This window comes from Synechococcus sp. YX-04-1 (assembly GCF_030546365.1).
Lineage (GTDB): Bacteria > Cyanobacteriota > Cyanobacteriia > PCC-6307 > Cyanobiaceae > Parasynechococcus.
The window spans coordinates 1-53,554 of the sequence record NZ_JAUONZ010000002.1 but is presented as its reverse complement, the minus strand read 5'-3'; the positions used below and the strand labels follow the sequence as shown (position 1 = coordinate 53,554).

Below are 53,554 nucleotides of genomic sequence, written 5' to 3'. Positions count from 1 at the left end.
CCCTGCGCTTCCAGCTGCTGCAAGGCCTGCTGCTCCGCCCAGCTACCGCTGCATTGAGACTCCACCGGCTTAAACCATCACGTCTTGGTTCAAACCATTCCCCCCAGGAACGGTTCTAGGGTTCAGCGGTGATGGTTCCGATCATGCGCAGACGCTTCACGGCCGTACTGATCTCTTTGGTGGTGTTCACATGCCAGTGGTTGTTGGCGGCTCCGGCCCACGCCGCGATGGATGTGGCCAAACAGGTGTTGATCGGTGCCGACTATTCGAACAAAGACCTGCGGGGGGCCACCTTCAACCTCAGCAACCTGCGCGAAGCCAACCTCTCCGGATCGGACCTGCGGGGAGCCAGCCTCTACGGCGCCAAGCTGCAGGACGCCGACCTCAGTGGCACCGATCTGCGCGAAGCCACCCTGGACGCCGCTGTGATGACAGGGACCAACCTTGAGGATGCCGTGCTGGAGGGGGCTTTTGCCTTCAACACTCGCTTCAGCGATGTGTTGATTACGGGAGCCGACTTCACCGACGTTCCAATGCGCGGTGACCAACTCAAAAATCTCTGCGCCGTTGCCGACGGAACGAATTCCGTCACGGGCCGCAGCACCCGCGAGAGCCTCGGTTGCGCTTGAACCATGAGTTTTGATCCCCGCAGCCTCGAGCGCCTGCGTGAGTTGGGGCGTCAACTCCCTGCACGCCTGCCGGAACCGGAGAAGCCTTCAGCCGCTCCCAAAGCCAGCCAGATGCGCCATCGCGTTGAGACCGAGAAGAACCCGGAGGAGCTCTTCCGAGAACTGATGAAGGCCAGCCAAGACGGCACCATTCCTGAGCATCTGATGGCCCGCCTCAAACAGTTGGAGGCCCAACGCAAACCATCGGCTCAACCGTTGCCGTTCAACAGCAACGAAGACACCCCAGCCCTTTCCGCACCAGCGCGCAGCCAGCCCGGACCGGGAAAAAACACCCAGCCGAAACGGCCGAAGGTTGACCCCGGTAGCGAGGAGGAAAGCCTGTATGTGGCTTTCGGGCAGCTGCTGCTCGAGGACGAGGGAGACGACGCTTGAACCCGGCCCGTTGCCGGATTCTTGCGGTGGGCAAAGTTCGTCGTGGCTGGATTCAAGACGGTATTGACCTGTACCTCAAACGCCTACCTGGGTTAACCATCAGCGAACTTCGCGACAGCAACCCAGACAAGGAAGCCGATGCCATCAGAGCGGCCCTACGGCCCGATGAAACCCTGATTGCGCTGATGGAGCAGGGCGACACCTTGGCGTCGGTGCCTTTCGCGCAACGACTCGAACAATTCGGCAACCAGCGGCTGGCCTTTGTGATTGGTGGAGCCGACGGTCTCACAGCTGAGCTCAAGGCTCAGGCCCAATGGCGTCTGAGCCTCTCCCCGATGACCTTCCCCCACGAACTGGCGCGGCTGATGCTCGTGGAACAACTGTTCCGGGCCCAGGCGATTGTCCAAGGCAGCCCTTATCACCGCGCCTAGGGTTCAGCGATGGCCGCTGATCTCTGCTCCTCGACCATGCGTCTGGCTCTGCTGTCTCCGATTCATGGCCAGTCGATTGAACACATCGCCCGACAACTGGAGAACTACAGGGTGTTTCTTGCACCCTTCGAGCTGCGTCATTACTTCCACGTGTCTCTGGAGAGTCACTCGGATCTCCAATCCGAGCTCACCGCCTTCGCCGAAAGGGAGGGGCACAGCATTGTTTTCACCGAACGCAGGCAACCCACCTGGCGGCCCTGCACGGCCTATGCCCTGTGTGAACTGATCAAAACGGCGCTGGCCGATCACCACAGTCACGACAAAGTCCTGATTCACACCGATACCGATCTGCTGGTGTCTGCCAAAGCCAAAGATCAGCTCCAGAACCACCGCATTGGCTGCGGCAACAGCGCATTTCGCTACGACAAAAAAAGCGCTTGGAAATGGGCAGCACCAGCCGTCGCCGATCCTCGACTCAAGCGCTTCGCCACAGAAATGCTGGATGGAGACGCTTCAAAACTCCGCAGCGGGCGAGTTTGCGGTGCCTACATGCCCTGGTCGGTCTTCAAAACGTTCGGCGTCATTTACAACTACTTCTTCAAAGACGATTACTTCAAGAGAAAGCCGCATCGCATTTGGCCGTTGGCTGAAATCGCCATTCCCAGCATTCTTCATCTCTTGGAGAATCAAGACGCCAGCTTTCAGCCGCCTTTGATCAAAGTTCCCAAGAAAAAGAAAGTGTCCTGCAAAAGCATCGATCGCATGATCGAACGCCGCGACAGCTTTGGGCTCAAAAAAATTGCTCGTGACACCGACAGTGAGGCGTTTCAATACGTGATGCGCCTGCAAGCACAAGCTGCTGGGGAGGCCTGACTTTGCTGCACGTCATCGACAACCTTCTGCCCGCCAGCACCCTCCAGGACCTACGCGACCTCTGTGACATCCATGGGCGGCTCAAGGAGCAACATGACGGCGATGCTCAATTCAGCTGGCGACCCGAAACCGGTTCTCCCCGCTCGATTCACGCAACCGCTCAGCAAGCCGTTGTCGATCGCTACCTCGACGAGGCCCTGCTCCCTGTGGCAACACCGTTTGCACCCCAGCGGGCCGGAGTCGAGTGGTGGTGCAACACCAACAACGATCTCGACTGGCACATCGACAAGGACGAGCTGGAAGGCCGACGCAGCGGCCGTTTCCTGCTGCCGTTGCTGTCCACCGTGTTTTACCCCCACGTGAGCTGCGCTGGCGGCGAACTGCTCGTGGCCGACAACCCTCCGATCGAGAACGGATACCGGGGGCCGTTACCCACATTCCGCTCGGTGATCTCGATCCCACCGGTGGTGAACCGGCTGGTGCTGTTCTCCCCCGGCATCCTGCATCGGATCAACCCGTTCGAAGGCGAGCGCTATTCCGTGGCCGTGAACATCTGGGAACAAGCGCCCCTCACCACAACGGCTGCAGAGCCACCGGCTTGAATTTTTCGATCGAAACCGTCCAGGCCCGCGGAGAGAAAGCCTGCAATCCAGCTTTAAACGCGGCCGTATCGCCGGTGTTCAACCAGTTCGCCTTGAGCCTGGGCACGTCCTCCGGCAGCCGTTCCATCGGCAGCTCCACCAGCAGCAGGCTGTCGGCTCCATCCGCACGCTGCAGCACACCCTGATCACTGCGCTGCCACACCCGCAGCAACAGCTCCAGCACCAGAGCATGGCCCAACGCCTCCGGAGCCTCACCCTGCGGAGCCACCTCTTTCTGAGACCGTCCCCCCAGGGGTAGGGCGCGCCGGCCCTGCTGATCGATCAGCGCCATGGCCACCAAATACGGGGTGTCTGCCATACCAAAAATCAATACATCAACATAAAGGCTCCTCTTTCAAATTCCGTCGATAGATTTGGTTAATACAAACAAACAACCCTAAAAACAAAATGCTAAGGCTCAAGGACTCCCTAATAAGCAACAACAAAAGTCTAAAAAAATCATTCGTCTACGACGGACGCGCCTCACGAGAAGAACTCTTCTTGTTTCTTTACTTCCAGGTGGTCTTCATCCTGTTCAACCTCATCTTAATTGGACTCACCACTCCCCTGCTTAACCTTCTTCCCGCCAGCGCAAAGAATATTGTTCTAATTGTTCTTTCCCTTCCACTCGTTGTTTATTACGTTGGCCTTCCATTTGCGTTCGCGTCCCTCTGCGTCCGCCGCCTGCACGACTTAGGCATGAACCTCAAAAATCTTCCGCTCCTCCCCGTTGTTGCGTTCAAACTGGGAAGCAAAGAAGACAACGAATGGGGGCCTTCACCACGAATCAATTAATTACCCACAACCCGACGCGCCACGACCGCCTGCCTTCCCTGGAACCTGAGCCGGTCAGCCCAACGCGACCGCTCGCCCAAGCCTTGAGAAGCGACACAACAAGAATGCATCCTGTATAGTACATTTGAACCATAGGATAACTTCCGCGGTGGAAAGGCAGCGCAATCCATTGCTGCCCCTGCAGCCCAAGCGCAGTCGGCTCAGCCTGCCCCTGGCTGGGGAACGCATCGCCGCTGGTTTCCCGTCCCCCGCTGATGACTACGTCGACGTGGGGATCGACCTCAATGAACAGCTGATCCGGCATCCCACCAGCACCTTTTTTCTGCATGTGAGCGGCGAATCGATGACCGACGCCGGCATCCACGATGGCGATCTTCTGGTGGTCGATCGCAGCCTCGACCCGCGCCCGGGCCAGGTGGTTGTGGCCGTGCTTGACGGTGCCTTCACCCTCAAACGCCTGATGCGTCATCGCGGCCGGTTGCGCCTGGAGGCGGCCCATCCGGACTATCCACCGCTGGAGTTTCACCGCTGCGGCGAGGTGCAGATCTGGGGCGTCGCCATCCACGTGATCCATCCGCTCTGAAGCGATATCGCCATGCCTCAGGCCACGGCCCTGATCGATGGAAACAATTTCTATGCCTCCTGCGAACAGAGTCTGGACCCGGCTCTGATCGGCCACCCCGTGGTGGTGCTGTCCAACAACGACGGCTGCATCGTGGCGCGCAGTGCCGAAGCCCGTGCCCTGGGCATCCGCATGGGGACGCCGTACTTCAAGGCGCGTCGGGAACTTGAGCACCACAACGTTGTGGTGCGCAGTTCGAACTACGCCCTCTATGCCGACATGAGCCAGCGCATGATGAGCCTGCTGGAGGCCCACTGTGAAGAGCTGGAGGTGTATTCGATTGATGAGGCCTTCGGGAGGATTTGTCGTCCCCGCAATGGCGACCTGCATGGTTGGGCCCGCCAGCTGCGGGCACGGGCACGACAGAACCTCGGCCTTCCGATCGCCATCGGCTTAGGGGCCAGCAAGGCACAGGCCAAGCTGGCCAATCGGCTGGCCAAACAGACCCCAGACCATGCCGGGATGTTCGACCTCGGCCAGTGCGACAACCCCGATCGCTGGCTGGAAACCATTGCGATCGAGGATGTCTGGGGAATCGGTCGCCAATTGGCCCATTGGTGTCGCCTGCGGGGCATCAGCAACGCACGACACCTCCGGGACATGCCGAGCGGTGAACTACGCGCCAAATGCGGCGTGGTGGGTCTGCGGCTGCAACGGGAGCTGCAGGGCCATGCCTGCCTGCCGCTGGAGCTTGCACCGGCACCGAAGCAAGAAACCTGCGTGAGCCGCAGTTTCAGCCGACCCATCACCAGCCAGGAGGAGCTGCACCAGGCCATCACCACCTATGTAGTGCGCGCCGCCGAGAAATTGCGCAAGCAACGGCAACGGGCAGCAGCACTCACCATTTACACCCGCACCAGCCCGTTCGCTCCTGGGTTTTACAGCCAGGCCGCCAGCACGCCGCTGGACCTACCAAGCAATGACACAGCCGTGCTGCTGCAGGCGGCACGACCCTTGGTAGCACGGATCTTTCGCCCCCACCGTCCACTGGCCAAGGCCGGCGTGCTGATGCAGCACCTGCAGAGCCACGACATCCTGCAGACCCATCTGATGGTGCCGATGAGTGAGGAGCAGCAGCAGAAACGGGAGTGCCTGATGCAGACCATCGACCGGATCAATCGGCGTTACGGGCGTGGAACCCTGCAATGGGCCGGTTGCGGACTGCAACCCAGCTGGTTGATGCGGCGTGGGCAACTCAGCCGAGCCGCCACCACCCGTCTGCAGGATCTGCCGGTGGTAAAGGCCTGAGCCAATCCATCAGGGCTCCCCCAGAAAACGACAGGCGGGAAGGCTGGTCGCCACCTGATTCACGCCGTCGAGAAAAGCCTGAGAATCAACAGCCCGCGTGCGCACAAAGCTGGTCTGGATCTCCGCAAGTTGAGCCAGGGCATCGGCGCGGCTCAGCTCAGTGGAGGGCTGCGCAAGGCTGCAAAGGGATGTGGCCACCCCACGGCCAAAACCACGTGAACTGGCCTGGCGCCATACCGACGACAGCAGCATGGGGGCCAGGAAGCCACCCAGCACAAGAACAAGAGCAATCAAACCCCAGAGGCGACCCCCCCGCACCCAATAGGGAACGAGGTAAAGCCCACTCTTGGCAGGGGATGGTGAATCGGAAGGGGGAGGGGACATGACTCAGACCTCCTGCAACAACTGAATGACCTGTTCACGGGTGCTGAGCAGCAACACCATCCGCTCACCGTGGGCGTTGAGGCCCGTCTGCTCCCTCACCAGATCGGTGCTGGCCAAAGCCAATCCGCCGGTTTCGGTGAACAGCACCGGCAGGGTGCCCTGGTGCCCGCGCATGCCCTGCAGATCCAGCGCCTGACGAACAGCCCGCTGGGCTTTGTCGGACCCCAGACGCTCCACGAAGGCCGGCCAGAGGTGGTTGACCGGATCGAGCGCGGCGAAATCAAGCTGCGAATCAGTCATCAGGACGGCAACAACGCAAGGGCTTCGCTGATCATCTGCGGGGTGACGGCAATGCGCTCGAGCGGATCGGCATTGTCGAGATAGGCCTCAAACGACGCAAAGCGCTCAATCACAGGGTCGGCCCCCTCGGCGGCGCAAGCCTCGACCCAATCCCCCTCCTCCGGCTTCACCGCGACGAAGGCCTGCAGAGCTTCCTCCAGATCGCCGCCGTCGCCGACGCCCTCACCGTGCCAGATCGCTTCGAAGAATTCAGACATCTTCAGCTTGAGGAACAGATCCTGATGCAGTTTGCCCAGACCACCGGCCCATGGCTTAGGCGGCAGGGGGAACGGTGTAACTGGCGCAACGTTGCTGATCCAGATGGCCGATGTGTTTTCTCTCGGTGTAATAGAGCTCCTGGTAGCGCAGTGCATCCCGGTTCAGGTCATCGAAAAGGGCCTGTATCCGCACCTCCATATCCACGGAGGCCTGATCTGACGAAGCCTCCTGATCAATCAGTACAGCGATGCAGGATTCCAGGGTTTGCAGACGCTGGCCGCCCCAGGCCTCCAACAGGTGCCGGCAGCGCTTCAAGCTTTTCTGCCGCTCCAGCAGGGCAGCAATGCCCCGCAACTGCTCCAGCGGCTCCGCCAGGGCGACACGCTGCAATTCACCAGGCTCCAGCAGAGGCGTCAAGCGGGACACCAGCGCACTGCTCTCCAGCAGGAGTTGATCGGTGAGCAAGCGGGGCAGATCGATGAGATCCAGACCCTCGCCGTCGTCGTCGCATCGGCTAATCGACTCCAAGCGCCCCTCACCCAGGTTGGTCTCCTCCAAATCCGTAATGGCCGCCCAGAGATGGCGGTGATGGGGGATGGCAAAATCCTCCAGTTCGCGTTTGCGCAGCTCCTGGCGAATCGTGGCCCGATGCCGAGGGCAGTGCAGATACAGCCGCAGCAGATCGGCCTCACAGCGCTCCCGCTGCCCGGATTCACCAGGCTGCTCGTGACGGCTGGAGCGCCCATGCCAACGCTGGCCCTTCACCTGCTGGCGCAGGTCGTCCTCGAGCTGAAGCGCTAGCCGACCTTGGCCACCACTGAGGCGTTCCGCCACCCGCTGCAGGTAATGGGTGCGCACGGCGGACTGGGGCAGTTTGCCCAGCAGCCCCACCAGGGCCGTGACCGCCTGTTGGAACTGGTCGGCCCTGCTGAGATCGCGCTCCTCCAGCACCTGCTCGATCTGCCAATCCAGCCAGAGGGGGGCCTGATCCAGCAGAGCGCGGTAATCGCCGGCACCGTTCTGTTTGAGGAACTCATCGGGATCCTTCCCGGACGGCAGGTGCAGAACCCGCAGCTCCAGCTGGCCCTGCATCGCCAGCTGCTCCACCTCGCCGATGGCCCGATTGGCCGCACGAACACCGGCCCCGTCGGCGTCGAAATTCAGAACGATTCGCTTGCTGTCGCTGACGCGGCACAACTGGGTGATCTGCTGACTGCTCAGGGCCGTGCCGAGGGAGGCCACAGCGTTGGTAATGCCGGCGGCATGGAGGGCGATCACATCGAAATAACCCTCCACCACGACGGCCCTGTCGTCCTTGCGGATGGCATTGGAGGCCTTATCGAGGCCGAACAGATGCTTCCCCTTCTCGAACACTTCGGTCTCGGGGGAGTTGAGGTATTTCGGTTCGCTGCCATCAAGGCTGCGTCCCCCGAAACCGATCACCCGACCCTGACGGTCATGGATCGGCACGATCACCCGATGGCGGAAGCGGTCATAAAACCCGTTGCCGCCCTTGCGGGGAACCACCAGCCCTGCAGCCTCGAGAAGCTCCGGCGCCAGCCCCTCCACCTGTTGAAGATGCTTCAGCAGACCATCCCACTGATCCGGCGCATAGCCGAGCTGGAAGGTCTCCTGGGTGGCAGGGCTCAGCCCTCTGGCCTCACTGAGGTATTTGAGGGCCTCTGCGCCCGTGGGTGCCATCAACTGGCTGCGAAACCAACCGGCAGCCAGGGCCAGGGCCCGTTGCAGCTTGTCCCTGCGGGACAACTGTTGCCGCAACCGCTCCTGCTGCGGACCATCGACCGTCTCGATCGGCAGCTGATATCGCCGCGCCAGATCCAGCACCACATCGCTGAAACTCTGGCGCTGGAACTCCATCAGGAACTTGATGGAGTTGCCGCCCGCACCACAGGAGAAGCAGTAGTAGAACTGCTTGGCGGGCGACACCGTCATCGACGGTTTGCTGTCGTCATGGAACGGACAGATCCCGACGAATTCCCGTCCCTTCTTCTTGAGCACCACGTGCTCGCCCACCACATCAACGATGTCGGCCCGTTCCTTCACGGCCTCGATCGTTCTGGGGTGCAGGCGGGCGTTCACCATCGGTCCATTCTGCGAAGTCGCAGGGTTCCGTGCACCCCGTCATCAGAACAGCCATGGCCGAACCGCAGAACCCACAACCCTGGTGGAACCGGGAATCGGTGCGGGGCAGCCGTGCCCTGATCCTCAGCTCCCTGGCCTTCAGCCTGATGACGGTCTGCGTCAAGCAACTGAACAGTCGGCTTCCGGTGGCGGAAATCGTGCTCTGCCGGGCCCTGATCAGCATCGTTCTGACGGCTGTGGGTCTGCGTCTGGCTGGGGTCTCCCCCTGGGGCAATCGACGGGGGCTCTTGGTGGCACGGGGAGTGCTGGGCAGCTTGGCCCTGCTGTGCTTCTTCGAAGCAATTGACCAGCTACCGCTCGCTTCAGCGACGGTGCTCCAGTACACCTACCCCACCTTTACGGCCGTGGCAGCGCTGTTGCTGCTCGGCGAGCCCCTGCGCCGACGCATCAGTGCAGCGGTTCTGCTGGGCTGGATCGGCATCACCCTGGTGGTGCAACCGCAGTGGCTCACGGGAACAACGCAACCTGCACAACTGATCCCTGCCCTGATCGGCATTGGAGGCGCTCTGATGACTGCCCTGGCCTACGTCAGTGTGCGGCGGCTGTCTCAAACCGAGCACCCGTTAGTGATCATCCTCTATTTCCCGATGATCTCGGTGCCCCTGACCCTGCCCTGGGTTCTTCACCAAGGAGTCTGGCCCCAGGGCATCGAATGGTTTTGGCTCCTGGGGGTCGGGGTGATGACCCAGCTGGGCCAGATCTGGGTGACCGAGGGCCTGCGCTGTCTGCCCGCGGCGCGAGCCACATCGATTAACTACGTGCAGGTGGTCTTTGCCGCTGGCTGGGGCTGGCTTTGGTTTGCCGAGTCGATCAATTCTTGGCAGGTGGGTGGCGGGATGCTGGTGCTGGCCGCCACCCTGATCAGCCTGTCGGCACGACGTTAGAGCTCAGGCTTTCTCCAACCCCAAGGGGTAGGTCAGCCAAGCCTGACGGTCGTCGGATCCACCCTTGGGCCTGGCCAGGCGCCAACTCTGACCACGGGAGCCCCGCTGCAGAAACAGCTCAAACGGGCTATCCACCTGCACACGATCTCCGGGCAGTTGCCAATCAAAGCGGCCTGAAATCCTCAGGCCCTGCTCATCACCCAGGGCAAAGCTTTCCTGGTCCTCCACCCGCACACGGCTCACGCTGGGGGCAATGGGCATCGGGGTGAGATCGAGGGAGCTGGCAATGGCCGACTGGGTGAGCTGAATCTGCAGGGCGAGCGCTTCATTCAAAAGAGCGCGTGGCGGCTGAGATCCATTACATGCCGTCAACGAAACCACGATCGATAGAACGCACAGCGCCTGAAGCAAGCGGCGAACAAGGCGCTTGAAAACAGAGACAGGCAATGACAGCTGCGGCAACATGACGCGGTTGAAACCTCTCCCCATGATCGGCTGGCTGCAGGGACGACCGATGGAGTGCTGGACCCAAGGCAACCGTAGCGGCGTTCTGCTGCTCTGCGGTGGTGTCGGTTATGAAGTGCACCTGACTGAGCGGCATCAGCACAACCTTCCGGCTGATGGCGATTTGAACCTATGGATTCATCAAGTGCAGCGGGAGGACGGCAGCAGCCTCTACGGCTTTCCCCTGCGCCAGGAGCGGGATTTGTTCCGGCTGTTGATCAGCGTCAGCGGTGTGGGCCCCCAGGCGGGTCTGGCACTTATGCAGGAATGCAAGCCCCAGGAGCTGGTGGAAGCGATCAGCAGCGGCGATCTGCGTCGCCTCTGCAAGGCGCAGGGCATCGGCAAACGCACCGCTGAGCGCCTAGCGGTGGAACTCAGGGCCTCGATTGCGGCTTTCGCGGGCGTGGATCCAGCCCCATCGCTGGCGGAAGGCATCAGCTCGGAACAGATGCCGGCAAGCGGTGCCGACGTCGAAGCCACCCTCTCAATGCTGGGTTACGACGATCTGGAAATTCGTCGGGCCATCCGTGCCATCGCGGAGGGGGCAGATGGCGAACCACCTGCTGGAGACGACCAGGACGCCTGGCTGCGGGTCTGCCTGCAATGGCTGAGCCGCGAATCGGCCTGAGCCGTCCCACGCGAAGGTAAGCTGGTTGTTTGCACTGACAGGGCCGCCCCCCGCGCATGTCGCTTGATACCACCGAGAAGCAGCAGCTGATCAACACCCACCAGACCCACGGCACCGATACCGGTTCGGCCGAGGTCCAGGTGGCCATGCTGAGTGAGCGGATCAACCGTCTCAGCAGCCACCTGCAGAACAACATCCATGACTTCTCCTCACGCCAGGGGCTGCTCAAGATGATTGGCCGCCGCAAGCGCCTGCTGAGCTACATGCGGAGCAAGAGCGAGCAACGCTACGCCGATACGATCGCCAAACTGGGCATCCGCGGCTGATCAACCTGCCCCATGCCTGAGCAACGCAATGCCCTCCCCTTTGAGCCGAAAGGGTCTGGGAAGGTGAGTAAGCCTGCTTCAGGGATGCCTCGGCAGGAAGCCATTCCTCGCTACGTGGCCGATCGGATGGCCCGTCGCGTTGCTGTGTTTGCTGGACTCCCGTCCCTCGCTGGGATGGGAGTTTTTGTTGGCAGCTATTTCGTGGTCACCCGTGGCATTGCCGATATCGCTCCTGGACTAACGCTGACGGGCTCCGGCCTGTTTTTCCTCTTGGGCCTGGTGGGCCTCAGCGTTGGCGTGTTGACCGCCAGCTGGGATCCCGAACCGGGTTCTCTGCTCGGCTTCGAGAACTTCAAGCCAAACGTTCAACGGATGAAGGAGTCGATCCGGGCCCAGAAGCAGCAGCAAAAGCAAGAAAAGTCCTGATCAAATTTTGTTGATCAGAACCTCCTGACTAGACGATCAGGAGAGCACCAGACGGTCGCTGCTACGGGCCTCAAACGATTGGGTACGCAGCGACGCGATTGCTGCATCAACGTCTTTCACGCAGAACTGGGAGCCAAGTCGCACATAGCGAACGCTGTCGCCATGGCACACTTCGGCGACAACAGGCACCTTCACGCCCAGCTCATCCCGCTCGGGGCGATGTTGGTTCAGGCATTCCCTCAGCTTGTGCTGAATGGCGATGTCGCTGGCCTGATCAGAGGGGAGCTGAACCAGCAGCAGATTGAGCTCATCAACGGCGCGGCAGTCGTCAATGATCAGCTGAACGCGCTCGTCACGCCGATCAACTCCAGCCCAGACCAAGAGGCGTGCTTCAGCCATGAGATGGTCCGCGAGGCGGGCGTAGCTCTTGGGGAACACCACGGCTTCGCAACTTCCGGTGAGATCCTCGAGCTGCAGGATCGCCATTCGATCGCCCTTACGGGTGGTGACTTGGCGCATTTCAGCCACCATCGCAATGGCACTCACCTTGGCTTTGTCCGGCTGCTCTTCCAGGGAGCCCAGGCCGATGGGCGCCAGCAACTTCGACGAGGGCGTGAGCTGTTTAAGCGGGTGATCTGAAAGGTAGAAGCCCACCAGATCTTTTTCGAGACGCAGCTTTTCGGTTGGGGGATAGTCCGGCACCGGTGAAGCCTTGGGTGCATGGCTGAGATCCGCCGGCCCATCGGTATCGGCGACAGGAGCCATCAGATCAAAGAGATTGCCCTGGCCGCTGTCTCGGTCTTTGGCCCGTGATGAGGCCCAGTCGAGCAGAAGATCCAGATCAGCCATCAACTGAGCACGGTTGGCCTGCGGATCCATGGCATCCAGGGCACCGCAGTGAATCAACGACTCCAGACCACGGCGGTTGAGCACCGAAGACGGGATCCGGTCACACAGATCCGCCAGGGAACGGAAGGGTCCATCGCTATCGCGGGCGGCGATCAATCGACGGATCGCACCATCACCAAGGTTGCGAACGGCGGAGAGGCCAAACAGGATCCGATCGCCGTTGGGGGTGAAATCGATAAGCGAGGCATTCACATCCGGGGGCATCACCTCAATCCCCATTGCATTGCAATTGGAGATGTAGCGCTGCACCTTGTCGGCGGCTCCGGCATTCACCGTAAGCAGAGCCGCCATATAAGCGACCGGGTAGTGCGCTTTTAAATAAGCCGTCTGATACGTGACGGCGCCATAGGCCGTGGAATGGCTCTTGTTGAAGCAGTATTCAGCGAAGAGAACCATCTGATCGAACAGTTCGTCGGCGACCTTTTCATCAACGCCGCGCTCTCCAGCACCCTGGACGAAGATGCCGCGGTGCTTCTGCATCTCGGACACCTTTTTCTTGCCCATCGCTCGCCTAAGCAGGTCTGCCTGACCCAGGGAGTAACCAGCTAGATCCTGCGCGATGCGCATGATCTGTTCCTGATACACCATGATCCCGTAGGTCTCTGACAGGATCGGCTCCAAAATCGCGTGAGCGAAATCGATCGCCTCGCGGCCGTGCTTGCGGTTGATGAATTTAGGAATCAACCCGGCATCAAGGGGACCCGGCCTGTAGAGGGCAAGGATCGAGGAGATGTCTTCCAGCGATGAAGGCTTGAGATCACGCACGATCTGCCGCATTCCGCTGGATTCCAACTGGAAGATCCCCTCAAGATCACCTCGCGCCAGAAGGGCAAAGGTCTCTTCATCCTGAGGCGGCAGTTTGTCGGGGTCGACACGGGTGCCGCTACTCACCTCCACCAACTCGAGGGTCTTTTCGATCATCGTGAGGTTCTTCAACCCCAGGAAATCCATCTTCAACAGACCCATGGATTCCACGTCTTCCATGAAGTACTGCGTGATCACCTGACCGTCGTTGTTGCGCTGCAACGGCACCAGTTCATCGAGGGGGTCAGCGGCGATGACCACACCAGCCGCATGAACACCGAAGGTTTTGTTGGTGCCTTCAATCCGCATCGCCATATCCACCCAACGCTTCACCGTTGGTTCCGCCTCGTACTTCTCGCGGAACTCGGGGTTGGGGGATTCCTCACCGATCATTGCCTTGAGCTTGGCGGGCTTGCCGCGAACCACTGGGATCAGCTTCGCCAGACGGTCGGCATCGCCGTAGGGAATATCGAGCACCCGGGCCACATCCTTCAAAACCGCCTTGGAGGTCATCCGGTTGAAGGTGATGATCTGCGCCACCTTGTCATCGCCATAGCGCTCGGTGACGTAGTCGATCACCTCACCACGACGCTCGATGCAGAAGTCAGTGTCGATATCAGGCATCGACTTGCGTTCCGGATTGAGAAAGCGTTCAAACAGGAGACAGTTGGTGATCGGATCGATGTTGGTGATCCCAAGGCAATAAGCGACAAGCGACCCTGCAGCGGAGCCACGGCCAGGGCCGACGGGAATGTTCTGTTCCCGGGCAAAACGGATGTAATCCCAGACCACTAGGAAGTAAGTGGGGAATCCCATCTGCTCCATGATCTTGAGCTCATGGGCCATGCGCTCGGCGTAGTCGTCGGGCAAGGGAGCGTCCGGGCTGAGCTCGAGCCGATCCCGCAATCCCTGCTCCGTCACCTCCCTCAGGTAGCTGACGGGGGTATGGCCCTCGGGAATCGGGAAGTGAGGCATTTGATAGCGCCCGAGGATGTCGTAGGGCTCCACCTTCTCGGCCACCTTGACGGTGTTGGCGATCGCTTCCTGAACCACCTCAGGCTCGAGGTGATCCCCGAAGAGAAGACCCATCTCCTCTTCGGTCTTGATGTATTCGGTACCGGTGTAACGCAGCCGCTTCTCATCGGTGATCAGCTTGCCGGTGAGCACGCAGAGCAAGGCGTCGTGGGCTTCAACGTCCTGCTTGCTCAAGTAGTGGGCATCGTTGGTGGCAACGATCTGGATGCCGAGTTCCTTGGCAATTTTGACGATCTCAACGTTGACGATCCGATCCTCCGGGGAGCCGTGGTCCTGGATCTCGAGGTAGTAGTCGTCGCCGAAGACCTCCTGGTACCAAGCCGCCACCTTGCGAGCCACATCGGGGCGACCACGCAAAATCGCCTGGGCGATCTCGCCACCGAGGCACGCCGTCGCGATGATCAGGCCTTCGCTGTGTTGCTTCAGCAGCTCCTTGTCGATGCAGGCACGGGAGAAGATCCCGCGTCCACGCATCCCCCGCAGGTGACTGATGCTGGTGAGCTTCACCAGATTGCGGTAGCCGGTGGCGTTTTTCGCCAACACCACCAGGTGGTATCGCTTCTCCTTCTTGGGTTGCGGGTCGTCGATGGACCCATTGATCACATACATCTCATTGCCGATGATCGGCTTGAGATCTGTGCCCTGACAGAGCTTCAGCAGCTCAATCGCGCCGTACATCACGCCGTGATCGGTCAAGGCGATGGCTGGCATGCCCAGCTGCTTCGCCCGCTCCACCATGGCCGGCAACTGCGACGCACCATCCAGAAGGCTGTAGTCGCTGTGGTTGTGGAGAGGAACGAAAGCCATGGGGTCAGCCTAGGACCCGACGCAAGATCCAGCGTTCAAGGGGTACACACCCCCCACATGTGGCGCAGCTCAGGGGACCAGCGCGGCTTCCGGACGTGACGCAAACACCTGCGCAGCCTGCTCGTACTGGTGAGCCACCTGAAGAAGACGTGGTTCATCCAACACATTGCCGATCAGCTGCATCCCGATCGGCAGACCCGCCGCACTGAATCCACAGGGAACACTGATGGCCGGAAGTCCAGCCAGGTTGACCGGAATCGTCAGCAGGTCAGCCAAATACATCGCCAGAGGGTCATCGGCGTGAGCGCCAGCCTTGAAGGCCGTGGACGGTGCTGTTGGCGTCAGCAGGACATCCACACTCTGGAAGGCCGCATCAAAGTCTCGCCGGATCAGGGTGCGCACCTGCTGCGCTTTCTTGTAGTAGGCATCGACATACCCGGCAGAAAGGGCATAGGTGCCGATCAGGATTCGACGTTGCACCTCAGCGCCAAACCCTTCAGCACGGCTGAGCGCAGTCATCGAAGCAAGACTCTCGGCGTTTTCTGCGCGGAAGCCGTATTTGACCCCGTCATACCGCGCCAAATTGGCCGAGGCCTCCGATGGTGCAATCACGTAGTAGGTGGCGATGCCGTCGTTGAACCGGGGGCAGCTCACCTCCACCAGTTCAGCGCCAAGAGCCTCCAGTTGAGCAGCAGAGGCCTGCACCGACGCCTTCACCTCATCATCGAGGCCTTCGGCGTCGAAGCACTCCTTGATCACCCCCACCTTGAGGCCCTTAATGGGCTGGTTGAGGCCGGCGCTGAAGTCGGGAACCGACACATCAAGACAGGTGGAATCGCGAGGGTCGGGCCCGGCGATCACCTGAAGCAGTTCGGCCACATCAGCAACGCTGCCGGCGAAAGGACCCACCTGATCCAGGGAACTGGCGAAGGCCACCAGGCCCCAACGGCTGACCCGGCCGTAGGTGGGTTTGAGGCCCACCACGCCACAGAACGACGCCGGTTGGCGGATGGAGCCACCAGTGTCGGAACCAAGCGAAGCGAGGCAACTACCGGCGGCGACGGCCGCTGCACTGCCACCGGAGCTTCCACCCGGCACATGGGCGGTGTTCCAGGGATTCTGTGTGGCACCAAACGCAGACGTTTCGGTTGAGCCGCCCATGGCGAACTCATCCAGGTTTGTCTTGCCAACCAACACACCTCCGGCCTGCCAAAGCCGCTCGGTGACCGTGGATTCGTAGGGCGGCACAAACTGCTCGAGCATGCGGCTGGAGCAGGTGGTGCGAACACCTTTGGTGCAGAGGTTGTCCTTGATCGCCAGTGGCAATCCCGCCAAAGGACCAAGCTTCTCGCCGGCGGCCCTGGCTTCATCGATACGCGACGCCTCAGCACGTGCCTTCTCGGCCGTGACTTCAACAAAAGCGTTCAACGAAGGCTCAGAACTTTCGAGCCGCTTGAGGTGCTGATCAACGAGCTCGCGGGAGGAGACCTCGCCGCTCTGCAATTGCTGACGCCACGCGCTGATCGTCATGTCCCTGCGATCCATTGCAGGGAGGACGCTATCAGCCGCAGGATCAGCCCTCAGCCGTGATGGTGAGGGGCTCAGAGCGCCGAGTCCGCAGCATGGAGTGGCTGATCGACTGGGGTTGCTCTGACTTGACGTCGTCCAGGAAGGAACTGAGCTCACTCTCAAGCCCCTTGCGGGTGATGAAGGGACCGAACCAATAGGTCACATCAGGGCCTGAGGTCTGAACACGAGCCCACCAAGCGAATCCAAAGCCATTGGCAAGGCTGCGCAGCGGCCGAATCAGGGGACTCATGGGAGAAAAGGGACCTGGGGGCATTGTGCCCCGAGATCTTGGAATTCGTACTGTTTTCAGGGAGATAGCTGGATGTTCTGATCGAACGGCAAGACAGCATCCGGCTGAGATGGATTCAGATCCAGATCAATCCGATGTTCCGGTGCCTTCTCCACAGGAGCTTCAGCCTGTTCAGGGAGAACAGCCTGCTCAGGCGGAGCAGCCGACTCAGAGGCCTCTGTCAGCTCAACGGGCGATTCAGAACCTGCAAGCTTGGGCCGCCGAATCGGCGGAGACGGCGCTTGGCCGTGAATGTCCTTCATCCAGTTGCGCCGTGCCACTTCGTACACACAAAGGGCTGTGGCGACGGAGGCATTGAGGCTCGGAGTGATGCCCCGCAGCGGGATGCGAACCAACTGGTCGCAATGACGCCGGGTCATCAGCGACAAGCCTTGGTCCTCGGATCCAGTGACCAGCACCATCGGCCCAGTGAGATCGACATCGGTGAGGGTCACATCTCCTTCAGCAGCAAGGCCCACCACCCTGTAGCCGGCGTCTTTGAGCTTTTCCAGGGACCGGTTGAGGTTCACCACGCGCGCCACCGGCAGATGTTCCAGCGCTCCTGCGGCCACCTTGGCGGCGGAACCTGTCAAGCCAGCGCTGCGGCGCTGGGGGATCACCACACCGTGAGCTCCCATGGCCTCAGCGGAGCGAACAACCGCCCCGAGGTTGTGCGGGTCGGTGACACTGTCCAAGGCCACCAACAAGGGGGGTTCCCCCAAATCCGAGCAGCCCTCGATAAGGGTCTCGAGATCGAGGGTTTCCGCCGCCGCCGTCTGCAGGGCGATGCCCTGATGAACGGACCCACCTGTGATCTGTCCCAGCCGAGCCCAGGTCACCTCTTCCACGAGAACGCCTGAGGCCTTGGCATCGCGCAGGAGCTGGAGAAATTTGGAGGCACTGCGCATCTCGGGAGTGCACCAGATGCGATGGATGGGTCGTCCGGCCTCCAACGCGGCCTGGGTGGCATGACGTCCCCAAATCAAATCGTCCGCTGGGGGTGTGGCCGCTGCAGCCTCCGATACTGGATCCGGGCGCTGAGAAGAACGGCCCTCGTCGTACCGGGATCTGGAGCGCTGGGCCGGTTGGCGCCGTTCATCCCCGGAGCGACGGCGGTCGCCGTAGCGATCGTTGCGATCGCGAAAACGTCCAGGCCCTGAGCGGTCGTTTTGAGAGTCCGAACGGGAGGCGTTCTGATCTCGCTCGAAGGAACGGGAACGATTGCCGAACCGCTCTTTCGGGCGATCACCAAAGCGTTCTCCGGCTCGATCACCGAAACGATCCCCAGACCGCTCAGTAAACCGATAACCCGGTCGATCACCAGAGCGCTCACCAAACCGATTGTTGGGTCGATCACCAGAGCGCTCAGCAAATCGATTGTTGGGTCGATCACCACCTCGCGACTGCTCCCAGCCTCCATCCCGTGGCGCGCGTCGTTCGCGATAACCGCCGCCGTCACGCCCAGGCTTGGCATAGGGGGCACGACCGCCATCAGAACGGCGGTTGCTGGGCATGGGGCGACCGTTATCCGAGCGCCCCATCGAGGAGCGGCCAGCGGATGCGCGTCCACTGGGCGGCCTGCCTCCTGGCGGTCGAGCACCCCCACTGCCTCCTGGCCCCGAACGGCCATCGCGGGATGGGCCGCTGGAGCGGCGTTCAAAGCGAGGGCTCATGGTGTGCGAGGCAACGTTATGGGTTGGATCCGGCTTGCTCCAAGTGGTCGAAGAGCTCCGCAAGCCGGGCTGGATTGTTCAGAAACAGCCAGCCAACCATTGTCTCAAACCCTGTGGCCCTTCCATAAACAGCAGCGTCCGCGCGCCTTGGACCCCGACCGGCACTGTTGCGGCCCCGACGCACCAGATCGAGTTCCTCTGAACTGAGAAGTTCACGGTCTTCCAGCCAGCTCAGCAAGCGGGACTGGGCGTCAGCACGGACATCGGCCACAACGGCCCGATGCAATTGATCAGAGCGTCCAGGCCTAGCGCCATGGCGCAGCCGTTGATGCAGCTCCCACACGGCATCTCCAATCCAAGCCAGTTGCAATGGCCCCAGCTGTTCGTTGATGTCACTGGGAGACTGGCTTTTGATCCAATCGCTCAAGCCGCCAACTGGTTCAGGGCTGTGGGCAGATCCTCCACCAAATGAAGGAACTGCTCAAGACGCACCAACTTGATCGTCTGCTTCACCCTGGTGTTGCCCACCAAAAGAAACGACCGCTTTGCATCCGTGCATTGCTTGGCCAGCTGCACCAGCGCCCCAAGGCCGGATGAATCGAGGAAATCGATCTTGCTGAGATCGAGGACAGAAGGAAGCTTGTTGGCCTTCAAGACATCTCCCACGTACTCCATGAACTGCTTCTCGGAATACGCATCCAGCTGACCGGTGAAATGAAACACCAGACAGCCATCTTTCTGTTCGAATCCGCCCCGGAGAGAGACGGTCAGTCGCTGCAGTTCGCTGATGGGATCAAGCCCCCCAGGCATCATCGGCACGAAATGTAGTGATGCTGAGCGTTGGCTACCACCTCATCAACGGCGATCGGCCATCAGCGTCACAAAGCGGGCGAAATGATGGTCGGCGTCATGGGGGCCCGGACTCGCCTCCGGGTGGTACTGCACCCCGAACACAGGCTTTTGACGATGGGCAATCGCTGCCACGGTACGGTCGTTCAGATTGAAGTGGGTGACGTCAATCACCTCTGAATCCAGGGAATCGGCGGAGAGGGCAAAGCCGTGGTTCTGACTGGTGATTTCAACCTGGCCTGTGGTGCCGCAGGGATGGTTCAAGCCGCGGTGGCCATAGGACAGTTTGAACGTCTCTCCGCCCAGGGCCAGACCAAGGATCTGATGGCCCAGACAGATGCCAAAAAGGGGTAGATCGGAATCCTCCAGCAACATCTTGGCCAGGGCAATCCCATGGGTCACCGCTGCCGGGTCACCAGGGCCGTTGGACAGAAAGACACCATCCGGGCGATGGGAGCGAACCGTGGCCAGATCCGTGTCTGCCGGAAGAACCGTGACATCACAGCCATGGGCGACCAGTCGATCGAGAATGGCTCGCTTGATGCCGAAATCGATGGCGACAACGCGGAAGGGCGCGTCGCTGCGGCGCTGCAAACGCTGATCGAAGCCAACACTGCAGGCCTGATTCCACTGGTAGGGCTCACGGGTGGTGACGCGGTCCGCCAGGTTCAGCCCTTGCATCGACGGGGCCTGTTTGAGGAGCTCCAGCAACTGCGCCGGGGGCTGGCCGTCACTGCTGATCACTCCATTCATGGCCCCCACCTCACGCAAGTGACGCACCAAGGCACGGGTATCCAAACCGCTGATGCCCACCAGCTGATGGGTCTTCATCCAGCTCTCAAGCGGCTGCTCACAGCGCCAGTTGCTGGGCAATGGGGCCAGCTGGCGGGCAATCACGCCACGGGCGTGGGGGCGATCAGCTTCTTGATCGTCAGCATTCACCCCTGTGTTGCCGAGTTCGGGATAGGTGAAGCTCACCAACTGTCCCTCGTAGGAGGGGTCTGTCAGCACCTCCTGGTAACCGGTCATGCCGGTGTTGAACACCACCTCACCGATGGTGGTGCCGCGATGGCCGAAGCCGACACCGGTGAGAACCGTGCCATCGGCAAGGACGAGATAAGCCTTGTCTGATGGGGAATCGGGCATCGAAGGGCCGCCGCAGGTCATCAGTCACTCATTCTCCATCCCCGTCGGACAGGGCACCCCGCAGAGCGACAAGCTTGTCCCAGGCTTTGCTCTCATTGAGAACAGTCAGAGCCTGAGCAACAGCATCCGGCAGATCGCTTTGCAGCCCAGCAGCCCAGAGCACCAGTGCTGTGTTGAAGGCCACTACCTCTGTCTGGGCCAGCGATCCCTGCCCCTTCAGAACGTTCTGAAGGATCTGCTGGTTCACCGCGCAGTCACCACCGCGCAGCAGCTCGAGACCGGCACGGGTCAGGCCCAGGTCTTCAGGGGAAACCTCCTTTGTGGTGATGCCCCCGGATTCGATCAAACGCAAGGCATTGGGACCCGCCAACGAAGCCTCATCGAGGCCTCCAGCGCCGTGAACCACGACAGCACGGCTCAAGCCCAATTGCTGCAAAGCTCCCGCCATGGGGTCGAGAAGCTCTGGACGCGCCACGCCAAGAACCTGCGCCTGAGGCTGAAGCGGATTGACCAGGGGGCCCAGCAGGTTGAACACCGTGCGAACCCCCAAGGTGCGTCGCAGCGGTGCCAGATTCACAAGAGCTGGATGCCAGGCGGGAGCGAACAGGAAGGTGACACCGGTTCCCGGCAAAGCCTCCACCACCTTGTTCAAGGGTGCCTTGAGGTTGAGACCGAGCCCCTCGAGCACATCGGCTGAGCCCACTTTGCCGCTGGCGCTGCGATTGCCGTGCTTGGCCACATTGACTCCGCAAGCCGCGGCAGTGAAGGCGACCGCCGTGGAGATGTTGAAGGTGTCTGCACCGTCACCACCGGTGCCGCAGGTGTCGACCATGGCCAGATCGGGCCGGTCGCAGGGAAGGGGGCAGGCCTCGCGCAGGACAGCCGCCATGGCAGCCAGCTCATCGGCCACCATCCCTTTGGCCCTCAGTCCAGCCAGAAATGCCCCCGTCTGCACAGGCTCGAGCTCTTCAGCTAGCCAGGCACGCATCAGTTTGGTGGCCTGATCAGAGCTGAGGTTGTTGCCCTGCAGCAGATGGTCCAAGTAACCGGACCAGGAACGCGGGTCTGAGGACATGGAAGGGAAGCTGGCAGTAAAAAACCCGGGGTGCGAGGCACGCCGGGCCAGGTGATGGGGATAGCCCCACTATCCCTCAGATCAACGGCGAACGACCAGCCGTTGAAGCCGGATGCCTAGGTTGGCCTGCCAACGGGACCAACGAGCTCGCATGGCCGCCCTTCGTCTCGACCTGATCGGCCGCTATCTGCGTCCCCACCGCCGCACGGTGCTGCTGGGCGCCATTGCCTTGGTGTTGGTGAACGTTTTGCGGGTCACGATCCCGTGGGAAGTGCGCAGCGTTGTGGACGAGCTGCAGGAGGGATTCAGTTACGCCGGAGTCCTGCGCCAGGCGGGATGGGTTGTGCTGCTCGCGAGCACCATGGGCGTGATCCGGCTGACCTCGCGCCAACTCATCTTTGGGGTGGGTCGGCAGGTGGAAGTGGATCTGCGTCAGCGCCTGTTCGAGCAGATGCTCCGCCAGGAACCCGATTGGATTCAGAGCAAGGGCAGCGGTGAAGTAATCAGTCGCGCCACCAGCGATGTGGAAAACATCAGGCGCCTGCTCGGATTCGCGATTCTCAGCCTGACCAACACCCTGCTGGCCTATGCACTGACGCTGCCCGCGATGTTGGCCATCGATCCGTGGCTGACCCTGGCCGCCGTCGGGCTCTACCCCGTGATGCTCAGCACAGTGCGCCTGTTCGGTGGGCGCATGATGCGTCAAAAGCGCACGCAGCAGGAAGAACTCTCCGCCCTAAGCAACTTGATTCAGGAGGATCTCTCGGGGATCGGGGCCATCAAGATCTACGGCCAAGAGGGTGCGGAACAGGAGGCCTTCGCCACACGCAACCGCCGCTATCGCGACAGCGCCATTCGGCTGGCGAGAACACAAAGCACCCTGTTCCCGCTGCTTCAGGGCATCTCCTCCCTCTCTGTTCTTTTGCTGTTGGCCATCGGCAGCGGGCAACTCGAAGCCGGTCGTCTGAGCATTGGAGGACTGGTGGCCCTGATTCTTTATGTGGAGCAGCTCGTCTTCCCCACGGCATTGCTGGGATTCACGCTCAACACCTTCCAGACAGGCCAGGTGAGCCTCGAGCGGGTGGAGGAATTACTCAAACGGGAACCAGAGATCAAAGACCCTGATCCCTCTGATATGAAGCCCCATCCAACGAGCGAACGCCGGGGGCGTTTTGAAGCCCGCGGCCTGACTGTCCAATACCAAGGTGCTAAGCAGAACACCCTGAATGGCCTGCAGTTCTGCATCGAGCCAGGGGAGTTGGTGGCTGTTGTGGGGTCCGTGGGCTGCGGCAAGACCACCCTGGCTCGAGCGTTTGGTCGCATGGTTCCCTTGGACCCCGGACAGCTGTTCCTGGATGGCGTGGATGTCACCCAGATGCCCCTGAAGACCTTGCGCCGTGACGTGGCGATCGTTCCCCAGGAGGGCTTTCTGTTCACCAGCACCCTGGCGGACAACCTTCGCTATGGCGACCCTGAAGCCAGTGATCAGCGGGTTGAGTTGGCGGCAGAGCAAGCCCGCCTAGCTGATGACGTGAAGGGCTTTCCCGATGGCTTCGGAACCATCGTTGGGGAACGCGGAATCACGTTGAGTGGTGGTCAACGTCAACGCACAGCCCTGGGCCGGGCTCTGCTGATGTCGGCGCCGGTGTTGATCCTCGACGACGCCTTGGCCAGCGTCGATAACAACACGGCAGCGGCGATTTTGGATTCGATCCGAGCTCAGGATGATCGGACCATCGTGATGATCAGCCATCAACTTTCAGCTGCAGCAGCCTGTGATCGCATCCTGGTGATGGAGAACGGACGCATCGTTCAACAGGGACACCACAACGCCTTGATCCAACAGCCGGGTGTGTACAAACGTCTTTGGGAGCGTCAGCAGGCATCGCAACAACTGGATGCTTTGGCTTCCTGAAGAATCTCAGGGTGGTTTCTGAAAACTCCAGCGTCCGTGGCTTAGCTGTTAAGGCGACTCCTTACTTATGACCAGCGGATCCCCCTTTGCGGTGCGCTGCACGCTCACCTTTGGCGATATTTACGGACAGGTGCTGGCCTGGATGGCCGTCATTTTTGTCAGTCTGGCTGCGGGGCTTGCCCTGATGGGCTCCTCGCGACCGATTTTTGCGCTGGTGGGAGTGGGGCTGATTTTGGTGCTGAGCCTGCCGTTTCTGCTCTTCGCCTTCGTCACAACGCTGCTGAATCACATCCAGCTCAACCCGGTTGAGGGTGAAGCCAAAGCCTCCTAAGCAACCACGGCAACAGGAAGCGAAGGCATATCACCACGTCCGAAACGGCTGCCCCGAGACCTAGGGAGAAGGATTACTTGCTGATTGAAATTCGAATGAAGGAGGTTCCGCAGGACAAGACCACAGTTCCTTCATCGGCCATCACCAGAAGCTCATTACGCCGTGTACAGCGATTGACAACAGATATTTCTGACGCAGGTGCGATGCCTGATTCACCAGAATCACTAGCCATCAATCAATCGCTTTCAATGGGTTGATCCAGCAAATACGTCTTGCTTTCTGATCATGTGCCAGCCATCAGCAAGATTCAGGTTGAAAGCTGCTGACAAAAGAATCAACACCTTTCCGCAGAACATTGTTCAAATAAGAACCACTTTTAGATACAATCTTGATTCGTTCCTTTTCATCCCTTACTTGGAGGAGCAATCGCTGAAAATTCACTGATTGCCCTCGAGGAGGCAGCATCACTCCGTTGAATCAACTTCCTAAGCTTTCCGGAACCACTTAATCAACATGCTTCCTTCCTGGCTGTCTCCCCGCGGCGACGCCGAACCATCTGCACCGGCAACGCACGCTGTGTTGGGAACACCGCTGATGGCCCCGCTGATGGCCGACCAGGAAGAAGCAATCTTTGCCTGTGGATGCTTCTGGGGCGCTGAGAAAGGTTTTTGGCGACTACCAGGGGTGGTAAGCACTGCCGTGGGCTACGCGGGCGGCCAAATCGAGCAACCGACCTACAACCAGGTCTGCTCCGGAAGAACCGGGCACACGGAAGTGGTGCGCGTGGTGTGGAGCCGCCCCGCTCTGGACTTCAGCGACCTGCTGAAACTGTTCTGGGAGTGCCACGACCCCACCCAGGGCAACAGGCAGGGCAACGACACCGGCAGCCAATACCGATCAGCCATCTACACGTTCAATCCGGAGCATCTGCAACTGGCCCTGGCCAGCCGGGACGCCTATCAAGCTGCCCTCTCAGCCAAGGGCTATGGCGCCATCACCACCGAAATCCTGGCGGATCAAACCTTCTATTTCGCCGAGGACTATCACCAGCAGTACCTCGCCAAACCGGGCAGCCGCCCCTACTGCTCTGCGATGCCAACACAGACGCTGCTTGGGGAATTCGAAGGATCGAACTACAAGCTCCCGAAGCAGGTCTGGGATAAGTACGACTGGTCTATCAGCCACTGCGTGCTTCGATCCGACAACAGCCCAATCTCTCTAAGCTAATTCGGCCAGGATGGGGATGATCCCTACCCATGTCATGCCTGAGCCGTTGTCTGATCGACAGGTGATCCTGGCCATCGCCCTCACCTTGATTTTGGTTCTGGGACTGATCCTCGGCAGTGTGTCCCGCAACCGAGAGCAACAGGCTCCGATGCTTTGGCGGGAAACACCCCAACCCAAAGCAACACCATTGGCAATCTGACCACCAGCCCACAGGCACGCGTCCTCTTGGTGCGATCGTGGGTGGAGAAGGACTCCTCCGTTCTGCAGTGAGTGAACGGCCTGATCCATCCGAGCAGCGACAACTGCATCCTCTGCCGAGGGGGCTGGTGGAGCTCTATGGCTTGATCGCTGTTCTGGTGGTGCTCATCCCCGAATGGTTGGCGGATGGAACCCTGAATCTGGGCCAAGCCAAAGGCCCTGCTTCGCTCCCGATGCGCTCCAGAGCCTGGCGCACCCTTCCTGAACTGCGCTTAGCGGCGATGACCCTGGCCGAGCTTCGTCAGGCTGCTGCAGAACTGCGGATGTACCACTACGGATCCGCAACGCGAAACCAACTCACCATTCGGTTGCTCAGGCGACTCAGACGCCGGGATGCACTGTGATAACTTAAATCTGACGGGGCGTGGCGCAGCTTGGTAGCGCACCACTTTGGGGTAGTGGGGGTCGTGGGTTCAAATCCCGCCGCTCCGATTCAACCGTCTTGTTCCCCCACCTGAAGATCAACACTTCAGGGTTTGAGCCGGCAATTACGCCGGCTCTTTTTTTGTGCATTCAGCGGCGGCCGGTGCCGGTGACCACAAGATGCCTGGAGGCATCAATCTGAAGCCAGCCTTCATCCCGCAGCTGACCCAACACGCGGGTCACGGTCACCCTTGTGGTGCTTAGGGCGCTGGCGATCTCCTGATGGGTCAAGCGAAGGTTGAGGCGAAGACCAGCATCACAGGGTTCGCCAAAGTCCTTGGCGAGCAGCTCCAGGAAACCCCGGACCCGTTCTTCAACGCGCCGCAGCCCCAGCAAAGCCAGGAGCGACTCCGCCTGGCGGTAGCGTGATGCCATGGCCTTGGCCAAGCCAAGCGCCAACTGAGGAGACTGCTCAAGCTCCGCCAAATTGCAGCAGAGCAGATCGCAATCGGTGAGCGCTATAGCCTCGTAGGCCTCCACGTTGGTGAATGCCGCACCAAAGGGTTCATTGGGCCCCACAAGGCCAAGCACCAGTTCATCGCCATGCACCGACAGCGCCCCCAGCTTCACCATGCCGCGAACCACAAACCAAACGCTGTTCTTCAGAAGAGGAACAAAACTTCCCGAGGTGACATGAACAACATTTCGATTGTCGTAGCTGCTTTCAAGAAACGCCTTAAAACCCAGAGCTGTTGAACTCAGGTCAGCGGACGGAGTGGCAAGCATTTGGAATTCCATGAACCCAAGAAAACTGTATTGAGGACAACATCGATTCCCAACAAAGAGCTGGGAGAGATTGGGTTAAGAAGGCTCTAACATTGATCTCAATTCCAATTATTCAGCGCACAAAAAAAGGGCCCCGATGGACCCTTTGATTTTTGGTTTTTAAAACCAATTCAAGCCAAAATCACTTGCCGATCTTGTTCACAGCAGCCTTGGACTTGGCCAGGATGTCGCCCTTGAGGGGAACGAAGCCCAGGGAAGGAGCTTTGTTCTGAGCAGCGTCGCTCAACATGTAGTTGAAGGCGTCCTGCACCACCTTGGCGTTGTCACCGTTGCCTGTTTTGTAGGCCAGAACCCAGGTGAGGGTTGCGATGGGGTAGGCACCCTTGGCGGTGGGGTTGGGGTTCTTGCCAGCCAGATCCTTGTCCAGGCTGATGCCGTTGAGGGCCTTGGCACCTGCAGCCACGGAGGGCTTGAGGAACTCACCGGACTTGTTCTGGAGAGCGGCGGCCACCACCTTGCCTTTGATGTACGACTGGTTCACGTAACCAATTGCGCCTTCGCGGTTCTGGATCAGGCCAGCCACACCAGAGTTGCCTTTCGCACCAACGCCAGCGGGCCACTTGACGGACTTGCCGGTGCCGAGGGTCCAGGTCTTGGAGAAAGCCTCCATGGAGTTGGTGAAGGCCTTGGTGGTACCCGAGCCATCAGAGCGGTGCACCCAGGTGAGGGTGCCAGGCTTACAGCCGAGCTCCTTCCAGTTCTTGATCATGCCCATGGCAACCTTCACGGCCTGCTCCTGGGTGAGCTTCAGGTTGCAGCCGGGCTTGTTGTAACCGAAGGCGATGGTGCCACCCACCATGGGGATCTGAACCACGCCGCGGCCAACCTTGGCCATGTCCTTCTTCTTCATCGGATCATCCGATGCACCGAAGTTCACGGTCTGGTCAATGAAGGCTTTACGGCCGGAACCGGAACCCACGGCCTGATAGTTCACCTGAGGTCCGCCAGCCTTGGCCAGGTCAGCGAACCAACGCTGATAGATCTTGGCTGGGAAAGACGCCCCTGCGCCGTTGAGCCGTTCAGCGGCAGAAGCCGACATGCTGGCCCCGAGGGCCAAAACGGAGGAAAGGAGGAGAGCCTTTTGAGCGAAACGAGTCACAACCAGAAAGAAGAGGACTGTTGCAACCAAGACCTAATCGGCCATCGAGCAGGATGTCGTTAATGGAGCATTAACAAGGGTTAAAGACGGCCAAACGGCACGTAAAAACATCAAAAAACCCCGGTTTGGCCATCCAAACCGGGGCATGACGTTCACCAAATCAAGGGTTCGCATTCAGGGCTGAATGCCTGCCACGGCACTGCGGGATTTTTCGAGGATGCTGCCCCGGAGAGGCACAAAGCCCAGGGCCGCAGCACCCTCCTGGGTGGAATCCTCCAGCATGTAGTTGAAGACATCTCGAACGGCTTCAGCTTTGGTGCCATTGCCCTCGGCATAGGCCAACACCCAGGTGAGCGTTGCGATGGGGTAGGCACCAGCGGCCGACGGGTTGGGGTTGCTGCCAGCCAGATCCTGATCAAGCTCAATGCCGTTCAGGGCTTTGGCACCAGCTTCCACGGAGGGTTTGAGGAATTCACCGGATTTGTTCTGCACCGCAGCAGCCTGCACATTCCCTTTGATGTACGACTGATTCACGTAGCCGATTGCGCCAACCCGGTTATCGATCACCCCGGCCACCCCGGAATTGCCCTTGGCACCAACACCCACCGGCCATTTGACCGATTTTCCGCTGCCGAGGGTCCAATCCGGTGAAAAGGTCTGCAGCGAATTGGTGAAGGCCTTGGTGGTGCCGGATCCATCCGAGCGATGCACCCAGGTGATCGTGCCCGCGTCACAACCAAGCTCTTTCCAATCACTGATGCGGCCAGTGGCCACCCCCACAGCCTGCTGCTGGGTGAGCTGAAGCTCGCACCCAGGCTTGTTGTATCCGAAGGCAATGGTTCCCCCCACCATGGGGATCTGGACCAACCCTCGGCTCACCTGCTTGCGGTCAGCGTCCTTGATCGGGTCGTCCGAAGCGGCGAAATCCACAGTGCCATCAATGAAGGCTTTGCGGCCGGAACCGGAACCCACTGCCTGGTAGTTCACCTTGATTCCGCCGGAGCCGGCCAGATCGGCGAACCAGCTCTGGTACACCTTGGCGGGGAAGGAGGCTCCCGCCGCATTGAGGCTGGACACACTGGGACTTCCACCACAGGCAGCAAGGCCAACAGCGAGGACGCTCAGGCTTGAAACAACCAGGGAACGATGTACCAAAACCGTCTATGTGAATTACTCCATCTTCCCGCGTCGTGGATCCAGGCTCAGGCAGGAAGTTGGCACAACAGTGAGCCTCGTTGCCACCGAGTAACACCGCAACCAGCGGTTCACCCGTTTGCGGTGGGGGGCGGGCACCTCCCCAATCAACTGGCTGAGTTCATCAGCCCCCATGCGTCGCAGGGCACGCACGTCAACATGCCAGAGCGCTTCAGCTTCCCGAATCAACCGCGCCCAGGTGCGTACCTGCTGCCACTGGCGCAGGCGAGAGCGAATCGGACGTTGATGTGGATGCAGAAAAGCCGTCATGGCTCCAGCCTGATGCGCTCAGCGACGCTCTCTGCAAAACCACCCAGACGCTTCGGAGTGCTGAAGCAAATGCGCAGTCTCAGGCGCTGAGGCGATCGGCCTCAAGCTCAACGGGGGCGACAGGAAAATCAAGTTCCGCCACCTCGCGATCGCTCAAACGACGGGTCCAAGCCCCCTTGATCGGATCGTTCCAACGAAAACCCGCTGCTTTGGCCAGATGGCGTTCTTCGAATGACACCCGGGCACGCATCAACTGGCGCGGTTCCAGGCCCCGCTCCAACAGCTGCTCAAGGTCGTCACAACGTGCGAACACCTCAGCGATGTAAATGCAATCGCTGAGGGCGCGGTGGGCCGCCCAGACTGGGACGCTGTAGGCCAAGGCCAGGTCCCGCACCGACGGCCGCGAACGCAGTTGACGCTCCGCCGGCCAGCGGATGTCGTCCATGGTGCAAAGCCAGGGTGTTGTGGTAGCCGGCACAACACCAAGACCGAACCACTGGCGATCAAAGGCCGCGTTATGGGCCACCAGCAGATCGGCAGCATCCAGCAGATGTTCGAACCACACCAACGCCTCTTTCCAGGGCTGGGGTCGGCGGGTGACAGCGGCGGGGATCCGGTTGATCGCCTCTGCCGCGTTGGAGTCCACCGGCAGGAGAAACGATTGCTGGGCCAGCACCGAACGACTCGGCACATCAAACAAAATGCAGCCCACCTCAAGGCACTGGTCCTGCTGCGGATCCAAACCCGAGGTTTCGGTGTCGATGATCAGCAGAGTGGTCGGGGTGGCCTCTGGCACGTCCTCTGGCTGATCAGCCTTGGCCTCAGGTTCAACGGCTGGCGGAGAAGGCAATGACGTTGGGGCTGTTTGGATCTCCGCCTGAGGTCTTGAAAACCCAGCAAGCAAATCGAGCTGTTCAGGCATGGCGCAGTGACTCCTCCCACTCCTGATTCTCCCGCCCCGGGCAAGGTGCCTACTGCCTAGGGTTCAACCTCTTCATTTCGATCGAATGGCCCTCGGGATCGGCGACCGGCTCCCCTCCTTCAGCCTGGAGGATCAAAACGGTGACCTTCGCACTCCCGCCTCGGTGCAGGGCCGCTGGCTCGTGCTGTTCTTTTATCCCAAGGACGACACGCCCGGGTGCACGGCTGAAGCCTGCAGCTTCCGCGACAACGCTGAGAGCTTTGCGGCTCTCGATGCAGAGGTTTGGGGCATCAGCGGTGATGACGCCGTAAGCCACCGCCGTTTCGCCACCCGCCACAACCTCTCGTTTCCTTTGCTGTGCGACCGCAATAACGCCCTGCGCCGCGAGATGGGTGTACCCAAAGCCCTTGGTCTGCTGCCCGGTCGCGTCACCTACATCGTTGACGGGGAGGGAGTGATCCGTCACACCTTCAGCAACCTCTTGGATGGTCCGGCCCACGTGCGTGAAGCACAGCAGGTGCTGAATCAGCTGCGCGGTTGAGCATGGCCAACTGGCGTCAGCTGGGTGCGATCTGGCAGCTGCGGCCGGCCGAACCCACGGGATTGATCGAATTCATCGGCGGCAGCTATCTGGCGGCAACACCCCAGATCAGCTATCGCAGGCTGCTGGAAGACCTAGCGGCGGACGGGTTGGCCGTGCATGCCTGGGCCTATGTGCCTGGGTTCGATCATCAACGCCAGGCCCGTGATGCCTGGAGTGCCTTCCGCTCAGCGCGTCGCCAACTTGAGGAGCGCTGCGGGGCCCTTTCAGCTCCTCTGCGGCTTGGCCACAGCCTGGGATGCAAGCTTCACCTGCTGGCCCCCGATGGGGGTCGCGGCAGCAGGGCCCTGGTGGCCCTGAGCTTCAACAACTTCAACGCCGACCGTTCGATTCCCCTGCTAGGCGAACTGGCACCCCGGCTCGGGGTGGAAACCGAGTTCAGCCCCAGTCCAGCCGAAACGCTTCGCTTGATCAGCCGCCACTACCAACAGGAGCGAAATCTGGTGGTGCGATTCGGGCGCGATGAGCTGGATCAAAGCGGTGATCTGATCCAGGCCCTGCGAGAACGTGCCTCAGACGCCAGCTCAACTCTGGAACTGCCCGGCGATCACCTCACGCCGGCAAGTGCAGGGCTGCGGCGCAGCTTTCTCGGAGACTGGGCGGATGACCCCAAGCGGGTGGCGGTCATCCGTCAGCTGAGCCGAACCATCGGCGAGGCGATCAGGCCCTGAGGCGATCCAGAACGGAACGGTCCTCCAGGGTGCTGGTGTCGCCACTCACCTCTTGACCCGCCGCCAAAGCCCGCAGGATCCGGCGCATGATCTTGCCGCTGCGGGTCTTGGGCAGGGCATCACTGCAACGGATCTCATCCGGCCGGGCGATCGGACCGATCTCCTTTCCGACGTGGATCCGCAACTCCTTCACCAGGGCGTCATCGCCCTCGCGGCCCGCCTCCAGGGTGACGAAGGCAACGATGCCTTCGCCCTTGAGATCGTCAGGACGACCCACGACGGCCGCCTCCGCCACCGCGGGGTGACTGACCAAAGCTGATTCGATCTCCATCGTGCCGAGACGGTGGCCCGAGACATTGATCACGTCATCGACGCGACCCATGACCCAGAAGTAGCCATCAGCATCCCGCCGGGCACCATCCCCCGCAAAATAGAGGTAGGAACCATCGGCAGGCCGGATGTGCTCCCAATAGCTCTCGCGGAAGCGTTGGGGGTTGCCATGCACGGTGCGCATCATTCCGGGCCAAGGGGCACGCACCGCCAGGTACCCGCCTTCATCGGCACCACAGCTGTTTCCTTCCGCATCGATGATGTCGGCCTGGATGCCAGGCAGGGGCAGTGTGGCGGAGCCGGGCTTGGTGGGCGTTGCACCCGGCAGGGGGCTGATCATCACTCCACCGGTTTCGGTCTGCCACCAGGTGTCGACGATTGGGCAGCGGTTGCCTCCAATCACGTCTCGATACCACATCCAGGCCTCCGGATTGATCGGTTCGCCAACGGTGCCAAGCAGGCGGAGGCTGCTCATATCGAACTGATCCGGAACAGACCGGCCGCTCTTCATGAACGCCCGAATAGCGGTAGGAGCCGTATAGAAGATCGTTATGCCGTGCTTCTGAATCAACTCCCAGAAGGCACCGGGCTTGGACGGCCGCGGTGCACCCTCGTACATCACCGTCGTGGCGCCGTTCGATAAGGGGCCGTAGACGATGTAGCTGTGGCCGGTGATCCAACCCACATCCGCTGTACACCAGAAGACATCCTCATCCCGAATGTCGAAGATCCACTGGAAGGTGAGATGGGCCCAGAGGTTGTAACCGGCGGTGGTGTGCACCACGCCCTTGGGTTTGCCGGTGGAGCCGGAGGTGTAGAGAACGAAAAGGCGGTCCTCGCTGGCCATCGGCTCAGCGGGGCAGTCGGCACTCTGACCCTCCACCAGGTCATGCCACCACTGATCACGACCGGCAACCATCTCCACGTCCTGCTTGGTGCGCTGCACCACAAGCACACCGGTCACCGAGGGGCAGGCGCCATTGGCCAGCGCCGCATCCACCGCGGGTTTGAGTGACACCGGCTTGTCCTTGCGGAAGCCGCCATCAGCGGTGATCACCGCTTTCACTTCGCCGTCATTGAGACGATCCCTCAGGGCTTCTGCGGAAAAGCCACCGAACACCACCGAATGGGGAGCACCAATGCGCGCGCAAGCGAGCATTGCGATCGCCGCCTCAGGCACCATCGGCATGTAAAGCGCCACAAGGTCACCCTTGCCGATGCCCATGGCCTTGAGGCCATTGGCGGCTTTGCAGACCTCGGCATGCAGTTGCTGGTAGGTGAACCGGCGCACATCCCCCGGCTCTCCTTCCCAGATCAACGCCGTTTTCTGCGCCGTTGGCCCATCGAGATGACGGTCCAGGCAGTTGTAGGAGAGGTTCGTCGTGCCGCCCTCAAACCAGCGCGCAAAAGGAGGATTCGACCAATCGAGCACGGTATGGAAGGGCTCGAACCAATGCAGTTCTCGGCGGGCGGCTTCACCCCAGAACGCATCAGGATCATTGTTGGCGGCATCGGCCATGGCCCGGTAGGCCTCGAGGCTGCCGATGCGCGCTTTGGCGGAAGTGTCTGCTGGCGGCTCGAACACCCGCTGCTCCTGCAGCACGCTTTCGATGGTGGTGTTGGCGTCGGTCACAGCAGACTGCGCAGTGCATCTCCTCGAAGGGTAAGGAGCAGGACACCGGTTGATCCAGCTCCCGTATCAATCCGTCGGACGATGATGCAGTCGATGCGAAAGGATTGAGCTGGGCATCGCCGTTCCGGGATGAAACTGCCACCTGCCGCTTGCCTGTTCGATCTGGATGGGCTTCTGCTCGACACCGAGCCGCTGCATGGCCGGGGCTGGTGGGAAGCCGCAGCCCACTTCGGCACCCAGCTGAGCGAGGTCCAGTTGATGCAGCTGAAAGGCCGTCGCCGGCTCGACTGTGCGGCCCAGGTGAATGCATGGCTGGCCGAACCGGTGGGCTCAGATGCCTTGTTGGCGGTGCAGCAACCGATTGTTCGTGCCCTGCTCCCGGATGCTGCCCCGATGCCCGCAGCGCAGGAGCTGGTGGCGCATTGCCACAACCGGGGCATCCCCATGGCACTGGTCACCAGCAGCAGCCGCGACGCCGTTGAATTCAAAGCAGCCCCCCATCCCTGGCTCGAGCAGATCCATGAACGGGTTTACGGCGACGATCCCGACCTTGACGCGGGCAAACCCGACCCCGCGCCCTTTCGGCTTGCCGCAGAGCGCCTGGGGGTTCACCCCAAAGACTGCTGGGCCCTGGAGGATTCTCAGGCCGGCAGCCAATCAGCCCATGCCGCCGGTTGTCAGGTCTGGCTGGTGAGCCCCAAGGGCTCAGACCAACCCGACATCGATGCGAACCCCTGCGGAATCAATAGCCTGGCTGTTGTGTTGAGCCTGTTGTCTTGAAGTTCCAGCTCAGTACAGACGGCTGAGGACAAAGTCCGGCAGTTCCATCAAGGCGCGTTGCGCCGCGGACTCCGGCAGCCAGGCGATCGATTCACGGGATTCGCGGGCAAAGGTTTCTGCCAGCTCACGGGTGCGTTCAATCGCCTTGGAAGCCCGAACCATCTCCAGCGCCTTGTCTAGGTCACCGGGCTCAGAGAACTGGCCATCAATCAACGGCTGCAGCGATGGATGCTCCTCGAGGGCATAGAACGTGGGTGCAGTGAGATAGCCACTGGCGAGATCACTGGCTGCAGGCTTGCCGAGCTGCTGATCGTTGCCAGTGAAATCGAGGATGTCGTCCACCACCTGGAAGGCCAGGCCCAACTGGCGGCCGAATTGATAGAGGCTGTCGAGCTGAGACGGCGAGCAACCGGTGAGAACACCCGCGGCTCGGCAACTGTTGGCAATCAGTGATGCCGTCTTGCAGTAGCTCTTTTCGAGGTAGGTCTCAAAAGTTTGGGCTGTGTCGAAGCGGTAAAGGCCCTGCTTCACCTCCCCATCCGCGAGATCCATGATCACGCGGCTGAGGAGCTTCACCACATCGAGGTCATCGAGGTTGGCGAGGTGCCAGCTGGCCTGTGCAAAAAGGAAGTCGCCGGCAAGAACCGCAACACGGGCATCAAAACGGCTGTGAACCGTGTCCACACCACGCCGGGTCGAAGCCTCATCCACCACATCGTCATGAACGAGCGAGGCGGTATGGATCATTTCCGTGATCTCAGCCAAGCGGCGATGGCGCGGCGAAAGATCTCCCTTCTCCGAAAGGGCGCGCGACAGGAGCAAAACGATGCCCGGGCGCAAACGCTTGCCGCCGGCGCTGAACAGATGTTCCGCAGCAGCCTGGAGGATGGGGTGACCTGCGCCAATCAGGCTGCGCAGGTCTCCGAGCAAGGTTTCAAGGTCTGTCTCTACCGGTTGGAGTAGCTCGGTAACGGTGCTCATGACTCCCCTCGGCGCCGCGATCCTAGTGGCCCCACGCTCAGTCCTGCAGCAGCTGAAGGCTGACGGCAGGCCGCTGGCCCAGCCAGGGGGTGGCGCGCATCGCGAAGCCATCGGGGTCAGCGGTGACGCAGAAGCGGCAGCTCTCCAAGGAAAACGGCCTTGGAGTCGGCGAAATCCGCGTCGGTGGCCCCAAAACGGCATCCAGTTGACGAGCCACACCGATTGCCGGGTCAATGATCTGGACCGATTCCGGCAGCAGCTGACGCAACAGGGGCACCACCAGCGGGTAATGGGTGCAACCCAGCACGATCGAGTCGACTGAAGCCGCCAGCAAGGGTTCGAGATAGGCCTGGGCTGCACGGCGCAAGTCTTCGCTGTTCATCTCGCCGGCTTCGATCAGGGGAACAAAAGCAGGACAGGCCTGCTCAATCACCACCGACCCTGGATGAAGTGCTTCGATGCTGGCCCGGTAGGCCGAGGAGGCCACGGTGGCTGGTGTGGCCAACACTCCAACACGGCGCGTTTCAACCATTGCCGCGGCGGCGCCGATCAGTCCGATGACCGGCACCCCGGCCTGCCCCTCGGCCACATCCCTTGCCAAGGCATTGGTGGTGTTGCAGGCCATCACCACCGTGGACACCTGTTGGCCGCGCAACCAACCCACCACTTCAGCGGCGATGCGCCGGATGTCATCCGGTTGACGATTGCCGTATGGAACCCGGGCCGTATCGCCGAGGTAAACGCAAGGGACAGACCCATGGCGTTCGAGCACCCGGCGCAGAACCGTCAAGCCACCAAGTCCGCTGTCGAAGAACCCCAGCAGTTGCTGCGTCATCGCACCTCCTGCTTGAGGTAGTTGAGAATGCCGGCCGCCAGGGCCAAGGCCAACCGGCGGCGATGGTCGGCATTGGCCAGTCGCGGCGCGTCAATCGCCCCAGTAACAAATCCCATCTCCACCAGGGCCGAAGGCATGGTGCTGCGCCGGATCACGAAGAAGCGACCGCGTCTAACGCCGCGATTCGGTGTTCCGGATGACACGTTCATCATCTGCTGCTGCAGATAGGAAGCCAGGCGTCCAGAACGGGGGTCTGAAAAGAAGAAAGTCTCGATCCCGTTCACATCCGGACGATTCATGCTCAGGGCATTGGCATGGATGCTCACGAATGCAGTGGCCCCGCTGCGATTCGCCAGGGACACCCGCGGCGGCAAGTCCACATCCACTTCACGCGTGCGGGTCAAGCGCACATCCACGCCCCTCGCCCTCAGCAGGTCGGCCACTTGCAGCGACACATCCAAAACCACGTCGGTCTCGCGCAGACCACCAATGCCGATAGCCCCCGGATCTGGACCGCCATGACCGGGGTCAATCACGATGCGGTAGCGGTTGGGGGCCACCGTGGGCAGCCCGGAAGGGTCGACCGGCGTGCGGGTGGGACGGAATCCACCCGGTGGGAGCCAGGCCGTGGCACGACCGGTCAGATCGCCTTCGCCGAAATCATCCAAGCCGCGGGTGGGCAGGCCGGTGAACACAAGTTCCCAGCGATCCGGCGCGGTTCCACGCAGGCGCAGATCGTTGGGATTGAGATCTACATCAGGGCGGAATTCCACCACCAGACGGGTGGCACCCGCGCGGGGCTTACCCAGCCGGATCTCACGAACAGCACCACGTCCGGCCAAGCGCCGCGGGAATCTCAGCTCACCAGGAATATCAATCCAGACCCTGGTGCCGCGACCATCGCTGGCGGCCTGAAAAAACGCCTCCAATCGAGCGTTCCGGCTCGTGCGCAGCTTGAGAACTCCCGCCTCGGTGAAGGCCCAGGCGGCCAAGGCACTGGCGGCTCGGGCAGGCAACGCCTGGGTGAAAGCTGTGCACTGCAGGGCCGCGGCCAGAAGCCAGGCCAGCCGTCGGGACGACGCCGGAGCCATGGCGCTCAGAACAGAGCGGGTTGGCGGTGCCGAAGGCTCGGCATCTGACCCCGAACATGACCGAGGTGATTGGTGTTCACCGGAGCAATGGCTGCTCCTGCCTGCACACCCGCATCAGCGAGGACTGTTCCCCAGGGATCAATCACCAGGGCGTGTCCATGGCTCTGACGCCGACCGTGATGGACACCTGTCTGCGCCGGAGCCAGCACGTAGGCCGTGTTCTCAATGGCCCTGGCCTGCAGAAGCACCTGCCAGTGGTCTTTGCCGGTGAAGGCTGTGAATGCCGCAGGAATCATCAACAGGTCTGCGCCGGCACCGACGAGATGGCGATAGAGCTCAGGAAACCGCACGTCGTAGCAAATGGACAGCCCCACCTTGCAGAGACCAGGAATCTCAACGACCGGAGGCAAATCCCTGCCTGGGTTCACTGTTGCTGACTCGCGATAAGTGTTGCCGTCCGGCAGGTCGACATCAAAGAGATGAATCTTGTCGTAACGGCCCAGGAGCATGCCGTCACGGTCGACGAGCTCAGCGCGGTTGAGGGTTCGCGATCCATCACCCACCGGCACAGGAAAGCCACCACCAAGCAGCGCCACCTGGTAACGACGCGCCATAGTCACCAGGAAGCGGCTGCTCTGCTCAGCCAGGTCGGGGGCCAGCTCAAGGCGCCGGGAGTCCTCACCCATAAAGGCGAAGTTTTCGGGCAGACCAATCAGTTCTGCCCCCCGGCGGGCAGCCAGATCGATCTGCTCTTCAGCCGCATTGAAGTTGAGCTCCGGGTCCTGACCGCTCGTCAGCTGGACAGCCGCCGCCAGGAAGTCGCTCACATGCACTGATCAGATGAAGTGATTTTAATGAGGGTCAGGCCGCCCGAAGCACCCCGGGCTCGACCTGTGTCGGAACGACACTGAGCTGGTCGAGGCCAGCACAGCAGCGGAAATCCGCGTCGTGATCGCCCAGGCGAATCAACCGCTGCCCATGGGTCGCCTTGCGAAGACACGCCTCTGGATCGGATTGCCACTGACGCCAAAGGGAAACGGCTGCAGTGAGTTCGTCATTGGCGGCGCTGCTCCCGGTGGGATCCAGCTCCAGCAACCGATGGCCCAAGGCTCCAGCGGCCAGTGAATCCTCCAGGGAATAGGCCCCCTCCCATCCGCTGCCAACAATCGCCAAATGGCTGGGTTGTTTCGCCAGCAAACGCTGAGCCACGGCATCGCGGTTCGGCAACGCCGCCGTCAACAGCAGGGGAACTTCGCGCACACGATCAAGAGCACGGGTGCCATTGGTGGTGCTCATAAACAGACGCTTGCCAGCCACCCGCTCCGGATTCACGGCAACAGGTGAGTTGCCCAGGTCAAAGCCCTCGAGCATCTGGCCACCGCGCTCGCCCAGCAGCAGACGCGCATCGGCAGGCCACGCCGCTGCCGCACTGCGCAGATCGTCGAGGCTGGCGAAGGCCTGCACCGCCTCAGCACCGTTGTGCAACGCCCAGGCAATGGTGGTGGTGGCCCGCAGCACATCAATCACCACCGCCGCATCGGGGCGAAGGTCCTGCGGCATCTCTGCCGGCACATGGAAGTAGGAGATCTGCATGGCCACGCTGTACACCGGCGTGCGACACAGTACCGAGACCGCTTGCGCCGAGACCGTCATCCCATGGCCCTGTTCCAATCCGGTCCGGCCACACGAGATCTGCGGGGCTTCCTCAAGCTCCTCGAGGAGCGCGGCCAGCTGCGACGGATCACGGCGCCGGTGGACCCCGACCTCGAGCTGGCGGCCATTGCCGACCGGGTGCTGAGTCAGGGAGGGCCTGCCCTGCTGTTCGAGAACGTGATCGGCTCGTCCATGCCGGTGGCCGTCAACACCCTCGGCACTGTGGAACGGGTGGTGTGGAGTATGGGCCTCGAACGGGCCGAGCAGCTGGAGGAGCTGGGATCACGTCTGGCCCTGCTTCAGCAACCCAGACCACCCAAGGGGCTGGAGGAAACCAAACAATTCGCCCGCGTCTTCTGGGACCTGGTCAAAGCCAAGCCCGACCGAGACCTCACACCCCCCTGCCGGCAGCAGGTGTTCCGCGGCAATGAGGTCGATCTCGACAACATCCCATTGATTCGGCCTTGGCCCGGTGATGCCGGAGGCGTGATCACCCTTGGGCTGGTGATCACCAAAGACCCAGAAACCGGCGTCCCCAACGTGGGCGTCTACCGGCTTCAAAAGCAGTCGGTGAACACGATGACCGTCCACTGGTTGAGCGTGCGCGGCGGCGCCCGCCACCTGCGCAAGGCCGCCGCCATGGGAAAGAAGTTGGAGGTGGCGGTGGCCATCGGCGTGCACCCGCTGCTGGTGATGGCCGCCGCCACACCGATCCCGGTGCAGCTCAGCGAATGGCTGTTCGCAGGCATCTATGCCGGAGAAGGGGTGCGTCTGGCCCCCTGCAAAACCATCGACCTGCAGGTGCCCAGCCACAGCGAAGTGGTGCTGGAAGGAACGATCACCCCAGGGGAAGTGCTGCCGGATGGCCCCTTCGGAGATCACATGGGCTTCTACGGCGGTGTGGAGGACTCACCTCTAGTGCGGTTCCACTGCATGACCCAACGGCGGGATCCGGTGTTTCTCACCACCTTCAGCGGCCGTCCTCCCAAGGAAGAAGCGATGCTTGCCATCGCTCTGAACCGGATCTACACACCGATCCTGCGGCAGCAGATTCCGGAGATCACCGATTTCTTCCTGCCGATGGAAGCCCTCAGCTACAAGCTGGCGGTGATTTCGATTGACAAGGCCTATCCGGGGCAGGCGAAGCGTGCTGCCATGGCCTTCTGGAGTGCCTTGCCGCAATTCACATACACCAAATTCGTGGTGGTGGTGGACAGTCACATCAACGTGCGCGATCCGCGCCAGGTGGTCTGGGCCATCGCGGCCCAGGTGGATCCCCAGCGCGACCTGTTCACCCTGGAGAACACCCCCTTCGACACCCTGGACTTCGCCAGCGAGCAGTTGGGCCTTGGGGGACGACTGGCCATCGATGCCACCACCAAGGTGGGACCGGAAAAAAATCACGAATGGGGTGAACCCCTCAGCCGTCCGGCGGATCTGGAACAACGGGTCAGCGACCGCTGGGCCGAGCTGGGGCTGGAAGATCTCGGCAACGACGACCCCGACCCCAGCCTGTTCGGCTATGCCCTCGACCGCCTGATTCAGGGCCTGAAGACCGGCCAATAGGATCAGCCCAACGACGTTGCAACCTTGAGCGGCACAGGCCAATCCGACGACCCCCGTGAGCTCAAGGCCGGAGGCAGCCTCCAGGGACGGGTGAAGGTCCCGGGCGATAAATCGATCTCACACCGATCGCTGCTGTTTGGCGCCATAGCGGAGGGCACGACAACGATTGACGGCCTGCTCCCGGCTGAAGACCCATTGAGCACGGCCGCCTGTCTGCGGGCCATGGGCGTCAGCATCAGCCCGATCACCGACGGCGGCATCGTCACCGTTGAGGGCGTGGGCCTGGATGGATTACAGGAGCCAGCAGAAGTGCTCGACTGCGGCAACTCCGGCACCACGATGCGATTGATGCTCGGCCTGCTGGCGGGCCGCGACGGTCGCCATTTCGTGCTGGATGGCGATGCGTCCCTGCGCCGCCGCCCGATGCGTCGGGTTGGCCAACCATTGGCATCGATGGGGGCGGATGTGCGTGGCCGTGATGGGGGCAACCTGGCACCGCTGGCAGTGCAAGGGCGCCGGCTGAAAGGAACGGTGATCGGCACGCCGGTGGCCAGTGCTCAGGTGAAATCAGCCCTGCTGCTGGCTGCACTCACGGCCGAGAGCCCGACCACTGTGATCGAACCGGCCCAGTCCCGCGATCACAGCGAACGGATGCTCAAGGCCTTCGGCGCCGATATCAGCGTGGGAGGGGAAATGGGACGGCACATCAGCGTGCGTCCCGGCGCCACCCTGCATGGCCAGAACGTGGTGGTCCCTGGAGACATCAGTTCAGCGGCCTTCTGGCTTGTGGCTGGAGCCCTAATTCCAGGCGCCGATCTCACCATCGAGAACGTGGGGCTGAACCCCACACGCACCGGGATTCTGGAGGTGTTGGAACAGATGGGTGCCCGAATCGAGGTGCTCAACCCCCGCGATGTGGCGGGTGAACCCGTAGGCGATCTCCGGGTGACCCACGGCCCCTTGAAACCCTTCCACTTCGGCGAGGAGATCATGCCCCGCCTCGTGGATGAAGTGCCGATCCTCAGCGTTGCCGCCTGTTTCTGCGAGGGCGAAAGTCGGATCAGTGGAGCGTCTGAACTGCGGGTGAAGGAAACCGATCGGCTGGCGGTGATGGCCCGTCAGCTCAAGGCCATGGGGGCCGACATTGATGAACATCAAGACGGCATGACCATCCGTGGCGGTCGGCCGCTCAAGGGAGCCGTGCTCGACAGCGAGACCGATCACCGGGTGGCGATGAGCCTTGGTATCGCAGCGATTCTCGCCGACGGCAACTCCAGCCTGGCGAGAAGCGAAGCCGCAGCCGTGTCGTACCCCTCGTTCTGGGACGAACTTGAACGGCTCCGCTGCTGAGCTCGGCGCGCTCCGCTTCTACCCGACAGCGGATGGCAGCTTCAGCCTGCACAGCGATCACTTCGGGGAGGCCTTTCACAACTCGGCGGGGGCCCTGAATGAGGCCCGGGCCAAGTTCGTACAACCCGCGGAGCTGCAGCGCTTCAGCAGCGGATCTCAATTAAGGATCCTGGATGTATGCCTGGGGCTCGGTTACAACACGGCCGCTGTGCTGGAGGCCTTGCCGACGGCTGGGCCGAAGCTGCAGTGGTGGGGGCTTGAGCTGGACCGCCGCCCCTTGGAACAAGCCTTGGAGCAGGCGAGCTTCCAATCCCTCTGGTCAGACCCTGTGCTGGCGAAGCTTGAAGCCATCCGCGTCAACGGCGGCTGGCAAGAGCACAACAGCCGAGGGATCCAGCTCTGGGGAGACGCCCGATCGATGCTCCAGCAGATTCCTGAGCCCGTTCGCTTTGATCTGATTCTGTTGGATGCCTTCTCGCCCCAGCGCTGCCCAGAACTGTGGAGCGAGGAATTCCTGGGAGCCCTGGCGCATCGCTTGGCGCCGCAGGGACGGTTGCTGACCTACAGCCGTTCCGCTGCGGTGCGGGCCAGTCTGAAACGAGCGGGCTTGAGCCTGTTTTCACTGTTGCCAGCCCCGGGCGAACGGGTGGGGTGGAGCAGCGGCACCCTGGCCACGCCGCCGGACTCCAACTGTCCGCAGGCCGGGCCCGGTTGGCGCCTCCTCTCGGCGATGGAATGGGAACACCTGCAGACGCGTGCAGCCGTGCCGTTTCGCGATCCCGTGGGCAACGCCACGGCTGAAGTCATCCTTGAGCGCCGCCGCCTTGAACAGGAGCATTGCGGCCACGAAGCCACCAATGCCTGGCAAAGGCGCTGGCGCAGGGACAGTCCGTCCTGAGCCCGGTAGATTCCGCCCGTCCTCCCCTCGCTCCGCATGCTCGCCGTAGCCGTTCTGGCCGCTGGAAAAGGCACCCGCATGAAGAGCGCACTTCCGAAAGTGCTCCAACCGCTGGCGGGAGCCACCCTGGTGGAACGGGTGCTCGCCAGTGCCGGCAACCTGCAACCGGAACGGCGGCTGCTAATCGTGGGCCATCAAGCCGAACGGGTGGAGCAGCAGCTGGCTCCGCTCGGAGGCCTGGAATTTGTGCTGCAGCAGCCCCAGAACGGCACGGGCCATGCGGTGCAACAGCTGATCCCGTCGCTGCAGAGCTTTGAAGGCGAACTACTCGTGCTCAACGGTGATGTGCCGCTGCTGAGAAGTGAAACGGTTGAAGCATTGGTGCAACAGCACCGGGCCAGCGGTGCCGATGTCACCCTGCTGACAGCACGGCTCGAGGATCCCACCGGTTACGGGCGTGTTTTCGCCGAAGCCGACGGCCAGGTGAGCAGCATCATTGAGCATCGCGATTGCACGGACGAGCAACGCAGCAACAACCTCACCAACGCCGGGATCTACTGCTTCAACTGGACGGCCCTGGCCAACGTGCTGCCGAAGCTCAGCACCGACAACGATCAGGGAGAGCTTTACCTCACCGACACGGTGGCGATGCTGCCCAAGGCCATGCACCTTGAGGTGGCCGATGCCGATGAGGTGAACGGCATCAACAACCGGCGGCAACTCGCACAGTGCGAAGCCCTGTTGCAGCAGAGATTGCGCCACCACTGGATGGATGAAGGGGTCACCTTCATTGATCCCGACAGTTGCACCTTGAGTGAAGGCTGCAGCTTCGGCCGTGATGTGGTGATCGAACCGCAAACCCATTTTCGTGGCCGCTGCGTGATTGGCGACAACTCCCGAATCGGCCCCGGCAGCCTGATCGAGGACGCATCTGTGGGGGCCAACGTCAGTGTGGTGCACTCCGTGGTGCGTGAGGCCACGGTGGGCAACAACGTTGCCATCGGTCCTTTTGCTCACCTCCGGCCAGCCGCAGACGTCGGTGATGGCTGCCGCATCGGCAACTTTGTCGAGGTGAAGAAAAGCCAGCTGGGGGCTGGCACCAAGGTGAACCACCTCAGCTACATCGGCGACGCCCAACTCGGGGAGAACGTCAACGTTGGGGCTGGAACAATCACTGCCAACTACGACGGGGTGAACAAGCACCGCACCGTGATCGGCAGCAACAGCAAAACCGGCGCCAATTCCGTGCTGGTTGCCCCAATTAACGTCGGCGAACGCGCCACCATCGGCGCAGGATCAACGATCACCAAGGATGTGGCCGATGGGGCCCTGGCGATTGGTCGCGCCCGCCAGATGACCAAAGACGGCTGGGCGGAACGAAAGGTTTAATCCAGCCCTTTTAAAGGCATGGCAACAGCGGTATCAACCGTTCCAGGGCAACACCGCGGCTGGCCTTGAGCAACAGAACATCCCCGGACTCCAGCCAAGCTGCCAAGGGAGCTGCGGCGTCTTCCGGTTTTGACACCAGCTTCAGGTGGGGAAGGGATGACGCCACTTCAGCCATCGCCTTGCCCTCCGCACCACCATCCACCAGCACTAGGCCGTCCAGGCCGAGCTGCACTGCGCGGGCGGCGACCTCTTGATGCAGCTCCAGGCTGCGATCCCCGAGCTCCAACATCGTGCCCAGCACGGCAAAACGTCGCCCCGGTTGCGCAGCCAGCAGCTCAAGAGCCGCCAACACCGCCTCGGGTGAGGCGTTGTAGGTCTCATCGAGAAGTGTCAAACCACCCTGCTGCAGGCGGCGGTTGCGTCCGCCCGGCACCTTGACCTGCATGCCTTGCAACGCCTTGCGAGACACGCCCAATTGGTCAGCAACAGCTACGGCCAAAAGCAGATTGCGGGCGTTATGGCGCCCGTCCAAATGAAGCGGGAGACGATCTGAATCGATCAGCAACTGGTCGCCCTTGATTTCACCTACCAGATCGGCTCCGACCTCGGGGTCGTCAGCCAGGCGCACACGCAACACCCGGCCGGACCAGACCGCCGCCAACGCAGATTCCAGCAGGAGATCACCTGCTGGAATCACCACGGTTCCCTTGGCATGCAGCCCAGCGGTGATCTCACATTTGGCCGCTGCAATCGCCTCACGGCTGCCGAGACGACCGATATGGGCTGTTCCGATGTTGGTGATCACCGCTAGATCAGGCTCCGTGCAGCGGGAGAGGCGCTCGATCTCCCCAGGCCCCCGCATACCCATCTCGATCACCAGGGCACGATGATCAACATCAGCCCCTAACACGGTGAGCGGAACCCCAACATCATTGTTGTTGTTGCCTTCACTGGCCTGAATCGATCCCAGCGGAGCCAATGCCGCCCGGATCAACTCCCGGGTTGTGGTTTTGCCGGCTGAACCCGTCACCGCCACCAGGGGCTGGCCCAGGGCACGGCGATGCAGCAAGGCCAGCTGTTGATAAGCCAGCAGTGTGTCGTCCACTCGCCAATGCAGCAGGTCCGGCGGCAACGGTTCAGCCCAGCTGCGGCTCACAACAGCAGCCTGGACCTTGTGTTCAGGCACTTGGTCGAGGAAGCGATGACCATCGAAGCGCTCGCCCACCAAGGGGACAAAAAAATCTCCTGCCTGAAGCTGACGGCTGTCGGTACACACCCGTCCCAGTAGGACATCCGGTTGAAATTTGCCGCCCTGGGGTGTTCCCCAAGCATCAGTCAGCTGACGCAGCGTCAGGGTCATCCCACCAACCCGAGGTCAAAAAGGATCATGCCGCCACCAACCCGAGCTGACCGCCCCAACAGATCGCCCTGTTCATCGACCAACTGAAGACTGGCGTAATCCAGCTCGAACGCCGCCTGAAGCCAACTGGAGGCGAGGGCCTGGCGCTGATCGAGCGGCAACTGCTCCCAAACGTCAACAGACAACTCCAACAGCAAGCGGTCCTGCTCCGGAACGGGCTTGGCTGAACGGAGCAATCCTTCGGGGACGGCCGTGTCCTGAAACAGAGAGAAGAGAGGATCGAAACTGAGTTGGGGTTGGAGGGGCTCGTCCAGCCCCGATGCCTCCAAGGGTGGCTCAGCATTCACAGCCTCCGGCATGGGTGAAGGCTCCTCCGCAATGGGCTGTGGTGCTGGGATCAGCTCCGGCACGGGAAACTCAAGGGGAGACGTCCGCTGCACTTCGACCAGCTCAGGACGCGGGGCACGGCTGGCATGGTCCTGCCAGAAGCGGACTCCAGCCAGCGGCAGCAGGAGCACCAACACCAGCAACAGCGGCCAGAAGCTGGGGGCCAGATCCCGGGGCCAGAAGCCTGGAACCGAAAGCTCGCCTTCACGATTGCGGCGCCAGAGTTCCTGGCCCCTGAGCCGAACATCCGCAGCCATCGCCTGCAGGTTGCGGCCGAACTCCTGCCAAGGGCTGACGTAGGGAGCCGGAAGATTGCCCGATGGCTCCACGCTCTGAGACTCAGATCGCGCCTCAGTGGGGGAGTCGGATCGGGCGGGCTCGCTCAAACTCAACTGGATCGACGACCGAAGAGACGGTTCAGGGGATTCCGACTGGCGGAGGGACTGGCGGAGGTCGCCTCAGCAGGAACCCTGGCCTCTTCAGTCTGCCCCTCGGAACGGGAGGGATCAGCAGCCTGACCTTGGGAGAACTGTTCCACCAGGGCAGCATCCGGCGTGGGTTCCTTGATGCCGCAAACGTCCTTGTACATGAGGTCGTAATCGACCGCGGAACGATCCCAGCTGTAGTCCTGATTCATGCCGCGTTTCTGCAGCTCGACCCAGCTGTCACGGTGGCGGAAGGCTTCCCAAGCCCGCACCAGGGATGTGTAGAAGTCGACCGGCTCAAAGCGATCGAAGCAGAACCCAGTGCCGCTGTCGGCAGCGGGGATGTGGGGCGGGACCGTGTCGACGAGCCCGCCAACCTTGCGAACCACGGGCACTGAGCCGTAGCGCATGGCATAGAGCTGGCTGATGCCACAGGGCTCAAACCGGCTCGGCATCAGGAAGGCATCGCTGCCGCCGTAGATCAACCGCGACAGGTCATCGTCGTAGGTGAGGAAGACGGCGCACTTGCCCGGGTGACGCGATGCGAGTTGCCAGAGTCCGGATTCCAGGCCACGGTCTCCAGTTCCCAGCACAACGATCTGGGTATCGGTGTAAGCCAAGAGGCGATCAGCAACCTGCAGCAGCAGATCGACTCCCTTCTGGTCGACAAGGCGGCTGACCATACCCAGAACGAAGGCGTCCTCCCGTACCTCCAGGCCCATCCGCTCCTGGAGCACCTGCTTGCAAACGGCCTTGCCGGAGAGATCTTCGGAGCTGAAGTTCGCCGGCAGGGATCGATCGGTGGCTGGATCCCAGGCATCCAGATCAATGCCGTTGAGGATGCCGCGCAGCTTGCCCGAGACGAAGTTGAGCAGACCCTCCAGTTTTTCGCCGTATTCCGCCGTGCGGATCTCCTGGGCGTAAGTGGGCGACACCGCATTGACCCTGTCGGCATACAGCAGCGCTGCGGCCATGGTGTGATCCCCCTGCATGTACCAGGGGCACCAGGTCATCCGGTCGAGCTTCCAGCGCCATGGGCCCTGGTACTTGAGGTTGTGGATGGTGAACACCGTGCTGATGTCAGGGTCTTGATGCATCCAGACCGGAATCATTCCGGTGTGCCAATCGTGGCAATGCAGCACCTGAGGCTTCCAGACGTTCCAAGAGAACTCGGCAGCAGCACTGGCAAAGAAGGTGAAGCGCCAGTCCTCGTCTTCACCGCCGTAGATGCGCTCCGGATCAAACACCGGGTGACCAACGAGGTAAATCGTCATCCCATTGGTGGGATGCTTCGTTTCGTAGACAGCGAACTCGGTACCCATCGTCTGGGCCCGCCAGATCGGCTCTGCCGGCACGTTGAGGCGGCTCCAGAGCTTGGCGTAGCCCGGCATGATCAGGCGCACGTCGTGGCCGAGCTTGGCCAATGCTGGCGGCAAAGAGCCAACAACATCGCCCATCCCTCCAACCTTGATCATCGGGGCGCATTCCGCTGCAGCGAAGAGGATGCGCATGTCTCAGATCGGCGTTGGCGCGGCGACTTTAAGGGGAATTTAGGAATCTGTTCCGTCAGGGAAGAACCGTCACCTGAGTTCCAAGCGACACCTGGCGATACAGGGCACTCACATCTTCGTTGTAAAGCCGCACGCAGCCATGGGAGACGGCCCGTCCCACCGTCCAGCGGTGGGGGGTGCCGTGGAACCCCGTGGTGGTGCATCCCTTGATCGTGATCCAGGCCTCGCCGTCATGGGCATCACGTCCGAGGCAGTCGCGATGGAAGGCGATCCAATGGCTGCCCAAGGGATTGTCGGGCCCTTGTTCCTCCACCCGCTCGCCACTCACCGGGTGCACCCACACCGGATCGGGAATCTTCTGCAGCACTTCAAAGTGTCCGGTGGGGGTCTCCCAGCCGGGCATGCCGATGGCCACCGGAAAGGCGTTGCGCAGCTTGCCGTTGTCGAGCAGAAACACACGGCGACGGCCGCGCAGCATCACCACGTGGCGACTGTTCTGGCCGCGCAGATCTTGAGGCAATGAGGCCAGGCTTGCCGTCACGGAATCCGCAGCCGCCGCCTGTAGCAGGGCCAGAGGTTCCGGCGGAGGAAGAGGCAGCATGTTGGTCAGGGTAACCAGCCTGTCTCGGAAAAATCTGGAGACCGCTTCTCGAGGAAGGCATTGCGGCCTTCCACGGCTTCTTCAGTTCGATAAAAGAGATGGGTGGCATTGCCGGCCAACTCCTGCAGCCCGGCGAGGCCATCGGTTTCGGCGTTGAATGCGGCCTTGAGGCAACGGATAGCCGTAGGGCTGTGCTGCAGCACCTCCCGGGCCCAACGCACCCCCTCCGCCTCCAGCTGCTCCAACGGCACTACGGCATTGACGAGCCCCATCTCCAGAGCCTCCTCCGCGCCATAACGGCGGCAGAGAAACCAGATTTCACGTGCCTTGCGCTGGCCAACCACCCGCGCCAGGTAGCCCGCACCAAAGCCGCCGTCAAAACTGCCGACCTTGGGTCCGGTCTGGCCAAACACGGCGTTGTCGGCGGCGATGCTGAGGTCGCAGAGCAGATGCAGCACCTGACCGCCACCCATGGCATAGCCCGCCACCAGAGCGATCACCACCTTGGGCAGGCTGCGGATGATGCGCTGCAGATCCAGCACGTTCAAGCGCGGCAGGCCGTCCTCACCGATGTAACCACCGTCCCCACGCACACTCTGATCACCACCGGAACAGAAGGCATAGCCACCATCGGGGGCCGGGCCGACCCCCGTGAACAGCACCACACCGATTTCACGGTCATCCCGGATGCGCGTAAAGGCATCACACAGCTCCATCACCGTCTGCGGGCGGAAGGCATTGCGCTTGGCGGGGCGGTTGATGGCCACGCGAGCCAGGCCATCCGCGCAACGGTCCACAAGGATGTCCTGGTAGCTGCCCCACGCTGTCCATTGCGCGCTTGGCGCACCGGGGAGCACCTGACGCATGTCACTCATCGGGCTCAGAGCTCAGTGCATTCATTCTGAGCAGCGGCGCGCAGCTGCTGACGCAGGTCGGCATCACGACCACGGTCGCTGCAGATCCGCAACAACACCGGCCTCTCCTGCGACAAGCCCCAGGCCAAGGACTCCTGAAGGTCATCCAAACAGGCCACCTGGCGTCCAGGCACACCATGGGCCGCCGCCTGGGCCAGGGGATCCACCTGCTGGGGCATGGCAAAGAGCGATTCGAAGCCCGCTTTGGCAATGGGCAACTGCTGAAAAATGCCGCCGCCGCCGTTGTCGATCAGCAGCACCAGCAGTGGTGGAGGTGCCGAGGTGGACGACGCATGCAGCCAACCGTTGCTGTCATGCAGGAGGGCCAGATCACCGGTCACCAAAGCCAACGGACCGAGATTCGCCGCAAGGCCCATGGCGAGAGACAAAGTGCCGTCAATGCCAGAGGCCCCACGGAAGCTGAAGCAACGGTGGCGGCTGCAGGCGGGCCCGCCCCAGGTCAACCAGTCGCGCACCGGTGAACTGGCAGCCAGCATCACCGGCAACCGCTCTGGCAGGAGCTGGGGAAGCCAGTAAGCCAGAGCGGGCTCATTGACGGCACCACTCAAGGGCAGCTGGGCCTCAATCCACGGCGAGAGTTCATTGGACCCGACAGATGGCTTGCTCAGCTGATCCAGAACGGGCTGTTGGGCGATCCAGGCGGCCATGCCCCCCGACCATTGGCGGGCCGTTTGCAGCGGATCCAGCGGCCTTGAATCCCCTTCGGTGATCAACAGTTGAGGACCCTGATGGTGCTGAAGCCAGGCCTCAAGCCGCCGGCTGGCGGGCATCGGTCCAAGCCGCAACACCTGAGCATCGTCAGGGAGGTTCAGCCGATCCAATTGCAGCTCCCAGTGCTCGATGCGGTTGGGGCAATCGGCGGCAAGGGCGGCGAGGGGATCCGCCAACAGAGGCCAACCGCTGAGGTTCAGCCAGCGATGCAAAGCCTGTTGAAAGGCCTCCACGGAAGGCGTGAGTCCACGCCAGGGGCCAGCAATCACAATCCCAGGGCGCTCTGGATCGAGGCGAGGCGCAGGCCCAATCTCGGGCGAAAGCTCAGTGCAAACAGTTGTTGAACGTGCACCCGAAACCAGCTGTTGTTGCTGCTCGAGAGTGGTGTGCAGCGGCTCCTCGAAGGGAAGGTTGAGCTGCACCGGTCCCGGCGGCCCAGTGCCTGCACCCTGGGCTTGCTGCCAGGCCTGAACCGCCAGCGCATTAAGGGCGTCGTTGTCCTGCGTGTGGACGCCGTCTGCCGCGCCACTGCCGAACCAACGACAGGCCGGGAGCAGAAAGGATTCCTGATTAACTGTCTGATTGGCGCCGCAGTTTTTGAGCCGGGCGGGGCGATCCGCCGTGAGCAGCAGCAAGGGCTGACAGGAGCGGTCCGCCTCCACCGCCGCGGGCAGCAGGTTGGCCACCGCGGTGCCTGAGGTGGTGACCACCGCCACGGCACGTCCATGGGCAGTGGCCATGCCGAGGGCCAGAAAGGCCGCCGACCGCTCATCGATGGCCGTGACCAACTGCAGCTTCGCCTCGGACGCCAGGACTCCCGCCGCTGTTGCCAGGGGGCCGGAACGGCTGCCAGGGCAAAGCACCAGCTGCTTCAGCCCCTGGAGGCACAACGCCTCAAGCAAGGTGAGGGCGGCCTGCAAATTGGCGCGAGCGATGGACAGTGCTGCAGGCCAGGCTGGTGTGATCTTCGGTCAACGATGACCCAACCCACGACACCCGCTCCAGGAGAAGACAGCAAGGGCTTCTGGCGCAATCTGATTCTCTGGGCCCTGCTGGCACTGCTGCTGCGCTGGCTGGTGGTGGAACCGCGCTGGATTCCCTCCGGCTCGATGCTGCCCACCCTGCAGCTGCAGGACCGCATCCTGGTGGAGAAGGTGAGGCCCCGCCTGGCCCGCAGCCGCCACGGCCATCTGCACCGAGGCGATGTGGTGGTGTTCGCCCCTCCCGAGCAGCTCGTGGCCGCTGGCTACGACGCATCCGCTGCTCTGATCAAGCGGGTGGTGGGGCTTCCTGGCGATCAGCTGGTCGTGCACGACGGCAAGCTGTTCCGCAACGGCGAAAAGGCAGCAGAACCCTGGTTGGCGGAACCGATCAACTACGACATGGCTCCGATCACCGTGCCGGCGGACCAACTGTGGGTGATGGGGGACAACCGCAATGCCAGCCTTGATTCCCATCTCTGGGGATCACTGCCAGAGACCAATGTGCTGGGCACGGCGGTCTGGCGGTATTGGCCGCTGCAGAGGTTCGGTCCGTTACGGATCACCGACAGCCGCGATGGCGGTTGATGCCAATGGGCTGCGTTAGGGTCGGGTTCGTGATGTAGATCACAGTCGAATGTTTAACCCCGAGTTTCTGACAACTGACAGCAGTGAGGGTCACGCGGGGAACAGCCTGATCCAGTACTTGCAGGAGCAGTCACCAGACACCCTGCAGCGGGTCGCCAAATCAGCAAGCAACGATATTCAAGACATCATTCGCCACAACGTTCAGGGGCTGCTGGGAATGCTTCCCGGCGAGCACTTTGAGGTGAAGGTGACAGCCAACCGCGACAACCTCGCCAACATGCTGGCCTCGGCAATGATGACCGGCTATTTCCTGCGCCAGATGGAACAACGCAAGGAGCTCGAGGAAACCCTGTTCGCTGACGAACAGATGGCAATCGAGCCGGAAGACGAACTCAAGCTTTGATCACGGGCTGATCTGGCACGACGCCAAGATCCAGCAAACGCTGATCGATAGATCCGAGAAACTCCCAGTTCTCTGAACTGGGCGCCCATTCCCGCTGTTGCAATGACTCGAGCAATTGCTGCACGGTTTCTGGGGTAAATGTGACCGGCGCGCTGTAGTGAGCCGGCACCAGCCAGCGCAGCTCAGCCAGGCCGCTCAACGCTTGCAGCCAACGCAACAGAGCCTCCTGGGCCCTGGGCAACACCAACCGCTCAAGCACAGGGGCTACCTGCAACTTGGGCGCTTCTTCGCCGATCAAGCCATCGGCTGCAGCCTGCCAACCAGCCTTCCAGCGGAAGGGGTAGAGGCCGAAGTGGGCTTTCAGGGAACGAAGCCCGGGCTTGAACGCATCCCGCAGCAACTCCGGCAGCGCAGGCACCTCCAGCGGTTCCGGCCTCAGGTAGGAGGCAAATAGCACCAGCCGAGCCCAGCCGCGGCGGCGGGCTTCCGCTGAATCACTGAGGGGCTCATCGCCGCGTTCGCGGGCATGGAACAACAGCGGCGTTGGGTCGAGATCGAACAAAGCCGGGGGATCAGCACTGATGCCCACTAGGGCGTCGGTTACCAGCAGAGCGCCTGACGGGCGATGCAAACAGGAGACTTCCTGGAAGCGGCCCACGCCAAGGTCCAGCGGTCCTAGGGAAAACCACTCACAAACATCGCCGTGGGGGACGCCATCGTCGAACAACACCTTGGTGCGACCTGCCGGAACGCCCAGCCAAGCCAGGGGCAACTGCACCGGGAAACTCCACTGGCCCGGACACACCCAGATGTCCGCATCCAGGAAGGCGCGTGCCAGGGGACCAAGGGGAAGCTTGTGCTCCAAACCAGAGGCGGTGGGCAGCACGATCGAGCGCACCGGACCGTGCTGTTGTTCCAGCTCGGAAATGGCTTGGCGAACCTCACCGGTGGGCGGCAGAGGGTTCACCAACATCAAGCCACCAGGAACCTTGGCCACGGTGAGCCGCACCGGCACGGCCACGTAATAGACACCCTGCAGCTGCTCCAGGCTCCAGAGCTGACCAGGGATCAGCTCACTGAGCAGCGTGCGGCGACGGCCATAGGGATAAAGCGGCAGCAGCGGCCAGAAACCCCAGCGCTGATCCGCAGGATTCACACCAGCTCCAGCCACCACACTCACCATCAATGCAGTGATTCTGCAGAGGAATGGATCAGGTCATTCATCAGGCCGATCACTTCCTCCCACATCGCTATGCCCATCACGGCAAGCAGTCGGAGTCGGATGCACACAACACGCAAATCGCCTGCTGAACGCTCATCGTCAGACAACTGATAAGTCGGACCTATCGATCTCATCAGGAGTGCTCGAGCTTGGCGTCGTGTCGGCTCCGCAAACTTCCTTTACATTTCCGCTGTCGGGTTAACCGACCTTTCTTATCTGCCACCGGGATTCGTCCCACCGGCTTCTTTCCGTTCTCATGACCACCACCCTCCAGCAGCGCTCCGGCGCTTCCAGCTGGCAGGCCTTCTGCGAGTGGGTCACCTCCACCAACAACCGTCTCTATGTCGGTTGGTTCGGTGTGCTGATGATCCCAACTCTGTTGGCTGCCACCATCTGCTTCGTCATCGCTTTCGTCGCCGCTCCCCCGGTCGACATCGATGGCATCCGCGATGGCTCGTTCGAAAGCCAAGGCCAAGCCTCAGGCCAGAACCGGCTGCTTGCTGTCGGCATAGAGAGGGAAGCGCTCAC

61 protein-coding genes, 1 tRNA gene and 1 pseudogene (1 of these 63 cut by a window edge) are annotated in these 53,554 nt (G+C 61.6%); 29 read left to right on the top strand and 34 right to left on the bottom strand.

Annotated features, from left to right (window positions below):
- Positions 1–65, bottom strand: partial view of a YraN family protein gene (locus Q3Y53_RS03570; protein WP_303532911.1) — the start only. It extends 298 nt beyond the left edge of the window; the window shows 65 of its 363 coding nt (coding positions 1–65); it begins with the start codon at positions 63–65; its stop codon lies off the left edge, out of view.
- Positions 66–143: 78 nt separating this feature from the next.
- Here Q3Y53_RS03570 and Q3Y53_RS03565 point away from each other — a divergent pair, with 78 nt between their 5' ends.
- Genes Q3Y53_RS03565 through Q3Y53_RS03545 form a run of 5 tightly spaced genes read left to right on the top strand, consistent with a single transcriptional unit; the run spans position 144 to position 2,967 of the window.
- Complete coding sequence (locus Q3Y53_RS03565) at positions 144–629, top strand: pentapeptide repeat-containing protein (RefSeq protein ID WP_226424027.1); 486 nt, start codon at positions 144–146, stop codon at positions 627–629.
- A 3-nt stretch (positions 630–632) separates the two neighbouring features.
- On the top strand, positions 633–1,061 hold the full coding sequence (locus Q3Y53_RS03560; protein ID WP_226424028.1) for a hypothetical protein: 429 nt from the start codon (positions 633–635) through the stop codon (positions 1,059–1,061).
- Entirely contained in the window at positions 1,058–1,492 is a 435-nt protein-coding gene (locus Q3Y53_RS03555) for a 23S rRNA (pseudouridine(1915)-N(3))-methyltransferase RlmH (RefSeq protein WP_011364159.1), read from the top strand. The genes Q3Y53_RS03560 and Q3Y53_RS03555 overlap by 4 nt, the downstream gene beginning before the upstream one ends.
- Positions 1,493–1,501: 9 nt before the next feature.
- Complete coding sequence (locus tag Q3Y53_RS03550) at positions 1,502–2,365, top strand: hypothetical protein (protein WP_226424030.1); 864 nt, start codon at positions 1,502–1,504, stop codon at positions 2,363–2,365.
- A 2-nt stretch (positions 2,366–2,367) separates the two neighbouring features.
- Positions 2,368–2,967 (top strand): 2OG-Fe(II) oxygenase, encoded by a 600-nt coding sequence (locus Q3Y53_RS03545; protein WP_303532902.1) that lies wholly within the window; start codon positions 2,368–2,370, stop codon positions 2,965–2,967.
- On the opposite strand, the gene Q3Y53_RS03540 is transcribed toward Q3Y53_RS03545, so the two are convergent.
- Positions 2,936–3,325 (bottom strand): hypothetical protein, encoded by a 390-nt coding sequence (locus Q3Y53_RS03540; RefSeq protein WP_303532900.1) that lies wholly within the window; start codon positions 3,323–3,325, stop codon positions 2,936–2,938. The two genes, Q3Y53_RS03545 and Q3Y53_RS03540, sit on opposite strands and share 32 nt — an antisense overlap.
- Positions 3,326–3,414: 89 nt before the next feature.
- On the opposite strand from Q3Y53_RS03540, the gene Q3Y53_RS13105 reads away from it, so the two are divergent.
- From Q3Y53_RS13105 to Q3Y53_RS03530, 3 genes are all read left to right on the top strand, one after another.
- Positions 3,415–3,801: a DUF805 domain-containing protein gene (locus tag Q3Y53_RS13105; protein ID WP_368506432.1), complete on the top strand. Its 387-nt coding sequence runs from the start codon at positions 3,415–3,417 to the stop codon at positions 3,799–3,801.
- A gap of 148 nt (positions 3,802–3,949) precedes the next feature.
- Positions 3,950–4,384, top strand: coding sequence for a LexA family transcriptional regulator (locus Q3Y53_RS03535; protein ID WP_303532899.1), 435 nt, complete (start codon positions 3,950–3,952; stop codon positions 4,382–4,384).
- Positions 4,385–4,396: 12 nt separating this feature from the next.
- Positions 4,397–5,671 (top strand): Y-family DNA polymerase, encoded by a 1,275-nt coding sequence (locus tag Q3Y53_RS03530; protein ID WP_303532896.1) that lies wholly within the window; start codon positions 4,397–4,399, stop codon positions 5,669–5,671.
- 9 nt (positions 5,672–5,680) lie between these two features.
- Here the strand turns inward: Q3Y53_RS03530 and Q3Y53_RS03525 are convergent, their stop codons facing one another.
- The 4 genes from Q3Y53_RS03525 to dnaG are packed head-to-tail and all read right to left on the bottom strand — an operon-like array spanning position 5,681 to position 8,716.
- The gene (locus Q3Y53_RS03525; protein ID WP_303532893.1) at positions 5,681–6,055 is read right to left on the bottom strand and encodes a hypothetical protein; all 375 of its coding nucleotides are present in this window, start codon (positions 6,053–6,055) and stop codon (positions 5,681–5,683) included.
- A gap of 3 nt (positions 6,056–6,058) precedes the next feature.
- Positions 6,059–6,355, bottom strand: a complete 297-nt coding sequence (locus Q3Y53_RS03520; protein WP_226412307.1) for a hypothetical protein — start codon at positions 6,353–6,355, stop codon at positions 6,059–6,061.
- Entirely contained in the window at positions 6,355–6,612 is a 258-nt protein-coding gene (locus tag Q3Y53_RS03515; protein ID WP_303532887.1) for a hypothetical protein, read from the bottom strand. Before Q3Y53_RS03515 ends, Q3Y53_RS03520 begins: the two co-directional genes overlap by 1 nt.
- Before the next feature lie 55 nt (positions 6,613–6,667).
- The gene (dnaG, locus tag Q3Y53_RS03510) at positions 6,668–8,716 is read right to left on the bottom strand and encodes a DNA primase (protein ID WP_303532885.1); all 2,049 of its coding nucleotides are present in this window, start codon (positions 8,714–8,716) and stop codon (positions 6,668–6,670) included.
- Between the two features lie 53 nt (positions 8,717–8,769).
- Here dnaG and Q3Y53_RS03505 point away from each other — a divergent pair, with 53 nt between their 5' ends.
- Positions 8,770–9,660, top strand: coding sequence for a DMT family transporter (locus Q3Y53_RS03505; protein WP_303532883.1), 891 nt, complete (start codon positions 8,770–8,772; stop codon positions 9,658–9,660).
- Positions 9,661–9,663: 3 nt separating this feature from the next.
- On the opposite strand, the gene Q3Y53_RS03500 is transcribed toward Q3Y53_RS03505, so the two are convergent.
- Positions 9,664–10,125 (bottom strand): hypothetical protein, encoded by a 462-nt coding sequence (locus Q3Y53_RS03500; protein WP_303532881.1) that lies wholly within the window; start codon positions 10,123–10,125, stop codon positions 9,664–9,666.
- A 22-nt stretch (positions 10,126–10,147) separates the two neighbouring features.
- On the opposite strand from Q3Y53_RS03500, the gene ruvA reads away from it, so the two are divergent.
- From ruvA to Q3Y53_RS03485, 3 genes are read left to right on the top strand one after another with little or no spacing between them, the layout of a single operon-like run.
- Positions 10,148–10,792: a Holliday junction branch migration protein RuvA gene (gene ruvA, locus Q3Y53_RS03495; protein WP_303534002.1), complete on the top strand. Its 645-nt coding sequence runs from the start codon at positions 10,148–10,150 to the stop codon at positions 10,790–10,792.
- Positions 10,793–10,848: 56 nt separating this feature from the next.
- Positions 10,849–11,118, top strand: coding sequence for a 30S ribosomal protein S15 (rpsO, locus tag Q3Y53_RS03490; RefSeq protein ID WP_006851408.1), 270 nt, complete (start codon positions 10,849–10,851; stop codon positions 11,116–11,118).
- Between the two features lie 12 nt (positions 11,119–11,130).
- Entirely contained in the window at positions 11,131–11,544 is a 414-nt protein-coding gene (locus Q3Y53_RS03485; protein ID WP_226424041.1) for a PAM68 family protein, read from the top strand.
- 36 nt (positions 11,545–11,580) lie between these two features.
- Here Q3Y53_RS03485 and Q3Y53_RS03480 read toward each other — a convergent pair whose 3' ends face one another.
- From Q3Y53_RS03480 to trpD, 8 genes are all read right to left on the bottom strand, one after another.
- A complete protein-coding gene (locus Q3Y53_RS03480; protein ID WP_226424042.1) occupies positions 11,581–15,099 on the bottom strand; it encodes a DNA polymerase III subunit alpha in 3,519 nt (1,172 codons plus the stop codon).
- Between the two features lie 69 nt (positions 15,100–15,168).
- Positions 15,169–16,644 (bottom strand): Asp-tRNA(Asn)/Glu-tRNA(Gln) amidotransferase subunit GatA, encoded by a 1,476-nt coding sequence (gatA, locus tag Q3Y53_RS03475; protein WP_226424043.1) that lies wholly within the window; start codon positions 16,642–16,644, stop codon positions 15,169–15,171.
- Between the two features lie 28 nt (positions 16,645–16,672).
- On the bottom strand, positions 16,673–16,918 hold the full coding sequence (locus tag Q3Y53_RS03470; RefSeq protein WP_303532859.1) for a DUF1816 domain-containing protein: 246 nt from the start codon (positions 16,916–16,918) through the stop codon (positions 16,673–16,675).
- Between the two features lie 56 nt (positions 16,919–16,974).
- Positions 16,975–18,630 carry a 23S rRNA (guanosine(2251)-2'-O)-methyltransferase RlmB gene (gene rlmB / locus Q3Y53_RS03465; protein WP_303532857.1) on the bottom strand — a complete coding sequence of 552 codons (1,656 nt, stop codon included), beginning with the start codon at positions 18,628–18,630 and terminating at the stop codon, positions 16,975–16,977.
- Between the two features lie 16 nt (positions 18,631–18,646).
- Entirely contained in the window at positions 18,647–19,057 is a 411-nt protein-coding gene (locus Q3Y53_RS03460) for a Mini-ribonuclease 3 (RefSeq protein WP_226400101.1), read from the bottom strand.
- Positions 19,054–19,443 (bottom strand): STAS domain-containing protein, encoded by a 390-nt coding sequence (locus Q3Y53_RS03455; protein WP_226424431.1) that lies wholly within the window; start codon positions 19,441–19,443, stop codon positions 19,054–19,056. Before Q3Y53_RS03455 ends, Q3Y53_RS03460 begins: the two co-directional genes overlap by 4 nt.
- A 42-nt stretch (positions 19,444–19,485) precedes the next feature.
- Complete coding sequence (gene carA, locus Q3Y53_RS03450; RefSeq protein WP_303532850.1) at positions 19,486–20,646, bottom strand: glutamine-hydrolyzing carbamoyl-phosphate synthase small subunit; 1,161 nt, start codon at positions 20,644–20,646, stop codon at positions 19,486–19,488.
- A gap of 7 nt (positions 20,647–20,653) precedes the next feature.
- A complete protein-coding gene (gene trpD, locus Q3Y53_RS03445) occupies positions 20,654–21,700 on the bottom strand; it encodes an anthranilate phosphoribosyltransferase (protein ID WP_303532849.1) in 1,047 nt (348 codons plus the stop codon).
- A 151-nt stretch (positions 21,701–21,851) separates the two neighbouring features.
- Between trpD and Q3Y53_RS03440 the strand changes: the two genes are divergently transcribed.
- From Q3Y53_RS03440 to Q3Y53_RS03410, 7 genes are all read left to right on the top strand, one after another.
- Positions 21,852–23,615 carry an ABC transporter ATP-binding protein gene (locus Q3Y53_RS03440; RefSeq protein WP_303532848.1) on the top strand — a complete coding sequence of 588 codons (1,764 nt, stop codon included), beginning with the start codon at positions 21,852–21,854 and terminating at the stop codon, positions 23,613–23,615.
- A 67-nt stretch (positions 23,616–23,682) separates the two neighbouring features.
- Positions 23,683–23,946: a hypothetical protein gene (locus tag Q3Y53_RS03435; RefSeq protein ID WP_226424049.1), complete on the top strand. Its 264-nt coding sequence runs from the start codon at positions 23,683–23,685 to the stop codon at positions 23,944–23,946.
- A 95-nt stretch (positions 23,947–24,041) separates the two neighbouring features.
- Positions 24,042–24,203: a hypothetical protein gene (locus tag Q3Y53_RS03430; protein WP_303532845.1), complete on the top strand. Its 162-nt coding sequence runs from the start codon at positions 24,042–24,044 to the stop codon at positions 24,201–24,203.
- Positions 24,204–24,459: 256 nt separating this feature from the next.
- Complete coding sequence (gene msrA / locus Q3Y53_RS03425) at positions 24,460–25,173, top strand: peptide-methionine (S)-S-oxide reductase MsrA (RefSeq protein WP_226424051.1); 714 nt, start codon at positions 24,460–24,462, stop codon at positions 25,171–25,173.
- Positions 25,174–25,207: 34 nt separating this feature from the next.
- The gene (locus tag Q3Y53_RS03420; protein ID WP_226424052.1) at positions 25,208–25,372 is read left to right on the top strand and encodes a hypothetical protein; all 165 of its coding nucleotides are present in this window, start codon (positions 25,208–25,210) and stop codon (positions 25,370–25,372) included.
- Between the two features lie 67 nt (positions 25,373–25,439).
- Entirely contained in the window at positions 25,440–25,775 is a 336-nt protein-coding gene (locus tag Q3Y53_RS03415; protein WP_226424053.1) for a hypothetical protein, read from the top strand.
- A gap of 14 nt (positions 25,776–25,789) precedes the next feature.
- Positions 25,790–25,863, top strand: a tRNA-Pro gene (locus Q3Y53_RS03410).
- Positions 25,864–25,944: 81 nt separating this feature from the next.
- Here the strand turns inward: Q3Y53_RS03410 and Q3Y53_RS03405 are convergent.
- From Q3Y53_RS03405 to Q3Y53_RS03385, 5 genes are all read right to left on the bottom strand, one after another.
- The gene (locus tag Q3Y53_RS03405) at positions 25,945–26,580 is read right to left on the bottom strand and encodes a Crp/Fnr family transcriptional regulator (protein WP_303533999.1); all 636 of its coding nucleotides are present in this window, start codon (positions 26,578–26,580) and stop codon (positions 25,945–25,947) included.
- A 181-nt stretch (positions 26,581–26,761) separates the two neighbouring features.
- Positions 26,762–27,679 carry a phosphate ABC transporter substrate-binding protein PstS gene (pstS, locus tag Q3Y53_RS03400; protein ID WP_226424055.1) on the bottom strand — a complete coding sequence of 306 codons (918 nt, stop codon included), beginning with the start codon at positions 27,677–27,679 and terminating at the stop codon, positions 26,762–26,764.
- Between the two features lie 234 nt (positions 27,680–27,913).
- Complete coding sequence (gene pstS / locus Q3Y53_RS03395; RefSeq protein ID WP_303532842.1) at positions 27,914–28,894, bottom strand: phosphate ABC transporter substrate-binding protein PstS; 981 nt, start codon at positions 28,892–28,894, stop codon at positions 27,914–27,916.
- Positions 28,895–28,909: 15 nt separating this feature from the next.
- The gene (locus Q3Y53_RS03390; protein ID WP_303532840.1) at positions 28,910–29,203 is read right to left on the bottom strand and encodes a hypothetical protein; all 294 of its coding nucleotides are present in this window, start codon (positions 29,201–29,203) and stop codon (positions 28,910–28,912) included.
- A 79-nt stretch (positions 29,204–29,282) separates the two neighbouring features.
- Positions 29,283–30,125: a 3'-5' exonuclease gene (locus Q3Y53_RS03385; RefSeq protein WP_226424058.1), complete on the bottom strand. Its 843-nt coding sequence runs from the start codon at positions 30,123–30,125 to the stop codon at positions 29,283–29,285.
- An 85-nt stretch (positions 30,126–30,210) separates the two neighbouring features.
- Between Q3Y53_RS03385 and Q3Y53_RS03380 the strand changes: the two genes are divergently transcribed.
- A complete protein-coding gene (locus Q3Y53_RS03380) occupies positions 30,211–30,666 on the top strand; it encodes a peroxiredoxin (protein ID WP_226424059.1) in 456 nt (151 codons plus the stop codon).
- A 2-nt stretch (positions 30,667–30,668) separates the two neighbouring features.
- On the top strand, positions 30,669–31,397 hold the full coding sequence (locus Q3Y53_RS03375) for a DUF1350 family protein (protein WP_303532836.1): 729 nt from the start codon (positions 30,669–30,671) through the stop codon (positions 31,395–31,397).
- On the opposite strand, the gene acs is transcribed toward Q3Y53_RS03375, so the two are convergent.
- On the bottom strand, positions 31,387–33,360 hold the full coding sequence (gene acs, locus Q3Y53_RS03370; RefSeq protein ID WP_303532834.1) for an acetate--CoA ligase: 1,974 nt from the start codon (positions 33,358–33,360) through the stop codon (positions 31,387–31,389). The genes Q3Y53_RS03375 and acs overlap by 11 nt on opposite strands.
- Positions 33,361–33,489: 129 nt before the next feature.
- Here acs and Q3Y53_RS03365 point away from each other — a divergent pair, with 129 nt between their 5' ends.
- Positions 33,490–34,140: an HAD family phosphatase gene (locus Q3Y53_RS03365; RefSeq protein ID WP_226424062.1), complete on the top strand. Its 651-nt coding sequence runs from the start codon at positions 33,490–33,492 to the stop codon at positions 34,138–34,140.
- 9 nt (positions 34,141–34,149) lie between these two features.
- Here the strand turns inward: Q3Y53_RS03365 and sds are convergent, their stop codons facing one another.
- Genes sds through Q3Y53_RS03340 form a run of 5 tightly spaced genes read right to left on the bottom strand, consistent with a single transcriptional unit; the run spans position 34,150 to position 38,640 of the window.
- Positions 34,150–35,121, bottom strand: a complete 972-nt coding sequence (gene sds / locus Q3Y53_RS03360; protein WP_303532829.1) for a solanesyl diphosphate synthase — start codon at positions 35,119–35,121, stop codon at positions 34,150–34,152.
- A gap of 37 nt (positions 35,122–35,158) precedes the next feature.
- On the bottom strand, positions 35,159–35,956 hold the full coding sequence (gene murI / locus Q3Y53_RS03355; RefSeq protein WP_226424064.1) for a glutamate racemase: 798 nt from the start codon (positions 35,954–35,956) through the stop codon (positions 35,159–35,161).
- Entirely contained in the window at positions 35,953–37,047 is a 1,095-nt protein-coding gene (locus tag Q3Y53_RS03350) for an N-acetylmuramoyl-L-alanine amidase (protein ID WP_303532826.1), read from the bottom strand. The genes murI and Q3Y53_RS03350 overlap by 4 nt, the downstream gene beginning before the upstream one ends.
- Positions 37,048–37,052: 5 nt before the next feature.
- The gene (locus Q3Y53_RS03345; protein ID WP_226424066.1) at positions 37,053–37,874 is read right to left on the bottom strand and encodes a carbon-nitrogen hydrolase family protein; all 822 of its coding nucleotides are present in this window, start codon (positions 37,872–37,874) and stop codon (positions 37,053–37,055) included.
- Between the two features lie 34 nt (positions 37,875–37,908).
- On the bottom strand, positions 37,909–38,640 hold the full coding sequence (locus Q3Y53_RS03340) for a 2-phosphosulfolactate phosphatase family protein (RefSeq protein WP_303533997.1): 732 nt from the start codon (positions 38,638–38,640) through the stop codon (positions 37,909–37,911).
- A gap of 63 nt (positions 38,641–38,703) precedes the next feature.
- On the opposite strand from Q3Y53_RS03340, the gene Q3Y53_RS03335 reads away from it, so the two are divergent.
- The 4 genes from Q3Y53_RS03335 to glmU are packed head-to-tail and all read left to right on the top strand — an operon-like array spanning position 38,704 to position 43,903.
- Positions 38,704–40,266 (top strand): UbiD family decarboxylase, encoded by a 1,563-nt coding sequence (locus tag Q3Y53_RS03335; RefSeq protein WP_226424067.1) that lies wholly within the window; start codon positions 38,704–38,706, stop codon positions 40,264–40,266.
- A gap of 24 nt (positions 40,267–40,290) precedes the next feature.
- Entirely contained in the window at positions 40,291–41,616 is a 1,326-nt protein-coding gene (gene aroA, locus Q3Y53_RS03330) for a 3-phosphoshikimate 1-carboxyvinyltransferase (protein ID WP_303532822.1), read from the top strand.
- Positions 41,597–42,514 carry a tRNA (5-methylaminomethyl-2-thiouridine)(34)-methyltransferase MnmD gene (locus tag Q3Y53_RS03325; protein ID WP_303532819.1) on the top strand — a complete coding sequence of 306 codons (918 nt, stop codon included), beginning with the start codon at positions 41,597–41,599 and terminating at the stop codon, positions 42,512–42,514. Before aroA ends, Q3Y53_RS03325 begins: the two co-directional genes overlap by 20 nt.
- A 36-nt stretch (positions 42,515–42,550) precedes the next feature.
- Complete coding sequence (gene glmU, locus Q3Y53_RS03320; protein ID WP_303532816.1) at positions 42,551–43,903, top strand: bifunctional UDP-N-acetylglucosamine diphosphorylase/glucosamine-1-phosphate N-acetyltransferase GlmU; 1,353 nt, start codon at positions 42,551–42,553, stop codon at positions 43,901–43,903.
- Positions 43,904–43,913: 10 nt separating this feature from the next.
- On the opposite strand, the gene murF is transcribed toward glmU, so the two are convergent.
- From murF to menD, 6 genes are read right to left on the bottom strand one after another with little or no spacing between them, the layout of a single operon-like run.
- Positions 43,914–45,263, bottom strand: a complete 1,350-nt coding sequence (gene murF, locus Q3Y53_RS03315; protein WP_226424071.1) for a UDP-N-acetylmuramoyl-tripeptide--D-alanyl-D-alanine ligase — start codon at positions 45,261–45,263, stop codon at positions 43,914–43,916.
- Positions 45,260–45,979, bottom strand: coding sequence for a hypothetical protein (locus Q3Y53_RS03310; protein WP_303532814.1), 720 nt, complete (start codon positions 45,977–45,979; stop codon positions 45,260–45,262). Before Q3Y53_RS03310 ends, murF begins: the two co-directional genes overlap by 4 nt.
- Positions 45,980–46,038: 59 nt before the next feature.
- Positions 46,039–47,586 carry a glycogen synthase GlgA gene (glgA, locus tag Q3Y53_RS03305; RefSeq protein WP_226424073.1) on the bottom strand — a complete coding sequence of 516 codons (1,548 nt, stop codon included), beginning with the start codon at positions 47,584–47,586 and terminating at the stop codon, positions 46,039–46,041.
- A gap of 55 nt (positions 47,587–47,641) precedes the next feature.
- Positions 47,642–48,187 carry a L,D-transpeptidase gene (locus tag Q3Y53_RS03300; protein WP_303532813.1) on the bottom strand — a complete coding sequence of 182 codons (546 nt, stop codon included), beginning with the start codon at positions 48,185–48,187 and terminating at the stop codon, positions 47,642–47,644.
- A 5-nt stretch (positions 48,188–48,192) separates the two neighbouring features.
- On the bottom strand, positions 48,193–49,062 hold the full coding sequence (menB, locus tag Q3Y53_RS03295; RefSeq protein WP_226424075.1) for a 1,4-dihydroxy-2-naphthoyl-CoA synthase: 870 nt from the start codon (positions 49,060–49,062) through the stop codon (positions 48,193–48,195).
- 5 nt (positions 49,063–49,067) lie between these two features.
- Entirely contained in the window at positions 49,068–50,753 is a 1,686-nt protein-coding gene (gene menD, locus Q3Y53_RS03290) for a 2-succinyl-5-enolpyruvyl-6-hydroxy-3-cyclohexene-1-carboxylic-acid synthase (RefSeq protein WP_226424076.1), read from the bottom strand.
- A 57-nt stretch (positions 50,754–50,810) separates the two neighbouring features.
- On the opposite strand from menD, the gene lepB reads away from it, so the two are divergent.
- Together lepB and Q3Y53_RS03280 are read left to right on the top strand one after the other, a co-directional pair.
- A complete protein-coding gene (lepB, locus tag Q3Y53_RS03285) occupies positions 50,811–51,401 on the top strand; it encodes a signal peptidase I (protein WP_186515173.1) in 591 nt (196 codons plus the stop codon).
- Positions 51,402–51,450: 49 nt separating this feature from the next.
- A complete protein-coding gene (locus Q3Y53_RS03280; RefSeq protein ID WP_186515172.1) occupies positions 51,451–51,804 on the top strand; it encodes a DUF760 domain-containing protein in 354 nt (117 codons plus the stop codon).
- Here the strand turns inward: Q3Y53_RS03280 and Q3Y53_RS03275 are convergent.
- Positions 51,794–52,987, bottom strand: coding sequence for a DUF4336 domain-containing protein (locus Q3Y53_RS03275; protein WP_303532801.1), 1,194 nt, complete (start codon positions 52,985–52,987; stop codon positions 51,794–51,796). The two genes, Q3Y53_RS03280 and Q3Y53_RS03275, sit on opposite strands and share 11 nt — an antisense overlap.
- Positions 52,987–53,160 (bottom strand): hypothetical protein, encoded by a 174-nt coding sequence (locus Q3Y53_RS03270; RefSeq protein ID WP_303532799.1) that lies wholly within the window; start codon positions 53,158–53,160, stop codon positions 52,987–52,989. Before Q3Y53_RS03270 ends, Q3Y53_RS03275 begins: the two co-directional genes overlap by 1 nt.
- A 122-nt stretch (positions 53,161–53,282) precedes the next feature.
- Between Q3Y53_RS03270 and Q3Y53_RS03265 the strand changes: the two are divergent.
- Positions 53,283–53,554: pseudogene (locus Q3Y53_RS03265) on the top strand (hypothetical protein); the annotation flags it as partial.

Coding starts and splice junctions, on each gene's coding strand:
- Q3Y53_RS03565 (WP_226424027.1), top strand. CDS start 144: ATGCGCAGACGCTTCACGGCCGTACTGATCTCTTTGGTGGTGTTCACA.
- Q3Y53_RS03560 (WP_226424028.1), top strand. CDS start 633: ATGAGTTTTGATCCCCGCAGCCTCGAGCGCCTGCGTGAGTTGGGGCGT.
- Q3Y53_RS03550 (WP_226424030.1), top strand. CDS start 1,502: ATGGCCGCTGATCTCTGCTCCTCGACCATGCGTCTGGCTCTGCTGTCT.
- Q3Y53_RS03540 (WP_303532900.1), bottom strand. CDS start 3,325: ATGGCAGACACCCCGTATTTGGTGGCCATGGCGCTGATCGATCAGCAG.
- Q3Y53_RS13105 (WP_368506432.1), top strand. CDS start 3,415: ATGCTAAGGCTCAAGGACTCCCTAATAAGCAACAACAAAAGTCTAAAA.
- Q3Y53_RS03530 (WP_303532896.1), top strand. CDS start 4,397: ATGCCTCAGGCCACGGCCCTGATCGATGGAAACAATTTCTATGCCTCC.
- Q3Y53_RS03525 (WP_303532893.1), bottom strand. CDS start 6,055: ATGTCCCCTCCCCCTTCCGATTCACCATCCCCTGCCAAGAGTGGGCTT.
- Q3Y53_RS03520 (WP_226412307.1), bottom strand. CDS start 6,355: ATGACTGATTCGCAGCTTGATTTCGCCGCGCTCGATCCGGTCAACCAC.
- Q3Y53_RS03515 (WP_303532887.1), bottom strand. CDS start 6,612: ATGTCTGAATTCTTCGAAGCGATCTGGCACGGTGAGGGCGTCGGCGAC.
- dnaG (WP_303532885.1), bottom strand. CDS start 8,716: ATGGTGAACGCCCGCCTGCACCCCAGAACGATCGAGGCCGTGAAGGAA.
- Q3Y53_RS03505 (WP_303532883.1), top strand. CDS start 8,770: ATGGCCGAACCGCAGAACCCACAACCCTGGTGGAACCGGGAATCGGTG.
- Q3Y53_RS03500 (WP_303532881.1), bottom strand. CDS start 10,125: ATGTTGCCGCAGCTGTCATTGCCTGTCTCTGTTTTCAAGCGCCTTGTT.
- ruvA (WP_303534002.1), top strand. CDS start 10,148: ATGATCGGCTGGCTGCAGGGACGACCGATGGAGTGCTGGACCCAAGGC.
- rpsO (WP_006851408.1), top strand. CDS start 10,849: ATGTCGCTTGATACCACCGAGAAGCAGCAGCTGATCAACACCCACCAG.
- Q3Y53_RS03485 (WP_226424041.1), top strand. CDS start 11,131: ATGCCTGAGCAACGCAATGCCCTCCCCTTTGAGCCGAAAGGGTCTGGG.
- Q3Y53_RS03480 (WP_226424042.1), bottom strand. CDS start 15,099: ATGGCTTTCGTTCCTCTCCACAACCACAGCGACTACAGCCTTCTGGAT.
- gatA (WP_226424043.1), bottom strand. CDS start 16,644: ATGGATCGCAGGGACATGACGATCAGCGCGTGGCGTCAGCAATTGCAG.
- Q3Y53_RS03470 (WP_303532859.1), bottom strand. CDS start 16,918: ATGAGTCCCCTGATTCGGCCGCTGCGCAGCCTTGCCAATGGCTTTGGA.
- rlmB (WP_303532857.1), bottom strand. CDS start 18,630: ATGAGCCCTCGCTTTGAACGCCGCTCCAGCGGCCCATCCCGCGATGGC.
- Q3Y53_RS03455 (WP_226424431.1), bottom strand. CDS start 19,443: ATGATGCCTGGGGGGCTTGATCCCATCAGCGAACTGCAGCGACTGACC.
- carA (WP_303532850.1), bottom strand. CDS start 20,646: ATGACCTGCGGCGGCCCTTCGATGCCCGATTCCCCATCAGACAAGGCT.
- trpD (WP_303532849.1), bottom strand. CDS start 21,700: ATGTCCTCAGACCCGCGTTCCTGGTCCGGTTACTTGGACCATCTGCTG.
- Q3Y53_RS03440 (WP_303532848.1), top strand. CDS start 21,852: ATGGCCGCCCTTCGTCTCGACCTGATCGGCCGCTATCTGCGTCCCCAC.
- Q3Y53_RS03435 (WP_226424049.1), top strand. CDS start 23,683: ATGACCAGCGGATCCCCCTTTGCGGTGCGCTGCACGCTCACCTTTGGC.
- Q3Y53_RS03430 (WP_303532845.1), top strand. CDS start 24,042: ATGAAGGAGGTTCCGCAGGACAAGACCACAGTTCCTTCATCGGCCATC.
- msrA (WP_226424051.1), top strand. CDS start 24,460: ATGCTTCCTTCCTGGCTGTCTCCCCGCGGCGACGCCGAACCATCTGCA.
- Q3Y53_RS03420 (WP_226424052.1), top strand. CDS start 25,208: ATGCCTGAGCCGTTGTCTGATCGACAGGTGATCCTGGCCATCGCCCTC.
- Q3Y53_RS03405 (WP_303533999.1), bottom strand. CDS start 26,580: ATGCTTGCCACTCCGTCCGCTGACCTGAGTTCAACAGCTCTGGGTTTT.
- pstS (WP_226424055.1), bottom strand. CDS start 27,679: ATGTCGGCTTCTGCCGCTGAACGGCTCAACGGCGCAGGGGCGTCTTTC.
- Q3Y53_RS03390 (WP_303532840.1), bottom strand. CDS start 29,203: ATGACGGCTTTTCTGCATCCACATCAACGTCCGATTCGCTCTCGCCTG.
- Q3Y53_RS03385 (WP_226424058.1), bottom strand. CDS start 30,125: ATGCCTGAACAGCTCGATTTGCTTGCTGGGTTTTCAAGACCTCAGGCG.
- Q3Y53_RS03380 (WP_226424059.1), top strand. CDS start 30,211: ATGGCCCTCGGGATCGGCGACCGGCTCCCCTCCTTCAGCCTGGAGGAT.
- Q3Y53_RS03375 (WP_303532836.1), top strand. CDS start 30,669: ATGGCCAACTGGCGTCAGCTGGGTGCGATCTGGCAGCTGCGGCCGGCC.
- Q3Y53_RS03365 (WP_226424062.1), top strand. CDS start 33,490: ATGAAACTGCCACCTGCCGCTTGCCTGTTCGATCTGGATGGGCTTCTG.
- sds (WP_303532829.1), bottom strand. CDS start 35,121: ATGAGCACCGTTACCGAGCTACTCCAACCGGTAGAGACAGACCTTGAA.
- murI (WP_226424064.1), bottom strand. CDS start 35,956: ATGACGCAGCAACTGCTGGGGTTCTTCGACAGCGGACTTGGTGGCTTG.
- Q3Y53_RS03350 (WP_303532826.1), bottom strand. CDS start 37,047: ATGGCTCCGGCGTCGTCCCGACGGCTGGCCTGGCTTCTGGCCGCGGCC.
- Q3Y53_RS03340 (WP_303533997.1), bottom strand. CDS start 38,640: ATGCAGATCTCCTACTTCCATGTGCCGGCAGAGATGCCGCAGGACCTT.
- Q3Y53_RS03335 (WP_226424067.1), top strand. CDS start 38,704: ATGGCCCTGTTCCAATCCGGTCCGGCCACACGAGATCTGCGGGGCTTC.
- glmU (WP_303532816.1), top strand. CDS start 42,551: ATGCTCGCCGTAGCCGTTCTGGCCGCTGGAAAAGGCACCCGCATGAAG.
- murF (WP_226424071.1), bottom strand. CDS start 45,263: ATGACCCTGACGCTGCGTCAGCTGACTGATGCTTGGGGAACACCCCAG.
- glgA (WP_226424073.1), bottom strand. CDS start 47,586: ATGCGCATCCTCTTCGCTGCAGCGGAATGCGCCCCGATGATCAAGGTT.
- Q3Y53_RS03300 (WP_303532813.1), bottom strand. CDS start 48,187: ATGCTGCCTCTTCCTCCGCCGGAACCTCTGGCCCTGCTACAGGCGGCG.
- menB (WP_226424075.1), bottom strand. CDS start 49,062: ATGAGTGACATGCGTCAGGTGCTCCCCGGTGCGCCAAGCGCGCAATGG.
- lepB (WP_186515173.1), top strand. CDS start 50,811: ATGACCCAACCCACGACACCCGCTCCAGGAGAAGACAGCAAGGGCTTC.
- Q3Y53_RS03280 (WP_186515172.1), top strand. CDS start 51,451: ATGTTTAACCCCGAGTTTCTGACAACTGACAGCAGTGAGGGTCACGCG.
- Q3Y53_RS03275 (WP_303532801.1), bottom strand. CDS start 52,987: ATGGTGAGTGTGGTGGCTGGAGCTGGTGTGAATCCTGCGGATCAGCGC.
- Q3Y53_RS03270 (WP_303532799.1), bottom strand. CDS start 53,160: ATGAGATCGATAGGTCCGACTTATCAGTTGTCTGACGATGAGCGTTCA.